Raw genomic sequence first — 57,671 nt, forward strand, 5'->3', positions numbered from 1 at the left:
TCGTCCGTGTCATTAGTGGAGAAGTATTAGACGTAGCGGTAGATATCAGACCAAATTCTGAAACTTTTGGACAGCATTTTTCTATCATACTAAACGCAGAAAATAACAAGCAACTCTTTGTGCCAAGAGGATTTGCTCATGGTTTTGCAGTATTACAAGACGATACCATTTTTGCGTACAAATGCGATAATTTTTATAACAAAGAATCGGAGTCAGGAATTATCTATAATGATCCTGATATTGCTATTGATTGGATGTTGAATAAAAATGAAATCATACTTTCTGATAAAGATCAATTACTTCCAAACTTGAAATCATTATCGCTATGAAAACGGTTTTAGTTACGGGCGCCAATGGTCAATTAGGACAATGCATTCAAAAGGTACAACAGCAACATCCAAACATCACCTTTCACTTTAAATCGTCTAAAGAATTAGACATTACAGATACAATAGCGATCCGTGCTTATTTTTCTGAAAACACAATTGATTACTGTGTAAATTGTGCTGCGTATACCAATGTAGAATTAGCAGAAAGTGAAGAAGATAAAGCATATTTGGTCAATGCCAAAGCAGCTAAAAATTTAGCCAAAACCTGTGCAGAAAACAATATTACGTTGCTCCATGTTTCTACAGATTATGTGTTTGACGGAACCAAAACATCTCCGTATGTAGAAACGGATATTACCAATCCAATAAGTGTATATGGTGCTTCTAAATTAAAAGGTGAAAAAAATATCCAAGCAGTTGCTGAAAAGTATTTTATCATTCGCACCTCTTGGTTATATGCTGAATTTGGAAAGAATTTCTACAAAACCATTCTGCAAAAAGCAAAAGAAAAGGCAAACCTTACCATTACTACAGAGCAAAAAGGAACGCCCACAAACGCAAATGATTTAGCAGAACTGATTTTAGAAATCATCAATACAAAAAATACTAACTACGGAATCTATCACTTTAGCAATGAAGGTGAAGCTACTTGGTATGACTTTACAAAAGAAATCATTCAAAATTTGAATCTTCCTGAAACGGATCAGCCTACATTAAAAAGTGTAGACAGTTACAAAACCAAAGCAGCACGTCCAAAAAATAGCGTTTTAGACAAAAGTAAAGTACGAAGTATTATTAAGACTAAATCTTGGCAAGAAAGTCTCCGTAACCTTATGCAAAATCCTTTATAGTTTGATACACAAATATCTATACACTGCCATAGAAGCTGCTGTAAATGCAGGTGCAATTATTATGGATATTTACGAAAACCAAGTAGTTGCTGTTGAACGAAAATCGGACGACTCACCTGTAACGATTGCTGATAAAAAAGCGAATGATCTCATAGAAAATGCTTTGCAAAACACTGGAATACCAGTATTAAGTGAAGAAGGAGAACACGCGCAATATGAAATTCGTAAAAACTGGAAACAATGCTGGATTGTAGATCCACTTGATGGAACCAAACAATTTATCAAGCGAAATGGCGAATTTACCGTGAATATTGCATTGGTTGAAAACGGCATCTCCTTACTTGGTATCATATATATTCCAGCGGCAAAATCACTGTACTTTGCTATAACTGAAGAAAAAAAAGCATTTAAAATAGTGTTAGAAGCACATACAATTACTGAAAGTATGGTGCAAAACGCTACTGAAATATTTGCAGCTTCCGAAAGTGATACAGTCACCATAACCTCAAGTCATTCTTCTAAAAATCAAGAAGTACTTGAGCTAATTAATACACTTGAAACAGAAGGGAAAGAAGTCAACTTAATCAAAGCAGGAAGCTCTTTAAAATTCTGTTTAATGGCAGAAGGGCAAGCTTCATACTATCCGCGTTGCGCGCCAACGATGGAATGGGACACAGCCGCAGGACATGCAATCTGCAATGCTGTAGGACTCGAAGTATATTCGCTCAAAACCAACAAGCCTCTAAAATACAACAAAGAAAATCTACTAAATCCGTGGTTTCTTGTTAGAAAAATAGGATAAAAATAAAGGGGATAAAACCTGTGTAAAAAAGAGTATTTCCCCATAAAAGCCATTTATTTCCTAGAATTAAAATTTATACCTAGTTTTGCAGCGAATAATAGCAACATGTATAAAGAAGCATATCACTACCAAGACCTTAGTAAATACAGTATTTTAATCACTGGAGGTGCAGGATTTATTGGATCCAATTTAGTAGAATATTTACTAAAACACAACGCCAAAAAAGTACGCGTATTAGATAACTTAGCTACAGGTTTCAAACACAATATTGAGGAATTTGAATCCAATCCAAGTTTCGAATTTATTTTAGGTGATATTAGAGATATGGAAACCTGTACTACTGCTGTAGCAGGAATGGACTTTGTATTGCACCAAGCTGCCTTAGGTTCGGTACCGCGCTCTTTCAACGATCCTATCTCATCAAATGCGGTAAACATTTCAGGTTTTTTAAACATGTTGGTAGCATCACGTGATGCTGGTGTAAAACGAATGGTATATGCAGCTTCTTCCAGTACTTATGGTGATAGTAAAGCATTGCCAAAGCGAGAAGAAATTATTGGAAAACCATTATCTCCATATGCAATTACAAAATATGTAAACGAACTATATGCAGATAACTTCTCTGCAAACTTCGACTTTCATACAGTAGGATTGCGTTACTTCAACGTTTTTGGACCAAAACAAAACGTAAAAGGCGCGTATGCAGCGGTAATTCCGTTATTTTTCAATGCAGGAATACATAACACAAAGGTAACAATCAATGGTGATGGAAATCAAACGAGAGATTTTACATTTGTTGAAAATGTAGTGCAAGCAAACATTAAAGCAGCATTTTCAGAAATTGAAAAACATGAAGTGGTAAATGTTGCGGTTGGCGATCGTATCAGTGTAAATGACTTGTGGAATGACATCAAAGAAATTACACAAAGTACAGTAGAAGCAACGCACGGAGAAAGCAGAATAGGAGACGTACGCGATTCATTGGCCGACATCACAAAAGCTAAAACACTATTACAATACAATCCTAAATACAAAATACGCGATGGTTTAGCTATAACGTATGACTTTTTTAAAAAGCAAGCTGAAGTAAATGACAAATAAGGTAATTTCCATAATAGGTTTAGGATATGTTGGATTGCCGCTTGCGGTTGAATTCAGTAAAAAAGGATTTCAAGTCATAGGATTTGATATCAATGAAGCTAGAATTCAAGAATTGCAACAAGGAAACGATCATACACTTGAAGTTAGCCAAGAAGAACTTCAAGAAACTTCAACTATACAATACACAAATAAAGCGTCAGACATTGCACAAGCAAATCTGTATATCGTCACAGTTCCAACGCCTATTACAGAACATAAATTTCCAGACTTAACACCATTAGAAGCTGCTTCTAACTTGGTGGGTTCAGTATTATCCAAAGATGATATAGTCATTTATGAATCTACAGTATTTCCAGGATGTACGGAGGAAGTATGTGTGCCAATCTTGGAAGCACAAAGTCAATTGGTATTCAATAAAGATTTTTTCTGCGGATATTCTCCAGAAAGAATCAATCCGGGAGACAAAAAACACAGAGTTAACAACATTGTCAAAGTAACTTCAGGAAGCACGCCTGAAATTGCAGAAACTATTGACGAAATCTATAAAAGCATTATTACTGTCGGAACGTTTAAAGCGTCTTCTATAAAAGTAGCAGAAGCCGCCAAAGTGATTGAAAATTCACAGCGCGATATCAACATTGCATTTGTGAACGAATTGGCATTAATATTTGGGAAACTAGGGATTGATACACATGAAGTATTAGAAGCTGCAGGAACAAAGTGGAATTTCTTATCATTTACGCCAGGATTGGTTGGCGGACATTGCATTGGTGTTGATCCGTATTACTTAACACACAAAGCAAAAAGCGTAGGCTACATTCCGCAAGTGATCCTAGCAGGAAGAAAAATAAACGATAACATGGGCAAATACATTGCAGAGCGCGTTGTGAAACTCATGATTAAACAAGAAAAACTAATCAAAGGAGCAAAAGTGACCGTACTGGGAATTACGTTCAAAGAAAATTGCCCTGACATTAGAAATACACGTGTCATTGACATAGTGCATGAACTTTCGGAATACGGAATTGAAGTTGAGGTATTTGATGATAATGTGGATGCATCTCAAGTAAAAAAGGAATACAATATTGACTTAGTGTCGTCCATTTCAAAAGACACTGGAGCGATTATTTTGGCAGTTGCTCATAAAAGTTTCAATAAAATTGACGTAACTCCCTTTTTTAAAGCAGGATGTATTATTTTTGACGCGAAAAATTTCTTCCCAAAATCAATAGTAACTGAGAGATTATAGCCGTTTGAACAATAAAAGTAAACTAAGAACAAAAACAAACTGATGAAAAAAAACCTAATTGTATTTGGTACACGACCAGAAGCTATTAAAATGGCGCCGCTGGTAAAGGAATTTTTAAAACACCAAGACACTTTTGAAACAAAAGTTTGTATCACGGCACAACACAGAGAAATGTTGGATCAGGTACTTTCATTTTTTGAAATCACTCCAGACTACGATTTGGACCTGATGAAGCCTAATCAAAATTTATATGGATTAACTGCAGATATCATTACGAACTTAAAACCTGTATTGGAAGATTTTCAGCCAGACTATGTGTATGTTCATGGAGATACAACCACAACGATGGCAACAAGTATTGCTGCGTTTTATTCGGGAGCGAAAGTATGTCACGTAGAAGCAGGATTGCGTACGTTTAACAAAAGATCGCCTTTCCCAGAAGAAATCAACAGATGTGTTACGGGAAGCATTTGTGATTATCACTTCTCACCAACAGAAACATCAAAAAACAATCTGCTTAACGAAAATGTGGCAGACGAAAATATATTAATTACAGGAAATACCGTGATTGATGCGTTGCATTTTAGCGCAGATAAAGTAAAATCGGAAGGATTCCAAGATCAAGAAATCGAAGACTTAAAAGGATTGGTTGACAGTTCTAAGCGTTTGATATTGGTTACAGGACATCGTAGAGAAAATCACGGACAAGGATTTATCAACATCTGTACGGCGTTAAAGCAAATTGCTTTAAATCATCCAGATACACAAATTATTTATCCTGTACACTTAAATCCAAACGTACAAAAGCCGGTATACGAATTATTAGCAGACATAGATAATGTAAATCTAATAAATCCGTTATCATATCCTGCATTTGTATGGTTAATGGACAAATCGAGCTTAATAATTACTGATAGTGGAGGCGTCCAAGAAGAAGCACCAAGTTTAGGAAAACCTGTATTGGTAATGCGTGACACTACAGAACGCCCAGAAGCTGTAGACGCAGGAACCGTATTATTGGTAGGAACTAATACCGAAAAAATTATCAGTGAAGCTAACAAATTACTAACAGACGAATCTGCTTATCACAAAATGAGTAAACTACACAATCCATACGGAGATGGAACAGCGTGTGATAAGATCGTTAAATACATGTCAAAATTACAATAAGAATCATGGGAAGTAACAAACCAAGTGTTGTTATGGTAGGTCTAGGATATATTGGACTTCCTACAGCAGCGTTAATTGCAAGTAAAGAAATAAAAGTAACAGGAGTTGATATTCATCAACATGTTGTAGATACGATTAATAAAGGAGAAATCCACATTGTAGAACCAGATTTAGACGGTTTGGTACATCACGTAGTAAAAGAAGGATATTTAACAGCAAGTACATCACCAGTAGAGGCAGATGTATACCTAATTGCGGTTCCAACACCATTTAAAGGTGATTATGAGCCAGATATCTCGTATGTAGAATCTGCTACAAGAGCATTATTACCAACCTTAAAAGAAGGCGCATTAGTTATTATAGAATCTACAAGTCCTGTAGGAACTACTGAAAAAATGCAAGCAGTTATTGAGGCAGAACGCCCAGAACTTGCAGGAAAAATTTACATGGCATATTGCCCAGAGCGTGTATTACCAGGAAATGTAATTTACGAATTAGAGCATAATGACAGAGCTATTGGTGGAATCAATACAGAATCTACCGAAAAAGCAGTTGAATTTTACAGACACTTTGTAAAAGGAACTTTGCATAAAACCAACTCTAAAACAGCAGAAATGTGTAAGTTGGTTGAAAACTCATCTAGAGACGTTCAAATTGCCTTTGCAAACGAATTATCTATGATTTGTGATGAAGCTGGAATCAATGTATGGGAACTAATCAATTTAGCTAACAAACATCCCCGTGTAAACATTTTACAACCAGGAACGGGAGTTGGAGGACACTGTATTGCAGTAGATCCTTGGTTTATTGTTTCTGAATTCCCTGAGCAAGCAAAAATCATTCGTTCAGCTAGAGAAATCAACAATTACAAAACGGAGTGGGCTATTGAAAAAGTAAAAAGCACTGCGTTACAATTTAAGATAGACAACGGTAGAGATGCTAAAATTGCTTGTATGGGATTGGCATTTAAACCAAATATTGACGATTTACGCGAATCTCCAGCATTGCAAGTAGTAGATACTTTAGTAAATGACGGTTTCAACGTATTGGCAGTAGAGCCAAATATCAAGTCGCACAACAAATATGAAATTTACGATAGGGAAGATGCTGTAGAACAAGCAGATATTATTGTATATTTGGTTGCACATAGAGAATTTGCGAATTCTGAAAGAGTAAAAATAACTCTTGACTTTTGTGGAATTTATAAATAAAACATAAAAAGTAATTATGAAAAAAGTATTAGTAGTAGCCTTGGGTCTTTTTCTGATTGCATGCGGATCAGAGGAAAAAAAGAAAACTGGAGAAGAGCCTAAGCAACAAGAAACTAAAAAACCAGAAGAAAAAAAGCCAACCGAAAAAGAATTGGCAATTATGGCGCTTCCGGAAATATCAAAGCTTTCTGCAGAGCCATTAATCATTCATGAAGATATACATGAATTCTCTGACGATATCCAGTTTGAAGAAGTTGGTGTTGTAAAAGGAAGTACTGATGGAACACATAGTTTTCTTTTTTATGTTGGAGACAATACAGACTTACAAGCATTATCTCAGTACACTTTAGCAGTAATGTTATATCCTGAAAACCCTAAAGAACTGGCTAAAAAAGACCAGAAAAAAGGATTTATGGTAAAAAGTACCAAGTGTAAAGTGATGAGAGAAGGAAAGTATCCTGTAGTGATGTTTGCGGATTATCCAGCTAATGTTACCAAAGTAAAAGAAGTAAAAGCATATTTATATACAAAAGATGGAATCTTAAATCCTAAAAAGCAAAAGTTGCTGATTAAAAACTTTTCTTTATAATTCAAAATAGTACATACTAAAGGTCTTTTTGGAATAAAATCCAAAGAGACCTTTGTAGCATAAATTCATATCTCAGATTTAAAAAGGATGCAAAAAGTATTAAGTAATCTTATATCTAACAAAAGCTTAGCTATTTTTACTGCGCTCCTTTTTTTCTTTAATTTCTTGTCCAAACTTTTAAAAGAAATCTTTTCTGTTAGGATATCATTGTATCCGAGTACCGTTTTAAAATTATCAGCAGTAGGACTCCTTTTTATTTACTTTATAATGTATTTAAGAAACAAAAAGTTTGCTAGGTATATTTACGCTATTATCATCATATTTGGGATTGATCTTTTGATAAAAATAGTTCAAGAAGTTCCTAGTCATGTTCTTTTTAATAGATCGTATTTCTTTTTTAAAGGAATATTTTTTTTCTTGTTAATTGTAGGGCTTAGAGATTTTGAGAAAAAAGATCTTGAAAAGCCTATCAATGTACTATTTTTTATAGGTAAACTTAATTTAGCACTAATTTTAGTAGGCGCATTGTTTGATATCAATCTTTTTAAATCATATCCACACACAGATCGTTTCGGTTTTAATGGAATTATGGCAGAACCTGGCATAAGTACCTATTTCTACATGCTATTGGCAATATTGTCGTATCTCAGGTATCGATATCTTGATTACAGTTATTGGACTACAATATTTATGCTAGTTGCCATTGTATTTTTAGGAACAAAGTCGGGTTACTTGTTTATCGGAATATTAGTCCTAATTCAAATTTTATATCTCTTAAAAAAACGAGCATATCAAATTTCTTTCATTGCAGTAATCCTTATATCTGGATTTGTATTAAAAGATAAACTCATACAATTAGCAATCAATTCCTTTAACTTTGGAACCTACTTGTATGAAAAACATGGATTATTAACATTTATCACTTCAAAGAGAGATTTACTACTGCAAGATACAATTGCGTATATTAATGAAAACTGGTCTGCTGTGCAATACATCACTGGTGGAATGGACTTTAGAATACATCGTGTAGAATTTGAATTCATAGATATCTTTCTCTTTTTTGGAATTATAGGTGTCTGTTTGTATTTATTGCTATTAAAGAAAACATTCTTAGCCAACAAGCCAAAAGCACTCTATGTAATATTATTTTTAGTATTTTTATTTGTATGTTCGCTTGGTGGAAACTTATTTTTTTCCACTACAAACTCCTTTTGTTTTGTAGTTGTCTTTTTATACGCGAGTAAAAGTTTATCAACAGCTAATAAATTATAGTTTTACATCATGAAAGCTACGATTCAAAACTATTTTAGAGAGAAAAAAACGGTAAATGACTACATTGTATTATTACTTGTAGCCTTTGCATTTATTTTAAATGTGAGCGAAAAAATTTCTACGCTATTACTAGTAGCACTTTTTGCACTCAGTTTATTCAATGTCAAGCAACTCAATCTCAAAAAGTTAAAACCATTGAGTGCACTCTTGGTATTGTTCAGCATCTACATATTTACGCACTTTTTGGTAGATGAAGTTATTTCCATAAAAACGATTGAAAAACGTTTCTCATTAGTCGCAATTCCTATTATATTTTCTATTGTTCATATTGATACAAAAACCTTCTATACTATTTGTAAATTCTTTGTATTTGGTGTTGCTTTGGGTTGTCTTCTAAACTTTATAGAACCTTTTATCAATGATTTTAACTGGAGTACTTTTGAATTTATTGAAATAGAAAACAAAAAGAAAATAGTCTTCAAAGGAAGCAACTATTGGATGAATCACTTCTATTCCATTCACTTTCCAAACTTTTTAGATCGTTCGTATTTTGGAGTGTATCTTTGTTTAGCCATAGCGTTGGTATGGTATGTATTGCGTTGGAAAATGCTTCACAAGTTGTTGCTGATTTTATTTTTTGTTATCAACATCTTTTTATCCAACAGTTTAATAGGAGTTTTAGGTTTAGGAATCATTCTGTTCTTTGCCATTTTAGCAACCAAAAAATCATACCTCTTATTGCTTTTTCCGCTTTTCTTTGTTGTAGCGATGTTGATTTCATCAAGATTTTCAGAATATGTATTCCAAACATGGAAGTATATCAATGAACCTGAGTCCATACCCAAAGATTTCTTGCGATTCCGTTGGGAAATGTGGAAAGGATCCTATCAACTAGTTTGCGAACAACCATTATGGGGTTATGGAAAAGAAGGTTTTGATATTGCTTTTAATGCAAGAATGCACGAAAACGTAGGTTGGAGTTATGATATACTAGACAATGTAGGATTCAATTCGCACAATCAATACTTACAAGTATTTGGAGAAGCAGGAATCTTTGGCTTTTTAGCATATATTGCGGTATTAATAACCTATATTGTTACAGTAATACGCCAACAGTGTAAGTACAAATATTTAAAATATTCATTCATCGCATTAATATTTATTTTTTCCGTGTCAGAAACGGTATTAAATAGATATGTAGGAATCTCATTTTTCACCTTCTTTTATTGTTTTTTCTTAGTAAAATCAAGTGAAGAAGCCTAAAATTACTACATTTGCTAAAAATTTTTTAAAGTCGTGAAAAACAACGCCATTTTCAAAATAATGATCCTCTTAGTCAAGAACATGGATATTTTTCAAGTTCGTGGTTTAAGAAGTATACGATGGTTTTTTTACAGAAAATATTATGCTGCTCCAAAACTCTATGTAGACAGTGGTGTAGATATCTCTTCTGCACACACAAACAGCAATGCTAGTTTTGAAGGTGTAGGGAAAATAAACCTTGGAAAAGGAGTATATATTGATTATTCTGGAGGCGTTAAAATAGGGCACGCAGTTGCCATTTCATCAGGTGCTAAAATATTTACACACAATCACGATGTAAATGGTAAATTTAAAGATTGGCAAAAAAACGGAATTACCTACTCAAGCTTAGAAATAGAAGATTATGTATGGGTCGGTTCAGATGCGCTTATTATGCCGTCTGTAAAGCGTTTAGGAGAAGGTTGTATCATAGGATCGGGAGCCATTGTTACAAAAGATACAGAACCTTATGGAATCTATGTTGGAAATCCAGCAAAAAAGATTGCTATGAGAAATGTGGAGGAACTCAATGAACAGAATTCTTAAAATTTTACCGTCACTTGCGGTCTATGGTTTAGGTTTAGCAAGCTTTTTTTTCTTAGATATTTATATCTCTACGGCTGATTTTAGCGAAGAGTTTGTTAGTCAGTGGGCATTTTATAAATCGAGCCTCTTTATTTTAGGTGGATTTTGTATTCTTGGTTTTGACCAAGTAATGATTCGTGAACCGCGATTGCATTTCTACATCAAGAAAAAGTTTTTTATACAATCACTCCTTATCAGTATCATCGGAACTACCATTGTCTGGATTTTCTATCCCATAGAACAAATATGGCTCTTTTTCATTGCGCTTAATTTGTTTTCAATAGTAGTTTTCTTGTCAGGAATTTATCGAGCCAATCAAAAATACACCATTGCACAACTAGCTACTAATGGTTGGAAAGTAGTACTAATTATCATTTTCTTTTTGATGACCGTAAAGAACATGCTACATTTCTTAGTGGCAAGTCTACTCATCATTTGTTTAATGTTAATTGCGCTTTACATCAAATTGTACGGTAAAACAAAACCAAAAGAAGAAGTTTTAAAATACCAAGATTATAGAAAAACAGGAATTGCTTTCTTTTTGCACAATATGACGCTAACAAGCGCAGTGTATGGTGAGCAATTTATCATCAACCTTTACGGGAACGATGCAATTTCTACAGAATTATTTACCTACTTCGCCATATTTAGTCCTATTATCATTAGTGCCAATGGTTTTATAGGATTTTTTATTGGTCCCAAACTAAGAGCCAAAAAAACAGTTACACGAAAAGATTACAATGCACTACAATCCAAACTGATCATTTTTGCCGTGGCTATGGCTGCAATTTCTTTTGTAGTAGGTATATTATTATTAGATCGATTCAAAAAAGTTTCTTTCAGTGAAATTAACTTATGGCTTGCAGTTGCTGTTTTAGCAACCTGTATGATTAGAACCATATATACAACATCATCACTATACTTAGGAATTTTTGCCAGTAATAAGCATTTATACAAAACTGCAGCATTAAACTGGGGCGCTTTAATAGCGTATATAATTTTAATATTAATAGTACTAATTACAGGTATGGATACAGGTGTCTTAGTCGTAGGAATTGCTTGCTTAACAGCGTTACACTGGACTATTCGTTTGATCATTTCACATACCTATGCCATTAAGTTTTTTAACAATGAAAAACATTAAGATAGTTGCACCACTTTCTTCATTATCAGAACGAACTCGTTTGTATAAACTCACGTTGTTTTTACATGATGGGTTGGGATATAAAGATATAACTCATGTGGGTTGGGAACGCATTCCAGGTGAACGTGAAGAAAAGCGCTTTGACTTTAACATACATAAAAAAATCATCCTCAATGGCGGTGGCTACGGATCGGGAAAAGTAAAATGGCTCTACTTTATGTGGATGATTAAAACCTTTTTCTATTGTTTTAAATTTGGTAAAAAAGATATTGTATGGGCACTGGGCTTTGAAAGTGCTTTTCCTGTAATGCTTGTTTCGAAAATAAAAGGGTTTAAAGTAGTTTTTGACGACGCAGATCGTTTCTCTATGATTTATAAATTTCCGTCAATAATTGATAAAATATTGAAATTCTTAGAGAAGAAAACGTCGCGGAATGTAGCGTATCATGTAGTACCTGGTGACGCTCGATACCAATTTAAATCTAAGAAATTTTATGTACTAAAAAACACACCAAGTGAAAGTCAAATAGAAAAAGCCAAACAAATCAGTGAGAATTTAGAAAAACCTGCTAGCTTTGTCATAAATATTAATGGTTGGCTTGGATCTGGTCGTGGAATGAAACAAGCATTAACACTGGTAAATCGACTGGAAAATGAAGATTTAAAAATTCTATTAATAGGAAAACTAGATTGTGAAGCTGCAGAAAAACTAGCAGAACATAAAAATGTAATTTACAAAGGTAAATTATCAAACGCAGAAACACTAGCAAATTACTTCTTGTCAGACCTAGTATTTACATACTATGATCCAAAATTAGAGATCAACCAATATGCCGAATCAAACAAATGGGGTGATGCTATTAAAACGAACATAGGAATCATTGTCAATGAGGAAGTAAAATCGGCAAAATTTATAAAAGAAAACAACCTAGGAATTATAGTTCCATATAATGATACAGAAGCATTAATAAACGAAATACAAGCTTTGTTGGCAGACGATGCTAAACTGGCAACCCTGAAATCAAATTCAGAGCAATATTCGTATATTATGCCATATTACGAAGATCAATTAAAAGAACTTTTTAAAAAAATAAACAATGAAGCCAGGTAAATTAGAAAAAATATACGTCTTCATTTTGGTGAAGATGGTTTCCAATTTTAGCCCAAGAAGAGCTACGAATATTCAGTATAAGTACTTCAAAAAATGGGGAATGAAATTTAATGACAAACCAAACTATATTTCTTCTAAAATTTGGTTTGACGGAACGGATTATAGTCTTATTTCAATTGGGAAAGAAGTAACCATGTCAAGTTATACTCGTGTATTAACGCACGATTGGTCACCACATACCATTGCAAAAGCTTTTGATATTCCTCAAGAAAAACCATTGGGTATTTTAAAAGGAGTAGAAATTGGTGATTTTTCATTTGTTGGAACAGGAACCATTTTAATGCCTGGTTCTAAAATTGGAAAAGGTTGCATCATTGGAGCAGGAACAGTAGTAAGAGGAACCATTCCAGATTTTAGTATTTACATTGGTAGTCCAGGAAAAATTGTTGGGGACTCACGAAAATATTTGAAATCAAAATTTCCAGAGGTAGACGTGCCTGGATTTAACGAGTAAACAACAACATGGTTCTATTTTTAACGATATTATTAGTATTAGTACTAGGCTTTACAGCTTATTTTATTATCCAGCGAGGAATTGGAGCTATCTATTCCAATCCGCTTGTGTTGGGTATTCTTTTCTTTGCTGTAATTCACCTTCTGTTGCCTTTAATGCAAATAAATGCTGATTATTTTAGATATCAGAACGAGTACAACATTATCACCATATTAATCTCCATCATACTTGTTGTTGTTGGACAATTTGTATACATGGTCTTTTTTTCCAGATTCAAATTGGATTACTATCAAGTCTTCAAAGATGTAAAGGGAAGAAACAGAGAACTAAGCAGAATACTCAACATAAATATACTTGTGTTTTTAGTAGGTGCTTATTTCTCGTATAAAAATTTATCAGTTATTCTTTCTGTAGGAGTCTCAGAATACTTAAGAGATCGTATTAGCTATGGGCAAGGAAAAGGTATACAAATGCTATTTGCGCACTGGTCATATTTATCAGTATTCATCTTTATCTTTTGTTATTTTCTTGCCACTAGAAGAAAACTCAAACGCAAAGCACTTTTCTTTACGATTATCTCTATTGCAATCAGTGCGACATATTACATTTTAAATAGTAACAGAAACTCAATATTTACGATGTTACTTATTATTGGCGGTGCATGGCTAATTAATAATAAAATGTTAAATAATAAGCTAAATAGGAAACAAGCCAAAATAATTGGAGGAATTTTTCTTGCACTCATCTTTGCATTTACGCTATTCTTCAATATTGGAAAAGAACGATATGCCATATATGCATCCAGACATAAAGAATTTAAATACTCATCTGTAAAATCATTAAATGGAGCTTTTGGGAATCACGAAAACATTCTGTGGCTTTTGGAAAATGATTACGAAAAATTATGGGGACAAACTTATGTGGCAGGATTTACAAATTTTGTACCTAGAAGTGTATGGCCATCAAAACCATTAGGTGCTGGGCCAAAACTGAAAAACTTTATAGACCCTGGAAGTTATGTTGTGGGAGGAAAAAAGAATTCATCACTTACCACAGGTTTCTTTACGGAATTACAAATGAATTATGGTGTTCTGGGAATGATATTCTTTCCCATAGCTATTGCAGTTGTTCTGGGCTTTATATTACAAAAATTAAATAGATCGAGATATATTATTGTGAGAATGGCATCCTTTTTTATTGCCATTATGTTCTCATCCTTATTTTATTATGCGGAATTTCTTGGGTTTTTCTCACGATTTATCATATCACTTGTTCCATTCTTTATCATTTACTTTTTTATAAGTGTACGATTCAAATTAAAAAAATCTAATACTAAATTAAATACAATTTCTCCATGAAACAAATCTTACAGTCTTTCAAAACTGGAGTAACTGAGTTAGCAGAATTGCCTTCTCCTCGTGTAAAATCAGGACAAGTACTCATACAAACCACAAGAAGTTTAGTTTCCCTAGGAACTGAACGAATGTTAGTTGAATTTGGAAAGGCTTCATTAATCCAAAAAGCAAGACAACAACCAGACAAAGTAAAGATGGTGTTGGACAAGATAAAGACAGAAGGGTTAATGCCTACGTTAGAAGCTGTTTTTAATAAACTTGAGCAGCCATTACCGCTTGGATATTGTAATGTGGGAAAAGTAATTGCTGTTGGAAAAGGTGTAACTGATTTTAAAGTTGGTGACCGAGTAGCTTCTAATGGACAACATGCAGAATTTGTTTCTGTACCACAAAATCTTGTAGCGCATATCCCAGATAATATTTCTGATGAAGAAGCCGCATTTACGGTGATTGGTTCTATTGGATTACAAGGAATTCGTTTGATCAACCCAACAATGGGGGAAACAATCGTTGTAGTTGGTTTAGGATTAATAGGATTGCTTACAGCAGAAATGTTAGTGGCAAATGGTTGTACAGTTATTGGATACGATTTAGATGATAAAAAAGTAGAAATCGCCAAGCAAAAAGGAATCATTGCATTCAATCCACTAAAAGGAAATAATCCAGTTAAATTTGTACTAGATCATACCAACAATATTGGTGCAGATGGTGTATTGATTACAGCTTCAGCTAAAACAAATGAAATCATTTCCCAAGCTGCTCAAATGAGTAGAAAGCGTGGTAGAATTACATTAGTTGGTGTTATTGGATTAAATATCTCTAGAGCAGAATTCTATGAAAAAGAATTAAGCTTCCAAGTATCTTGCTCATACGGACCAGGACGTTATGATGATGATTACGAATTCAAAGGAATCGATTATCCATTACCATTTGTACGTTGGACAGAAAAACGAAATTTTGAAACTGTTTTACAACTGATCGCTACAGGAAAATTAGAAGTAAAAAGCTTAATTTCTGAAATAGTTCCGTTAAACGATTTTGAAAAAATATACGGTGACATTGGAAACTCTAAATCCATTGCATCTATCATCAAATACAGCGAAGATTCAAAACTAGAAAATACCATTGTAGTCAATAAAAAAGAACTGAAACCAGCCAAAGGAGTTATAGGATTGGTTGGAGCAGGAAACTTTACAAAAATGACCTTATTGCCTGCACTAAAAGGTTCTGACGCCCAAATAAAGCATATTGTATCTTCTGGTGGTGTAAATGGAACGGCTTTAGCTAAAAAACATAATATTACGCAAAGCACTACAGATTATGACTTAGTGTTAGATGACAAAGAAGTAGATTTAGTAATGATCACTACACGTCACAATTTGCATGCAGATATGGTAACAAAGGCTTTGGACAAAGGAAAACATGTCTTTGTTGAAAAACCTTTAGCGTTAAATCATGAAGAATTGGAAGCTATTGAAAAAAGCTACCAAAATAGCAATGGAACGTTAATGATTGGTTTTAATCGTCGTTTCTCTCCACATACTCAAAAAATAAAATCCTTAGTTGGTGATGCACCAATGAACGTTATTGCAACCATGAATGCAGGAGCTATTCCTCCAGAAGTTTGGGTGCACGACATGGCAATTGGTGGAGGAAGAATCATCGGAGAAGCATGTCACTACTTAGATTTAATCGTTTTCTTAACAGGAAGCAAAATCAAAGCGGTTTGTATGAATGCATTAGGTGAAAATCCAGCAGAAAACACAGACAATGCCTCTATCTTAGTCAAACTTGTAAACGGTTCTACGGGAGTTATAAATTACTTTGCAAATGGTTCAAAATCGTATGCAAAAGAGCGTTTAGAAGTGTTCTCACAGGAGAAAACTCTTATCATGAACAATTTCATAAAAACGTCAGGATATGGAACAAAAGGCTTCTCTAAACTTAAAACAAAGTTAGATAAAGGACACAAAGCTCAATTTGGTGCTATTGTAAACAAAATAAAAGATGGAGACATTGCTTTAATTCCGTATGATGAATTAATCAATGTAACGAAAGCAAGTTTCGCAGCAATACAGAGTTTAAAAGAAGGAAAGTGGATTGAAATTGAATAATCCAAGAGTAACAGCATAACATACTACCATTATGGTTCAAAAAATAAAAAGGATAGCTAATCTTATCTCAAACATGGGTTTGCGCTATCTTTTTTTTAGAATCTTTTATACGATTAAATCGAAACTTGGTTGGCAGAAAAAAGTATTTCCCACAAATCCAAAGCAGGAAAAATATATTGCTTTAGAAGACTGGAAAAATAACTTGCCACCTTTTTTCTTTTACGGAAAAAACATTCCAAATTTACCAAAACAAAAGGAAGAAGCTCTTTTAGAAACCTATGAAGAAATTCAAAAAGGAATCTTTACATTCTTCAACAAAACAAAAATAAAGCTAGGAAAAGAATACAATTGGTTGGTCAATCCATCAACAGGATACCGTTACAACATCAAGAAACATTGGTCTGAAATTGAAGATCTTTCCAAAGAAGCTGGCGATATCAAATATGTATGGGAAAAAGCACGCTTCTCTTACATATACGATCTCATTCGTTATGACTATCATTTCGAAGAAGATCAATCAGAATTTATATTCTCTGAAATCGAAGACTTCATTGAAAAAAATCCAATCAATCAAGGTCCAAACTACAAATGCAGCCAAGAGGCAAGTTTGCGTATCATGAACTGGATGTTTGCTTTGTACTATTACAAAGATTCACCAAACTTAACAGAAGCGTTATTTCAAAAAATAATGCACAACATCTACTGGAAGCTACATCACATATATCACAACATTAATTTCTCTCGAATCACAGTACGTAACAATCATGCGATTACGGAAACCCTAATGTTATACCTTTCGGCAAAACTATTTCCGTTTATGCCAAACGTAGACAAGTGGAGCAAAAAAGGAAAAAAATGGTTTGAGCAAGAAATTGCCTATCAAATCTATGAAGATGGTACATTTTTGCAATTCTCTATGAACTATCACAGAGTAGTCATTCAATTATTTACTTGGGGAATTCAATTGGCAAAACTCAACAATGAAAAATTCAGTCAAGTAGTATATAATCGTGCTAAAAAATCACTTGACTTTCTAGATGTATGTACCGATACTGTTACTGTAAAACTTCCAAACTATGGTCCTAATGATGGAGCATTATTCTTCAAACTTACGGATGATGATTATCGATTATACAGATCACAATTAGATGATTTGCGTGCCGTTCTACATGGACACACATACTTTGAGTCCAACAGTGTACTTTGGTATGGAATTCAGCCTAAAAAACAACCGAAAGAAGCATTGCCAGAAATTAGTACGTATGAAAAAAGCGGCTATTACATTTCGCAAGATGGAAATACAAAAACATTTATTCGTTGTGGCGCATACAAAGACAGACCTTTTCAATCAGATAACTTACATATAGATATTTGGGTTGATGGAATTAATTATCTAAGAGATACAGGTTCTTACAAATACAATGCAGCTCTGGACGACGTCAACTATTTCAATGGTGCAGAAGGTCATAATACGGTGAGTATCGACAAAGCAGATCAAATGCTAAAAGGTGGACGATTTATATGGTTTTATTGGGTAAATAAAGCCAAAGCTATTCTCAAAAAAGAAAACGATACCTACAAATTTGAAGGAACAATTGAAGCCTTCAAACAACTTGGAAACAACATACAACACACACGAAAAGTAAACAAACCGAAAGGTGAAAATACTTGGCAAGTTACTGATGTTATTCAAAACAAAGGAGATCGAAAAATATATCAATATTGGCACTTGCATCCAGATCATGTAGACGCTATTGAAATTATCACAACCGACGAAAACAATAACCCAATAGAACCGTTAACAGAAGAAAAATGGTTTTCTGGGTATTACGGTGTAAAAGAAAAGTCAATAAGGCTTACATTTGCAAGCGAAAAGAATGTGTTTAACACTACAATACGTATCAAATAACAGATGAGAATATTACTAATTCATCAGTATTTCTTAGAAAAAGGAGATGGCGGCGGATCGCGTTTCAATGAAATGACGCAAGTATGGGCAAAACAAGGACACGATATTACGGTTCTTGCAGGAATGGTACATTATGCCACTGGGAAAAAAGCAGAGCGTTACAAAGGAAAATTTACGTTCAAAGACGAGCAATTTTATGAAAAAGTAGATGTAGTACGTTGTCATGTATCCGAAAGTTACAATGTGAGCTTTTTAGGTAGATTATGGGCGTATTTCTCATTTGTATTTTCTAGTATTTATGCAGGATTGTTTAAAACAAAAGGAAAATATGATGTCATTGTTGTGACGTCACCACCATTATTTGTGGGAATTACAGCATACATTCTTTCCAAACTAAAACGCACACCATTTGTCTTTGAAATTAGAGACTTATGGCCAGAATCTGCTATTGATACAGGCGTGTTAAAAAGCGGAATCATGATAAAATTTGCCTATTGGTTTGAAAAATTCATCTACAAAAGAGCAAAACTTATCAATGTACTAACACCTGCATTTAGAGACAAACTCATTCAAAACAAAAATGTACCAGCAGAAAAAGTAATCTTTATTCCAAATGCTGCCGATTTTACCCTAGCTGAAAAAGTACAAGAAGATTTTGAAGCTGCTGCTTTTAAAGAAGAATTAGGTTTAAAAGATAAATTTGTAATTACCTATGTAGGTGCGCATGGAGTTGCCAATCATTTAATTCAATTGGTAGAAGCTGCCGAAAAACTCACAGATACAAACATTGTATTTCAACTTATCGGTGCAGGAATGCGCAAAGAATCTTTGATAGAAGAAGCCAAAAAACGAAATCTATCCAATGTAATATTCAGAGATCCTGTATCCAAACAAGAAGTATTCAAATACATACTTGCTTCAAATGCTGGTGCTTCTGTGCTCAAAAAAGTAGATACATTTAAAACCATCTATTCAAACAAAACGTTTGATTATATGTCGTGCAAGCGTCCAATTTTACTAGCAATTGATGGTGTATCGCGTCAATTGGTCAATGAAGCCAAATGTGGTGTATATGTGGAGCCAGAAAACATAGATGACATTGTAAGAGGAACCAAAGAATTAGCGAGCAAAAGTGCAGCCGAAATTCAACAAATGGGAGAAGACGGATATGCACATGCAAAAACACATTTTGACAGAGAACTTCTGGCAAAAACGTATGTAGAAAAAATCAACACAATTCTATAAAATCATGTATAGAGGCTTCATAAAAAGATTTTTCGATTTTCTAGTATCAGCAATAATTTGTCTACTGCTAGTACCGGTATTTATCATTGTATACATTGCTGTAAAACTAGACTCCAAAGGAAGCTTTTTCTTCTTTCAAGAACGATTAGGAAAAAATGGAAAAACCTTTAAAGTGTTCAAAATAAGAACTATGACTGATAAGCCTAGAGAAACGACACAAGAAATTCTTAGAGGAAATGCAGAAGTTACCAAAGTTGGAGCCGTTTTACGCCGATTAAAAATAGACGAATTGCCACAAATCATAAACATTCTATAAGGAGACATGTCATTTGTGGGACCAAGACCATGTATGCCAGCGTTACAAGATGAATTCAATGAGGATGGTAGAGAACGAATAAAAATAAGTCCAGGACTCACAGGACTTGCGCAAACCAATGGAAACATATACCTGACTTGGCCAGAACGTTGGAAATACGATCGATACTATGTAGAAAATGTAAACTTTCTACTTGATGTAAAAATCCTATTCAAAACAGTACTCATTGTTTTTATGGGAGAAGAAAAATTCTTAAAAAAACCAGATGCATAACATACTCGTCATAGGAGCTGTACAAACAACTGCAGTCACGATTGAAAAATTAGTGGAGTATCAATTCAATATTGTTGGTGTGCTAGGACATGAACCTAAAAATGCAGCGCGTGTTTCGGGTTTATCAGATCTACGATCCATTGCAGCAAAACATAACTTAGATTTCAGACCTTTCAAAGGAATCAACCATGAAACGCATGTAAAATGGGCAACTGATAAAAAGCCAGACATTATTTTTGCGGTTGGATTTTCTCAATTACTACACGATGTTTGGTTGCAAATGCCAGCATTAGGTTGTATCGGTTTTCACCCTACCAAACTTCCAAAAGGAAGAGGAAGAGCGCCAATTGCTTGGGTTACCTTAGAAAAAGAAATGGGATCAGCGAGTTTTTTCTTAATGGGAAAAGGAGCTGATGACGGACCTATATTTTCACAATCGCTCTTTGAAGTAGAAGAAAATGATGATGCAGGAAGTGTAGAAGAAAAAATAAGAATTCACATTCACAAAGCTCTAGATAGTTGGTTGCCAGAATTAAAAAAAGGACATTGGAACCCTGAACCACAAGATCATTCTTTGGCAAGTTGGTACGGAAAAAGAGGTCCAGAAGATGGCTGGATTAACTGGAATAATACCGCAAACTATCTCGACAGACTTGTCAAAGCGAGTAGTAAACCACATCCTGGAGCATATACATATTTTAAAGATACCAAAATAATCATTTGGAAATCAGAACTAGAAAATAATATCAACATCAAAGGTGTTGTGGGGCGTGTACTCTTAACGGACGATGAAAAAGGACATTTAATACAATGTGGTGAAGGTTTGCTTTGGATACAACAAATTGAACTAGAACCAGAAACGGAACTCAAAGTAGGAGACAAGTTAGGATACAACATAGAAGACGAAATATACAAGATCAAAAAAAGGTTGAAAAATGAAGAATAAAATCATAGTTGTAGCACCACACGCCGATGACGAAATCATAGGTTGCGGCGGAACTATAGCCAAAGCAGTCAGTCAAGGGGATGAAGTGTATATTATCATTGCTACTAATGCCAATGTAGGTGCGCCAGAACTGTTCAACGAAGAAGCCATTGCAAAAGTTCGAGGAGAAGCCATAAAAGCACACGAATATTTGGGTGTTACAAAAACATTTTTCTTAGACTTTCCTGCGCCAGCATTAAATGCCTTTCCAGAATATAAAGTTTCTGTAGCGCTTTCTAAAATATTCAATGAAGTACAACCAAATATACTGTACTTACCACATCCTGGTGACTTACATCAAGATCACAAAGCAGTTTATCGTGCAAGCTTAGTAGCTGCCAGACCACAAGGAAACTACACTGTAGAAGAAATATACTGTTACGAAACATTGTCGGAAACTGAATGGGCGCCATATCAGGAGAAAGCCTTCATTCCAAATGTATTCAATGATGTCTCAGATTTCTTTGAACAAAAAATAGAAGCGATGCGTTTCTTCGAGTCACAAATCAAAGAATTTCCACATACGCGATCTACCGAAACATTTGAGGCGTTGGCCAAATTTAGAGGCGCAACTGTTGGTGTAAAAAGAGCAGAAAGCTTTATTGCGGAAAGAATCATCAAAAAATAGAAATCACGAAAAGTAATGTAATGGTTGGAAAACGTATTTTTGATATCATCCTTTCTTTTACATTACTGACAATATCGTTATTGCCAATGTTTTTACTTTGGATAATAACAACGATAGCACTTAAGTCAAATGGTTTATTTTTGCAAACAAGAATAGGTCAACACGGCAAGCCTTTTACAATGTACAAATATAAAACCTTATTTGTCAATCAGGAAAAGACTTCAAAATGGGGAGCATTTCTGCGAAAAACAAAAATTGACGAATTCCCACAATTGGTTAACATACTAATAGGAAATATGAGTTTTGTGGGACCACGTCCAGATTTGCCTGGCTACTATGATGTCCTTGAAGGCGAAAACAGAAAAATACTAAAGCTAAAACCCGGAATTACATCGGAAGCAGCTTTAAAATATGTAAATGAAGAACAATTATTAGCTTCAAAGGAAAATCCAAAGCAATACAACGATGAGATAATTTTCCCAGATAAAATTAAAATGAATCTCAACTACTATCACACTAGAAGTTTTTTAGTAGATTTGAAAATACTATTGAAAACAGTACAAAAATTAGTTTGGTAAGCTAAAAACCAACAAATCAATAGGATAAAACAATAAGGAATGAATAACATTTGTCTTTTTGGAGCAAGCGGACATGGTAAAGTGGTAAAAGATGTCGCAACAAGTACAAATATAGTAGTTGAAGCGTTCATTGATGATAATCCAAAAAGCGAATTTCTTCATGAAATTCCAGTCGTGACGTCTGCCGAAATGACAAAATATGCTGATCACAAATTTCTCATCAGTATTGGAAATAATAAGATTCGGAAAACCATCAGTCAAAAAATAGAAAATGCCTTTGCAACGCTCATTCACAAAACGGCAATCATTTCACCCTCTGCAACCATTGATGAAGGTACGGTCGTCATGAATGGCACCAATATCAATGCCGATGCTACCATTGGAAAACATGTCATTATTAACACAGCAGCAGTGGTAGAGCACGATTGTAAAATAGGCGACTTTGTACATATTTCACCAAACGCTACCGTTACTGGAAATGTAAGTATTGGAGAAGGTTCACATATTGGTGCAGGCGCCGTAATCATTCCGAACATAAAAATTGGAAAATGGGCAACTATTGGTGCAGGCTCAGTAATCATAAAGGATGTTCAAGACTATGCAGTTGTAGTTGGAAATCCAGGAATAATAAAAAAGTACAATAACGAATAACTATGAACTCAAGAATTTGGCTTTCATCTCCGCACATGGGCGGAAACGAATTAAAATATATTCACGAAGCATTTGATACCAACTGGATTGCGCCTTTAGGACCAAATGTAACAGGATTTGAAGGTGATTTAAAGCAATTTCTCAACACAGAAAAAGAAGTTGGTGCACTCGCTTCTGGAACTGCTGCCATTCACTTAGGATTAATCTTAGCAGGTGTTACTGCTGGCGATGAAGTTATTTGTCAGAGCATGACTTTTTCCGCTTCCGCGAATCCAATTCTGTATCAAGGAGCAACACCCGTATTTATTGACAGTGAACCAGAAACATGGAACATGTGTCCCATTCATTTAGAAGCTGCAATTAAAGATAGAATCGCCAAAGGAAAAAAGCCTAAAGCAATCATTCCTGTGCATTTATACGGAATGCCAGCAAAAATCGACGAAATAGTTGCTATTGCAAACAAATACGAAATCGTAATCATTGAAGATGCTGCAGAATCATTAGGTTCCACCTACAAAGGAAAAAACTGTGGAACTTTTGGGGAATACGCTGCCTTATCATTCAATGGAAACAAAATCATCACAACTTCTGGTGGTGGTGCTATTGTATGTAATGATGAAGAGGTAAAAAAGATAGCGATCTTTTTAGCGACACAAGCTAGAGATGATGCGCCACATTATCAACATTCTGAAATTGGATACAATTACCGAATGAGTAATATTGTTGCAGGAATTGGTAGAGGTCAAATGGAAGTATTAGAAAAACATATTGGACTTCGTAGACATATGAATGCTTTCTACAAAGAAATTTTCAAAGATGTAGAAGCTATTACAGTTTTTGAAGAACCAAATGAAGACTATTTCTCAAACCATTGGTTAAGTTGTATTACAGTTGATGAAAGCAAAGCCAATTTTACACGTGAAGATTTACGTTTGGCATTATGGGAAGATAATATAGAATCCAGACCACTCTGGAAACCAATGCATTTACAGCCAATCTTCGAAAAGTACCCGTATTACGGAGACAATGTTAGTGAAAATTTGTTCAATACAGGCTTGTGTTTACCATCAGGATCAAACCTAACAACACAAGAAAAAGAACGTATTGCACAACTTATAGCCGCTTTTCTAGCATAGAAACAAATAAATTAAGTAATTTGTATCGATAAATAAAGAATCTGTTTTTTTGAGAAGATGAAGGTATTGAATTCAAGAAACATAAAAGAGGCAATAAAGCAAGTCCTTAAATCAAGTAAAAAACGTATTGATTTTAAGAATATAGGATATTTGCCTAGGTGGCTTATTTTATGTTTTGATATGTTTATATGTTGTGTGGCTGTAATTTTGACAAGTGTCATTATTAACAATATCAACATAAGTGACTTAAGCTTATCTTCAGGACCAATCTTTGGATTTTCTGCAGGTGATGGATTGATCTTAATTACCAACTTACTCTTCTTTATTTTCTTTAGAACCTATGCTGGACTTATTAGGCATTCAACATTCATTGATGCTATTAAATTTTTCTTAGCATCATTAGCAACCTTAATCACATTATTAGTTGTAAACTATTCGCACTTAATATTTAGAGGAAACAATTTATTCTTAATTCCGAAATTGTTTATCTACTTTGCGATGTCGTTTTCATCATTACTGCTTTTCAGAGTTTTAGTAAAGCAAGTATTTGAAGCTTATTTTGATTATGCTGCCAAAGATGATCAAATCACAGTAATGATTTACGGAATTGATTCTAACGCAATTGCCATTTCAAACGCACTCAAAGTTGAACGTCCTGTACGTTACAAGTTGATTGGTTTTGTTGACAAAAAAGGAAAAAATCAAAGTAAAGAAATTCTAGGATTACCCATCATTCATCTCAAAAGAAAACTAGCAGTCATCTTGCGAGCACATGGAGCCAATGCTATCATACTAGCGGATAAATCCATTACACAAGAAGAACGTATCAGAATTGTAGATGAATGTTTAGAACATAACATCAAAGTATTCAGAGCGCCAATTGTTTCCGATATGGAAGACAAAGAAAATGTAAACTTGGCGCAACAAATTCAAAACGTCCAAATTGAAGACTTACTCGAAAGAGAACCAATTGTTTTAAATAACAAATTAATTGCAAAAGAATTATACAATCGTAGAATTTTAGTCACTGGAGGCGCAGGTTCTATTGGTAGTGAAATTGCAAGACAAGTTGCCAACTACAATCCAGAAAAACTAATCATTGTAGATCAGGCAGAAACACCGTTGTATCAAATACAAATGGAAATCAAAGCTAATTTTCCAGAATTGAACTTTGAAGCAGTCATCGCAGATGTTCGTGATAAAGAAAAATTGGAAAATATTTTTGATCTCTATAAACCACAAGTAGTATATCATGCGGCAGCCTACAAACATGTACCATTAATGGAGGACAATCCGTCACAAGCCATTTTTGTCAACGTGATGGGAACCAAAAATGTGGCAGATACCGCCTTAAAATTTAAAACAGACAAATTTGTACTCGTTTCAACAGACAAAGCTGTAAACCCTAGTAATGTAATGGGAGCTTCAAAGCGTATTGCTGAAATTTATGTGCAAACCTTACAAGAAGCCTTTAAAAATGATAACCGTTATGTAACAAACTATGTAACGACACGTTTTGGAAATGTATTAGGATCTAATGGTTCCGTAGTACCATTGTTCAAACGTCAAATTGCAGAAGGCGGACCGTTAACAATTACACATCCAGATATCATCCGATACTTTATGACCATTCCAGAAGCTTGTCAACTAGTACTAGAAGCTGGTGCCATGGGGAATGGAGGAGAAATCTACATATTTGATATGGGAGAAGCCGTAAAAATCATTGATTTGGCGAAGAAAATTATCAAATTGGCAGGTTTTGTACCAAACAAAGACATTGATATCAAAATTATTGGATTGCGTCCAGGTGAAAAACTTTACGAAGAATTATTAAATGACAAATCAACGACATTGCCAACGTACAATGAAAAAATTATGATTGCACGTGCAGAAATGTATGATTATGAAGAAATAAACAGCAATATAGCTGAATTGATTGCTTCTGCTTCACTATTTGATAAAGTAGAAGTCGTAAAACGAATGAAAGCATTGGTTCCTGAATATAAAAGTATGAATTCTTCGTATGAAGAATTAGACAAAAAAGGAAAAGATACTACAGTCAAAAAATTGCTTGGTAAAAAAGTGTCATAAACCAATTATAAATAAGAAAAGCGCTAAAAATAAATAGATGAAAATAACTGTTGTAGGAACAGGATATGTGGGACTAGTCACAGGAACGTGTCTGGCTGAAACAGGAAATGATGTACTTTGTGTTGATATTGACAAAAACAAAGTAGAACGAATGCAAAACGGAGAGGTTCCTATTTATGAGCCTCATTTAGATATACTTTTTGAAAGAAACATAAACGCAGGTCGTTTAAAATTTACCACTTCACTTGAAGAAGGACTCACACATGGACAAATTATATTCTTAGCATTGCCAACACCAGAAGATGAAGATGGTTCTGCTGATTTATCATATGTATTAGGGGTAGCCGAAAATATTGGTAAACTCATGACTGATTATAAAGTCATTGTAGATAAAAGTACCGTACCAGTTGGAACTGCAGAGAAAGTAACTGCTGTAGTTGCTCAAAATGCTACCGTTGACTTTGATGTAGTATCAAATCCAGAATTTTTACGTGAAGGATTTGCTGTAGATGATTTCATGAAACCAGAGCGTATTGTTATTGGTTCAAGCTCAGAGAAAGCTACCAAATTAATGGAGCGTTTATACAAACCATTTGTTCGTTCAGGGAATCCAATACTCATCATGGATGAAAAATCTGCGGAGTTAACAAAATATGCTTCTAATTCGTTTTTAGCGGCTAAAATTACCTTCATGAACGAGATTGCCAACTTCTGTGAAAAAGTAGGTGCAGACGTAGACAAAGTACGTATCGGAATGGGAACGGATTCGCGTATTGGAAAACGTTTCTTATTTCCAGGAATTGGATATGGAGGATCGTGTTTTCCAAAAGATGTAAAAGCTTTGCACAAATCAGGAAAAGACAATGCGTACAATTTCCAAATATTAGATGCGGTAATCAACGTAAATAACAAGCAAAAAACAGCGTTAATTCCAAAAGTAGGCAGTCACCTATGTGAGGATTTATCTCGAAAAACGATTGCTTTGTGGGGATTGGCATTTAAACCAGAAACAGACGATATTCGCGAAGCTCCATCTTTATACATTATTGACGAATTATTAGCTAGAGGAGCAAAACTAAAAGCGTTTGATCCTGAAGCCATGGATAATGTCAAAAGAAAATTAGGTGACAAACTAGAGTATGCAGATAGCATGTATGGTGCTATTGAAAACACGGATGCGTTAATCATCTGTACGGAATGGAGTATATTCAGAACACCAAATTTCCAAAAACTAAGAGATAACCTAAACCAACCGATCATTTTTGACGGTAGAAATTTATACGACGTAGCGGAAATGGAAAGAGAAGGATTTACTTATTTTTCTATTGGACGTAAAGAAGTTTTATAATATCAAAATCAACCAATACTATGCAACGAATTCTAATCACCGGAGCCGCGGGATTTTTAGGTTCACACTTATGTGATCGCTTTATTAATGAGGGCTATCACGTTATTGGAATGGACAATCTCATTACAGGAGACATTCGTAACATAGAACATTTATTTCACCTGAAAGAATTTCAGTTTTACCATCACGATGTAACAAAATTTGTGCATGTACCTGGTAAACTTGATTATATTTTGCATTTTGCTTCACCAGCAAGTCCAATAGACTATCTTAAAATTCCGATTCAAACCTTAAAAGTAGGTTCGTTAGGAACCCACAATTTATTAGGATTGGCAAAAGAGAAAAAAGCACGTATTCTCATTGCGTCAACTTCCGAAGTGTATGGCGATCCTTTAGTGCATCCGCAACACGAAGAATACTATGGGAATGTAAATACGATTGGGCCTCGTGGTGTATATGACGAAGCTAAGCGTTTCCAAGAATCCATTACTATGGCATACCATCGTTTTCACGGATTGGAAACACGTATTGTTCGTATTTTTAATACCTACGGACCAAGAATGCGGCTAAATGATGGACGTGTAATTCCAGCATTTATTGGACAAGCATTGCGCGGAGAAGATTTAACAGTTTTTGGTGATGGAACTCAAACACGTTCGTTCTGTTACATTACCGATCAAGTAGAAGGAATTTTTAGGTTGTTAATGAGTGATTATGTTGAGCCAATTAATATTGGAAATCCGCACGAAATCACCATTGGAGAGTTTGCCGAAGAAATCATAAAACTTACAGGAACAACACAAAAGGTAATTTACAAAGAATTGCCTGTGGACGATCCGCTACAGCGAAAACCAGACATTCGCAAAGCAAAAGAAATTCTAGGTTGGGAACCAAAAGTAGATCGTAGCGAAGGAATGCGACGTACCTACGAATACTTTAAATCACTGCCAGAAAGCGAATTGTTCAAAAAAGAACACAAAGATTTTTCAACCTATACAAGAATGTAGCCGATGCATGTAAAAGGAAGATATTCATGGCTACTGCGACCATTTTTTATATTGTTTGACTTGTGCGTCATAAATATTCTTGTCTTCTTCTTTTTTAGCTTCAACGAGCAAGATTTATACTTTTTTGAATCGAGTTTTTGGAATAATAAACACTTATTATTTATCATTTACACGATCATTTTCTGGCCGTTGTCTGCTTTCTTTTTAAAATTCTATAATGTATATCGATTTACGTCGGTGCCACATATTTTATCTTTACTAATCAAACAATTATTGGCGTATACGCTCATTATGTATGCGTTTATCGGAATTTTTAGAAGTATCAATGTACAAGCATTTGTAACATTTGAATACTTAATGCTGAGTTTCGGAATTATTGGTTTGGGTAAAATAATTGGGTATTATGGATTAAAAAAATATCGCTCGGTATTGGATGGAAACATTCGTAGAGTTATCATCATTGGTTTTAGTGCTGGTGCGCAAGAATTAGAACGTTTATTTAGAAACAACAAAGATTTAGGATACAAACTCTTAGGTGTTTTTAGTGATAAAAAAAGCGATAGTATTAACGGAACTATTGAAGATAGCTTTGAGTATATAGAAAAAGAAAAAGGAATCGACGAAATTTACTGTGCCATTGATGAGGTTTCTGAAAAACATGTAAATGATTATGTAAAGTATGCAAGCTTAAACATGATCAACATTAAGTTTATTCCAAACACAAAAAAGTTGTTCACGAAACGATTAAAAACAGATTATTATAACTATTTGCCTGTATTATCGTTACAAGAAGTTTCACTCAACAACAATATCAACCGATTTATCAAACGTGCATTTGACATTGTATTTTCATTGATCATTATTATTTGTGTGCTTTCGTGGCTCATTCCACTCATGGCAATCTTGATAAAGTTAGAGTCTAAAGGTCCAGTTTTTTATAAGCACATTCGTAACGGGCTTAATTACAAGGAGTTCACCTGTTATAAATTCCGATCGCTGGCACATAACAATGATAACAAATACGAACACGTAACCGAACAAGATTCGCGTGTAACTAAGGTAGGACGTTTTATCAGAAAGACGAGTATAGACGAGTTACCTCAGTTTTTAAATGTGCTCAAAGGCGACATGTCTGTTATAGGTCCAAGACCACACATGATTCCGTACACGAAAGAATATGCTAAAAAAATAGACAAATACAACTTTGTATTCCGCCACAGTGTAAAACCTGGAATTTCTGGATTAGCGCAAGTAAAAGGATATCGAGGAGAAATAAAAAATGATGAAGATATTATCAATCGTATTAAATACGATATTTTTTATATAGAAAACTGGTCGTTGATCTTAGATATAAAAATTATCTTTGAAACCATTGCCAACATCTTCAAAGGAGAAAAAAAGGCATACTAATCATGCGAAAACCTTTAGTTTCTGTTATTACGCCAACTTACAATGCCGAAGCCTTTATTTCGGAAACCATTGATTCTGTTCGAGCCCAAAACTATGCAAATTGGGAAATGATCCTAGTAGATGATGCATCTTCAGATACAACTGTGGAAGTGCTGAATACGTATGCAGCATTAGACAATCGTATCAAAGTACACACATTAAAAACCAACTCCGGAGCTGCTATCGCACGAAATACTGCCATAAAAAACGCTTCTGGAAGTTATATCGCATTTTTGGACGCAGATGATTTGTGGAAGCCAGAAAAGCTCACAAAACAAATCGCTTTCATGCAAGAAAAAGACATTGCTGTTAGTTTTTCTAGCTACGAACTCATGGATGAGCAAGGAAATTCGCTTGGCAAAATGATCAAAGCCTTGCCAAAAGTAGATTTCTCTAAAATGGTTAAAAGTAACTATGTCGGAAACCTTACAGGAATATACGATGCGGAGAAATTAGGCAAAGTATATATGCCAAACATTCGCAAACGTCAAGATTGGGCATTATGGCTTACGTTGATCAAAAAAGTAGGTTTTGCATATAGCTTAGAAGAGCCATTAGCCAGATATCGAATACGAGAAAATTCAATTTCGTCCAATAAACTAAATTTATTAAAATACAATTATACTATTTACAGAAAGGCGCTTAAATTTGGGGCTTTCAAATCGATTCTATATTTAATTCGATTTTTAATAGAACATTTCTTTATAAAACCACAACAAACAACACAACTATGAACATTCTTGTTTTAGGATCAGGAGGAAGAGAACACACATTTACATGGAAACTTGCACAAAGTCCACGCGTTACTAAATTATTTGTAGCACCAGGAAATGCGGGAACGGCTGCTATTGCAGAAAATGTAGCGATGAACGTGAATGATTTTGATGCGATTGGAAAATTTTCAATCGAAAACAACATTGATATGGTTGTAGTAGGACCAGAAGATCCATTAGTGCGTGGAATTCACGATTACTTTTTAAATGACGAGGCATTGAAAGGAATTCACGTAATTGGTCCACAAAAAGAAGCAGCCGAATTAGAAGGAAGTAAAGAATTTGCTAAAAAATTCATGATGCGTCACAACATTCCAACGGCGGCTTATGAAAGTTTTACAAAAGATACCGTAGAAGCTGGTTGCGAATTTTTAACAACACTAAAACCACCGTATGTTTTAAAAGCAGATGGTTTAGCAGCAGGAAAAGGAGTTTTAATCATTAATGATTTACAAGAAGCTCAAGATTCATTACGTGAAATGTTGGTAGATGCTAAATTTGGCGATGCAAGTACCAAAGTAGTAATTGAAGAATTCTTAGATGGAATTGAGTTAAGTTGTTTTGTCATTACGGATGGGAAAAACTATGTTACCTTACCTACGGCAAAAGATTACAAGCGTATTGGCGAAGGTGATACAGGATTAAATACAGGAGGAATGGGTGCAGTATCACCAGTTCCGTTTGCAGATGCAGAATTCATGGAAAAAATTGAAACACGCATCATAAAACCAACTGTAGCAGGTTTTCAAAAAGATAACTTACCATACAAAGGCTTTGTCTTTATTGGTTTAATTAAAGTTGGAAACGATCCGTTTGTGATAGAATACAATGTGCGAATGGGCGATCCGGAAACGGAAGTCGTTATTCCACGTTTGGAAAATGATTTGGTTGATGTATTAGAAGCTGTAGGAACACAATCGTTAGATATCATTGATTTACAAATTAAGGAAGAGGCAGCAACAACGATTATGGTTGTATCTGGTGGATATCCAGAAGCTTATGAAAAAGGAAAAGAAATTACAGGAGTAGAAAGCATTGAAGATTCTATCGTATTTCACGCAGGAACCAAAATAGAAGGAGAAAAAGTAGTTACAAATGGCGGAAGAGTAATTGCTATAACGTCGTATGCAGCTACTTATAAAGAGGCTATAAAAAAATCTTATCAAAACATACACAAGTTACATTTTGATAAGATGTATTATAGAAAAGATATAGGCTTTGACTTATAGATAAGAATGGGCCGTAGAATCTTTGTTTTCTTCGTTATTAGCGTCGAATTTCTTTAACTGCATTACCCAATAATAAATTGCAGCAGCACATATTAACATAAAAATCCAGTTAATACCATTGGCTAATGTCCAATTACTTAATTCCATTTCACGCATTGCGTTAAAAGGGATAAATAATATTTCCTCAAATAGGTAAGCTATTCCTTCAAAAAAACTTTTCATCGATAAATCGTATTATATTTACACTACAAAAATATAAAAACCTAAAATGATAACAAGCGTTTTTGGGAAATCAAAACCAATAAATTTTATTCTATGCATAGGAATTCTTCTTGTGTACTTTGTAATGCACTTATTTTCAGGTGATAAGATGCTTGTTTCTGAATTGTTGTCATTGGAAGTCCCAGTGCTATTATTGCTGTTATTTTCTTTATTTGTGATGAATTTCATTGTAAAAAAGAACGATTTAACTCAGCAAAACGATTTTGCGCTATTAATTGCAACAATTTTTATAGGTTTATTTCCTTCAATTTTTGAAAATATAAAGATTGTATGCATTTACTTATTGCTACTATTTGCATTTAGGCGCATTATTACTTTAGGGTCTTTACGAAGTGTAAAACAAAAAATATTTGACGCATCTTTATTTGTAAGTACAGCTGTATTATTTGATTCGTGGATTGTAGTATACTTTATCCTTATATATGTTGGAATTTTAGCCTATGTGTCCAACGATTATAAAAATTGGTTGGTTCCTATCGTTGGTTCAACAGTTGTTTTTAGTCTATATATAGTATACCTATATCTTACACAACAAGACATTTTTACAAACCCATTATTTCAGTTTGATTTAAAAATCGACTATTCCATCAAAAATTACAGAAGAATTGCACTACATTTAGTAATAACATTGCTTTTTAGCATAAATTTTGTAATATTTTTTTTAAAATACAAAACGTATTCTTCTCAAAAAAAAATATCATTTTTACTTAGTAAAATGCTGTTTTTTATAGGTATTACCTATGTGTTATTTGCTAAAAATATCACTCATAATACTGAACTTTTACTGTTATTTCCATTGGCTATATTTATGGCAAATCTGCTAGAAAATATTGAAAACAAAAGGATCAGCGATATATTACTGCTTTTACTAATGATTGTTAGTTTTCTCTTCAACATTTATCCAAAATAAATAAATAAACCGTAATATTGGTAAAGTAATTACCTACAAAAAAGTAGTTTAAAACTTACAAAAAATGCTTTTTCCCGATTTTAATGACGTTTTATCTAAAAGAAAACCGGTTATCAGCATTTTAGAATTATTCCAAATATTTTTGTGTTCGAGAATTAAGCCGCTCACTCCAAACTTATTTTAAACTAAAATCTATTTGTGTACTCTGGTACATATAATAGTTAACTAAACAGCAAATCAATGAAGACTAAAATTACTCTTTTGGTCCTAACTGCCTTATTAGGACTAACGAACGTTTTCGCTAATTCGATGCCTACCAGCGAAAATGTTGTCGAGAATGAAATGATGACCACAGCAGATGGTAATCTTATCATCATTTCCACAGGAAAAAGAATTTACTCGCTCGACATGAACACGTACCACGCTACGTTGTTGGCAACATCACCTTATGTAAACGAAATTAACTCTATCGCTAGTGACAACACTACGGGATGGCTTTTTTACGTTTCTAACCACATTTCTAGATATAACTGGACAATTTATGGTTACAATGTGTATTCAAATACACACAAAAACTTTGGATCAGTAAGACACTTTTTTACAAGTACTGGCCACGCGCATTCTTCTAGAGGTCTAGCTTCTGGTGGAGCAACTTTTTATAATGGGAAGTTATATTTCGCAATGGAATATCCTGTACGTTGCTACTACTACAGAGATGGAAGAAGAGTTAGTAATAACTCTAATCCTAAAGATGAGTTAGATGATAATCCAAGAGGAGCAGGAACAGGCTCAACAGGATTAGATACTTCAGCTCTTGCTAGGAGAGATAGTAGAGGAATAACTACTAGAACTTATGCGGCTACTGAAACTGATAACGGAGGAAGAGAAGGAAATGGAGAATCTCCAGAAGACTTTGTTGTTATCGAAGCAGAGGAAGCAAACCAAGCTAATGATAATGTAAACGATTACATTGCTGAGGAAGAATTACCAGATGCAGAGACTGAAGCTCAAAATCCGGATGAAGAATTACAGCAAAGAGCAAGCAGAACTTCATACCAAGCACAAACTTACTCTTACAATTACTACCACAGCTCGTACAATAACAAAATGTATTTATTAGAAATCTCTTTCAATGGATTATCTGATATTTCTGGACAAACAACTTCTGTTGCTCATGGAACACCTGTATATGATAACTGGTGGTATTCTAGCTTCCTTTACAAAGGAGAACTTGGAGATATCGTAGTTGGAGATAACGGTCAAATGTACGCTGCTACTTCTTACCAAGTACAAGCATATAACTTCAATAGCAACAGATACGACTGGGCTAACAATGAAGATGTATATGCACAGATGGCAAAAGATAAGAACAGTCACCTTCAATTATTGAAGAACAAGAGAACATACACTACGTATTACTACTACGGTTGTCCTTATAATGTTTATCAAACAAAAAGTTACGTACAAAAGTATACAGCACCATCTAGTTTAAGAACCTATAACAACATTCAATTAGGTTCATTAATTGAGATTTCTGGTTTAGAGCCACAAGATGTTGGTCAAATTACGGATGCATCTGACTACATTAACTTAACTCCACCTGTATCATATAAAATTAAAGGTTTCGTATTTGATGATAATAATGAAAACGGAAACTTTAACGGAGGTCAAGGAGAAACAAAAACTTCTGGTATTACAGTAACATTATACGCTGATAACAATAATGATAATGTATTAGACTCAGGAGATACAGTAATTGATTCTCAAGTTACAGGTTCAAACGGATCTTACACATTTAACAATGTTGAAGTAGCTGAGACATTAGTAGTTGTAAGTGTCCCTAACAATACAAATACAACAACATATACATCAACAACTCCAGAAACTGTAGCAGTAACAGGTTCTACGAATGATGTAACAGTGAAGTTTGGAATTAATGAAGCATTAATCCCAGTAAACTACGATGTTTTCGGAACTGTATATGATGACGATAACGCAGATGCTATCTTTGATAACGGAGAAGCTGGATTGGAAAATGTTACTCTAACATTATATAACGACACAAATGCTGACGGTGTATTAGATGCTAACGATACAGTAATTGCTACAACTACTTCTGGTGCAGATGGTTCATATAGCTTCGTACATGTATGTGTTCAAAACACAATTGTAGCAGTAACAGTACCAACAAATACTGGAGACTTTACTTATACATTAACAACTGCAGGAACACAAGCTATTGATGCAATCAATACAGATGTAACAGGAGTTGACTTTGGAGTTAACAAAGAGCAAGTTATCAACTATGTAATCTCAGGAAATGTATATGATGATAACGACGAAAGTGGAGCACAAGACGCTGGAGAAGACAACTTAGAGTCTATCACAGTAACTTTATATAACGATAGCAATGCAAACGGAGCTGTTGATGCTGGAGAATCAGTAATCGCAACAGCAACAACTGCAGCAGACGGGAAATATAGCTTTGCAGGAGTGACAGTGCAAAATACAGTAGTAGCTGTAACAGTACCAGGAAACACTGCAGAATTCACATACACATTGACAACAGCAGGAGAAGTAAACACTAGCTCAACAAATGTTAATGTTGAAAACGTAAACTTCGGAATTAACGAAGTACAAGTTATCGATTACAATATCTCAGGAACTGTATATGATGACGATAATGCTAACGGAGTAAATGATACAGAAGCAGGACTAGATGCAATCACTGTTAAATTATACTCTGACAACGATGAAAGTGGAACATTAACTGCTGGTGACGGACTTTTAGAAATTGGAACTACTGCAGCAGATGGAACATATAGCTTTACTAACGTAACTACTCAGTTCACACTAGTAGGAGTTGAAGTACCTGCAAACACTGCAGAGTTTACATACACAGCTACAACAGCAGTGAAGTTAGCAGTAAGCTCTACAATCAATGATGTAACTGATCAAGACTTTGGAATCAATAAAGTTCAAATTATTGACTACAACATTACAGGAAATGTATTTGATGATGACAACGCAAACAGTGCTATTGATGCTGGTGAGCGTGCATTAGAAAATGTTACTCTAACATTATACGCTGACAATGATGGAAACGGAAGAGTTGGAGCTGCTGATACAGTAATCTCAACTACAACTTCTGCTAACGACGGAACATATAGCTTCTCAAATGTAACAGTAGAAAGAACAGTAGTTGCAGTAACTGTACCTTCTAATTCAACTGCACTTGTACATGCATTAACAACATCTTCTTCTGTGAACACTAGTTCTACAATAGCTGATGTGAATGATGTTGATTTTGGAATTAACAGAGAAGAAGTTATCAATTACAATATCTCAGGAACTGTATTTGATGATAATAATGAAAACAGCGCTATAGATGCTGGAGAAGGTTCTGTAGAAAATGTTACAATTGAATTATATGCTGATAATGATGGAAACGGTAGATTAGGTGGAGCTGATACAGTTATTACTACAACTACTTCTGCTAACGACGGAACATATAGCTTCTCTAACGTATCAGTGAGAAATACATTAGTAGTAGTAACAGTACCAACAAATACTGCAACAGTTACATATACATTAACAACTTCTAGAACGTTAGCAATTAGCGAAACAATTAATGATGTTAACAACCAAGACTTTGGTATTAACAGTGCTGTTGTTGTAAACTACAACATCTTCGGAACTGTATACGATGATGATAATGAAAATGCAATTCTTGATGCAAGTGAAACAGGAAGATTAGAAAACATTACATTAACATTATACATTGATGATGATGCTGACGGAAGATTAGGTAATGGTGATACAGTTCTTGAAACAACAACAACTGCAGCAGATGGAACATATTCATTCCTTAACGTTACTGAACAAAATACAGTAGTTGCTGTAACAATTCCACAAAACACTGCTGATTATATTTATACATTAACTACTGATGCAAGATTAGATATTAGCTCAGTTGACACGGATGTAACTGATCAAGACTTTGGAATTAATAAAGTAGCTACTTCGTGCACAGTTTCAGGAAACGTATTCAATGATGAAAACGGAGACGGAACTAATGCATCAACTGAAGCAGGATTAAGAGGTGTAACAGTTAACTTATACGAAGATGTAAACGGAAACGGAAGAATTGATAGAGGTGAGCCACTTATCTCAACAACAGCTTCTGACAGAAGTGGAAACTACCAATTCACAGGAATTACTGCAACAAACGTAATTGTTCAATTAGTAGTACCATCGAATACGGCAGATTTCACATACACTTCTACTACACCAGTAAATGTAGTATTAACTGGAGGAGTTTCAACAACTGTTGACTTTGGTATCCAGAGAACAATAGTAATTTTATACAACATTTCAGGAGTTGTTTGGGATGATCAAAACTCTGACCAAGTTAAAGATGCAAATGAGCCAAGATTAGTTGGAATTGGAGTAACTCTTTTCGAAGATGTGAACGCTGATGGTGCTCTAGATGCTGGTGATAGATCATTAAGTACAATCACTACTTCTGCAACTGGAGGATACCAATTCTCTAACGTAAACCTAAGAAATGTGTTAGTAGTACCAACGTTACCAGCTGATGGAACGTTTACTACACCAACTAACAGAGCAATCTCTAGTATCAATACGGATGCTGTTGATATTGACTTTGGTATTAGAATTGCAAATACATTGTACCAAGTAACAGGAGTTGTATTCAACGATCAAAACGAAAATGGTATTGCTGATCCAGGAGAAGAGTCTCTAGATGGTTTACCAGTTGAAATCTATTCTGATACTGATGGAGATGGAAACTTTGATCCTAACTTAGATGCATTAGTAGCATTTACACAAACATCAAACGGAGGATTCGGATTCTTGGATCCTAACTACCTTGTAGATGATATTCCTCCAGGAGAAGTATTCATCGTAGTAGTACTTCCAGAAGATACAATTTTTGAAACTTACAGAAATACATACGATCCAGATTCAGGAACAGCAAGTCCTGACGGAATCTACAGGACAGTAATGGTTTCTGACTTATTTAACATTGACTTCGGAGTTAAGTATGAAAATACAAACTCTACATCAAGAATTAATAATGAAAGTATTCTAGTTCTTAATTCAGATACAATTAGTGAAGCTCCACAAGATGTGTCAGAAAGATTAAGATTATATCCAAACCCAACGGTTAGAGAAATCGCAATCAATGCTGAAGAATTCTCAGGAAATGTAAGTGTTGAAATTTACAATGATAGAGGATACAGAGTAATGTCTACATTAGTAAGTCAATTCGGAGGAGAGTATAAAATAGGAGTTGAAAGATTAGCACCTGGAATGTACTACGCTAAATTCGAATCAGAATCAGGACAGATAACTGCTAGCAAGAAATTTATTAAAAAATAATTAATAGGAAGTTATCTTATAACCTCAAGAAAAGCCGCTGAAAAGCGGCTTTTTTTATTTCCTACATGAAACCCAAATATTAGCGTATATTTGCATCAAAATAATAGAATTATGTTTAGTGATCTAGCAAATAAAATATTTCAAGATAGTATTGAAAAATATCATGTTATTGATGATGTAGACCAGTCATTTGAAAATCCATATCCAAAAGATAAAGTAGAACACTTACTTTATAGAAAAAATTGGATAGATACAGTACAATGGCATTATGAAGACATTATTAGAGATCCAAACATTGATCCTGTAGCAGCGCTAAAATTGAAAAGACTCATTGATGCGTCTAATCAAGATAGAACAGATACCGTAGAATATATTGATAGCTATTTTTTACAAAAATACAGCGATGTTCAGGCTAAAGATTCAGCTACAATCAACTCTGAAAGTCCAGCTTGGGCTATTGATCGTTTGTCTATTTTAGCATTAAAAATATACCACATGCAAGAAGAAGTTGATCGTAAAGATGCTTCTGAAGTACACAAAGCTAAGTGTCAGAATAAATTAAATGTATTGTTAGAACAACGTGTAGACTTATCTTCTGCAATAGATCAATTGATTGCTGATATTGAAAGTGGAGAAAAGTACATGAAAGTTTATAAGCAAATGAAAATGTACAATGACGATGATCTAAATCCAGTATTGTACAACAAAAACAAATAACAGAAGTCTCACATAGGTATACCAAGCTATGGAACAAGCTTCCAAACACATTTTAGTCATACGTCTCTCTGCCATGGGAGACGTTGCTATGACTGTACCAGTTATAAAAGCAATGGTACGTACCTATCCAAATATAAAAATCACGGTAGTCTCTCGTGCTTTTTTTAAACCCATCTTTAAAGACATTGATAATGTATCTTTTTACACAGCAGATGTAAAAGGAAAACACAAAGGTGTTCGCGGATTATATAAGTTATACAAAGAACTCAAAACGCTGAATATTGATCTTGTAGCCGATCTTCACAATGTATTGAGATCAAAAATTCTAGGCGCGTATTTTAAACTTGGAGGTTACAAAATCTGTAAAATAGATAAAGGTAGAGCCGACAAAAAATCTTTGACAAAAACAAAGGATAAAATCTTCCGGCAACTCAAAACGACACATGAGCGTTATGCGGATGTTTTTAGTCAATTAGGATACAAAACAAATCCTTCCAAAGAAGATGTATTATCGCAGCTAAAAATCACCAAAAAGGTTGCTTTATTCATAGGTAAAACAACAAAAAAACTAGTTGGGATAGCACCTTTTGCTGCTTTTGATGGAAAAACATATCCTGCTACGCAAATGGAAGCTGTAATTTCCAAACTAAGTGAAGCAAAAAAGTACAAAGTTGTTTTATTTGGCGGGCCAGCAGATAAAGAACAATTGGTAGCTTGGGAAAATAATTACGACAATGTTGTCAATGGTGCAGGCTTATTTTCTTTTGAAGAAGAATTAAACCTAATTTCTAATCTAGATGTAATGCTTTCTATGGACTCAGGAAATGCGCATTTAGCAGCAATGTTTGGAAAAAAAGTGGTCACAATTTGGGGAGTTACACATCCGTATGCAGGATTTTACCCATTTGGACAACCTCAAGAAAATGCCTTACTAGCAGACAGAGAGCAGTATCCGCTATTGCCAACATCCATCTACGGAAACAAATATCCAGAAGGATATGAAAATGTCATGCAAACCATTACACCAGAAGCAGTTTTTGAGAAAATTGTAGCAGTGATAGAAAAATAATTTATTCAGTAGAAGTATGTTTCAAGATTCAGCATTAATAAAGCAACGACATACGAAATTTATCTCAACAGTCTGTACAACAGAAATTGTGTCTGCGCTCAAAAATAGGAAAGGTTTTGCAACTACAAGTTCCAATCATTATGATGATGTAGATGGAAACCCAGTGGAAATGATCTGTTTTTGGGCTGAAAAAGCGCGTGTAAAATCATGCATAAAAGGAGAATGGAAATCGTATAAAACTCAACAAATTCAATTGACAGATTTTCTTGAAAATTGGTGTTTAGGAATGGAAAATGATGGACTTTTGATAGGAACTGAGTTCGATCAAAATATGTTTGGATATGAAGCAGAACCTACAGAGCTTATATTCGAAATCATCCAAGGGCTAAAAAAATTAGAAAAAGAACTATCTCTCAAAAAGTTCAAAGGAATCTTCGATTTAGAGCAACAAGTAAAGGATATTTTATCTTGAAAAGTGTAGGTGTTGCGATAAAGTAATCTCATATTTTAACTAAGACCTTGTGCCTAAGACTGAACACCTATCATATCAAATATCATCATAATCAATCTTAATCGTAGCTGTTGTTGGATGTGCCTGACATGTTAAAATCATACCATCTTCAATTTCGCTATCGGTTAAAATCTGATTTTTCTCCATTACAGCTTTTCCATCTACAATTCTAGCAATACAACTGCTGCAAATTCCACCTTGACAAGAATATGGAGCATCAATCTTTTGCTTTAAAGCGGCATCTAAAATAGTTTCGCTAGCGTCCATTTCAAAGGTAAAATCTTCATCATCAACCGTAATAGAAATCGTTGACTTTCCAGAAACTTCTTCAGCTGCTGCATTAGTTTCAGAAGAAGAAGTAAACAATTCAAAATAAATAGCTTCTTTTGAAATATCATTATTTTGTAGTGTTTCAGAAACAGTCTGAATCATGGCTTCTGGTCCGCAAATATAATAATGCTTAAAATCTGCATCTTTCATCTGATTCTTTATCACATAATTCACAGCAGTACTGTCAATACGTCCTGCTAATGCATCTTCTGCACGTGCTTGACTATAGGCAAACTTCAAATAAAAGTTTGGATACTGATTTGCTAATGCGATCAATTCGTCATGAAAAATAGTTTCTTCTGGAGATTTATTTCCATACAACAAAGCCACCGTATTTCCGTAGTCCAAAGCTGTTTTCAAAATACTCATCATTGGAGTAATTCCACTTCCAGCAGCAAAAAGCGCAATAGCTCCAGTGTGCGTAGAAGGTGTATACACAAAATTCCCTTCTGGAGAATGTATATCTAATACAGTTCCTTCGGTCAAAGTTCTATTCGCATAGGTTGAAAATTTTCCTCCTGCTACTTCTTTTATAGCTACGCGAAGTTTATTCTCCTTTGGTGCGGCACATAACGAATACGCTCTGCGAACTTCTTCACCATTAATAGTGGTTTTTAAGGTAACATATTGTCCTGCTTTAAAAGAATAAGAAGGTTGCAATGCTTCTGGAACATGAAACTCAACACTCACAGCGCTTGGAGTTTCTCTAACAATATGACGTACTTCTAACTGACGAAAATCTGACATTTTGGGATTTTTTAAATAAAAATGATCGCTTTGCGCGAATTATTGTGCAAAAATAAACAATACCCAAAGGCTTTTAAAGCGATTTACTAATAAATTACAACTAAAAAAAATGAGTGCCACCGAAATACAGACTATATTAAAGTGCAAAAAGAAGTTAAAAATTATAGATAGGTAAATAGAAAGCAAGTATGAAAAATATTCATGAGTTCCAGATAAAACCTAACTTAAAGATTGCTAAGTAAGCATATTTATAAAAGGGAAATCCATAAAAAAGAACTTATCTATGTAACAAATTTAAAAAACCGATACTAACCATGACAACTAATTAACTCACTACAATGATTAAAAAATTCATAAGCTTACAATGGAAAGAATTTATTCGTTCTTCCTCTTTCCAAAAAGGAGTCGCCATTAAAGTATTGCTGTTCATAGCTGCCGCCTATATTGGAGGTATGGCAATATTTGCAGGTATGGGATTATTCTTTGGAATCCAAAAACTGATCCCCGGAATCGACCCAATGCACGTAGTAAATAGTTTTATCATTTTTTGGTTTTTTGCCGATTTAATGCTGCGCTATTTCATGCAACAAATGCCAGTAATGAATATTAAGCCACTCATGATCATTCCTATCAAACAGAAAACAATCATTCACTTTTTGTTAGGAAAAACGGTGCTTTCATTCTTCAACCTATTGCCTTTATTGGTATTCATACCATACTGTGTAACACTATTGACACAAGGATATCCACCGTTAAATGTAATATTTTGGTTGCTTTCTATTGTCGTTATCACATTAGCACTGAACTTCTTAAATATTTTAGTAAACAAAAGCAATACGGTATTTTATATTGTAGCAACGGCACTTGTTACCTCAGCAAGTATGCAATATTTTGGTGTCTACAATGTGTCAATACCTTCGGGAATTGTGTTTGGCGAATTGTATGCAAATCCATACTATATTGCAATACCAATAGTCATACTAGCAATTTTATACTACTTAAACTTTAAGTATCTAAATAGTCGTTTCTACTTAGACAGTGCTATTTCTAAAAAAGTAAAAGAAGTCAACACATCAGATCTTTCTTGGTTAAACCGTTTTGGATCACTCGCTACATTCTTAAAAAACGATGTGCGTATGATTTGGCGAAACAAACGACCACGACAAGTACTATTCATGTCAGGATTATTCTTGTTTTACGGAGTACTATTCTTTACGCAAAAAACCTATGAAGATATGCCAGGATTCTTAGCTTTTGCGTCTATCTTCATTACAGCGGGATTCCTGTTCTCTTTCGGGCAATTGGTACCGTCTTGGGATAGCGAACATTACAAAATGATGATGAGTCAAAACATTCCATACCGTAAATACTTAGAATCTAAATGGTACTTAATGGTGATTGCTGTAGTGATTTCTTTTGTCTTAAGTACACCTTACATATACTTTGGTTGGGATAAATATGCTATGATTGCGGCAGGAGCATCGTTCAATATCGGAATCAACTCGTTTGTAACGCTATTCGGAGGAGCTTTAAATAGAGTTCCTATAAAACTCAACGAAAAAGCAAAAGCATTTAGTAACACGCAAGGATTCAATCCTACGCAATTGTTGATTGCATTGCCAAAATTACTATTACCAGTACTACTTTTTTATGTGCCTTACTATTTTACAGATTACAATTTAAATGCAGGAATCATCACACTAGCACTAAGTGGTGTAGTTGGATTGGTATTTAGAAACTATTTCTTGACGCAAATAGAAAAAGTATATCAAAAAGGGAAATATAAAACCGTGGCAGCATTCGACGAAAAATAATAACACACAAAAAGCATTAAAATGATCAAAGTACGAGATATATCAAAAACATACGGACAAAATACAGTTCTTAAAATAGGTAGTTTAGACATTCCAAAAGGACAAAGTTTTGGTTTGGTAGGGAATAATGGAGCAGGAAAAACAACACTTTTTAGTTTGTTGTTAGACCTAATTCAACCAACAACCGGATACATTAGTAGTAAAGGAATCAAAGTTCATGAAAGTGAAGATTGGAAACCATTTACATCTTCATTTATTGACGAAAGTTTCTTAATTGGGTACCTAACTCCAGAAGAATATTTTTACTTCATTGGAGATTTGCGTGGACAAAACAAAGCAGATGTAGACGCTTTACTAGCCCAGTTTGAAGATTTCTTTCACGGAGAAGTTCTCAACCAGAAAAAATACTTGCGTGACCTTAGTAAAGGAAACCAGAAAAAAGCAGGAATTGTAGCCTCCTTTATTGGAAATCCTGAAATCATCATCTTAGATGAACCTTTTGCAAACTTAGATCCAACTACGCAAATCCGACTCAAAGGAATCATCAAAAAGCTCTCGGAAGACAATCAAGTAACTGTACTAGTATCGAGCCACGATTTAATGCATGTTACCGAAGTTTCTGATCGAATTGTAGTGCTCAACAAAGGTGAAGTTGTCAAAGATATTGAAACCTCTGAAGCTACCTTAAAAGAATTAGAAACCTTCTTTGCGGGATCAGATATAACAACATTTGAAGAAGAATAGCTTAAGCATTCTTTTAACAAGAAAACTAAAACCCATATTTTTGAGGAAATTCAAAATCTGGGTTTTAGTCTTTTTAATATGTTGTGATCTTTTATAAAAGATCAGCATGAATTCTTAATTTTTAGTGGCCTTACTAATAAATTAGTTGTCATGCAAAGTGCTTAAACAATAACTAAATTCTCATAATAGCGAGTATTATTTTGTTATTGCTTTAATCATAAAAACTATAAAATTTACGATTAAATGAACGTAACAAAATTGTATTGGATACTAATTTTATTTAGTAATATAGCATTGGCTCAAGACTACATTTATAAAAAGTTTGGTTGTATTGATGGTTTGCCAAGTTTGCAAGTATACGATTTGTATCAGGATGATAACGGAATCATTTGGTTTGCTACCGATAGAGGTTTAGCGAACTATAATGGATATGAAATCAAAAAATATGGTGTAGAAGATGGTATTTTAAACAATGTAATTTTAGATTTTTATGTTCAAAAAGATGGAACAGTATATGGGGCAACCATAGACAATGAGTTATTTTCTTTTAGGAATGATACAAGTGGATTTAAGCCTTATCCATACAATGCGGTAATTCAAAAAGAACTGAATTCGGATAAGTATCATATTAAAAGCCTTCAGTTTGATGAAGATGGGAATTTGTATTTAGGAAGTGAGGCAATACTAGGAAAACTCATCATCTCAAAAAATGGAAATGTGATAAAAAAACCTTACCTAAAAAAAGATGCTTCAGTCCATTTTACAATTGAGCAATTTGCTCATGATGCTATAGGGTTTCATTATGATACGATTAATAATACACGAAAAAATAACACGCTGACTTATAAAACCTCTGGTGCTATTTTTAATCTTGCAACTCCACTAAAAGATAAAAAACACATCGTATTTACAAATGAAAACAGTGTTTTTGTGGTTGATAAGCAAGGAAATATACTGACCAAAATAGAAAATGAATACAATCCGATTGGTATAAGAGCATTAAAAGGAGATCATTTTTTTGTTGGTTATCATTTTGGAGGTGGAATTATATATGATAGTAAAGGAGAAATAAAAAAGCAATTCTTACAAGGGAAGTCAATAAGTGATTGTTTGATAGATAATGAAGGAGGATATTGGTTTTCTACACTATATTCAGGAGTGTATTATATAAAAGAACCTCAAATAAAACAAATAAATGCTTTAGTCGATACGTCTATTACCTCTATCACAAAATCAAATACTGATGAGCTCTATATTGGATGTGATAATGGAGATGTGTTAAAAATTAACCCTGATAACAAAACATCTTTTGAATATAATGCTTCTCTCGAATATAAGTCGCCTAGACATATTCAAGCATTTGTAGAATATGATACTAAAGACAGTATTTTATATGTAAATGCGGGAGAAACATTTTATAAGAAAGATACTAGAGGAAAAAAAATCTTTTCTTCTAGTTCTGGCCATATATTAAAACTATCGGAACCTATTGCTCAGAAAATCTTAAAAGCGACTAACGTTTCCGTTGTTGAAGTTGATACAAAGAACAACAGTACTTATGAAATAAATACATTTTTTAGGGTTGAGGATGCTTGTTTAACAGAAACTACCATGTATGTAGGAGGTCATACAGGAGCATATATCATAAAAGGCAAAAAAAAATCATCAATGGTATCATTAAATTCGGTGTTTAAAAACAGAATTGATGACATTGATGTAAATCTAAAACGAAATGAAGTTTATTTCGGAACTTTGGGAGCTGGTGTAATCATCTATAATGAAAAAACAAAACAAGTAGAAACAATTGGCAAGGCAGAAGGCTTGTTTAGTAATATCATTAATGAATTGTATGTGGAAAATGAAAGTGAACTTTGGGTATGTACAAATTCTGGCTTGAATAAAATTAAATTTACAGAAGACGGAACTTACGAAATTACAGGAATAAAAAGCTCAAAAGGACTCTTAAATGGTGGTATTAGTGATGTAGAAGTGATAAATGATACAGTCTGGGTTGCTTCAAAAAATGGACTGGTCTACATGCCTAAATCTCTTTTTAGTCAGCCCAAAAAGTTGAATTCATATTTCTTAAGAATCAAACATATCAGCATAAATGATAGTATAGCTTCTTTAGAACAATTAACAAATCTTTCCCATACGGAAAATAGGCTGACATTTGAGGTGGAAGGCGTATCGTTTAAACATGCAAATGAACTTATGTATGTACACACTTTAGATGGATTAGACGGTAAATGGTATTACGGAACTAATAGAACTATAACGTATTCCTCTTTGCCACCAGGAAAATATACTTTTAAATTAATCGCTTTAACTTCCGAAAAAGATAAAAAGCTTGATATCATAGAAGTTCCTGTATTTATTTATGCACCTATATGGCAAAGAATATGGTTTATGTTTTTATCAGTACTCTCTTTCATTATCTTAATTTATCTGTTTTTTAAATACAGAATTCTATCCTACAACAGATATATCATTAGCGAATTATTACGATTGATGGTAAAAAAGATAAGAGGCAAGGAAAAATACTTCACCTTTAAAGAAACTGGAAAAGAAATTCGCATCAAAACAAATACCATTCTATTTGTAAAATCTTCAGGGAATTATATAGAACTTGTTACGGATACAAAAAACTACATCATTCGCACGCAAATAGGATTATTTATAGAAAGTACTCCAGATCCGTTAGAATATATTAGAATTCATCGTTCATATGTTGTTCGTATAGATAAAGTAACTGCAAAAAACAATAAAGAGGTTTTTATCAATAATGAAAAACTTCCTGTGAGTGGATCTTACGTTGAGGAGTTAAATAAATTGATTTTTTAGCAAAAAAACCATCACAAAAAACCATGAATTCACACCAGGGTATTTTTAAACGGTCACTTTTTTATGTCAAATCAAAACTAAACGACTGAATATTAGTAGTTTGGTTTGGCTTCTGTATACATTTGAAATGTCAAAATTAAAATTTCAAATAATCATCATCAGAAAAAATTATTGAATAATACTATGAGTAAAAGAATACTGCATTTCATGCTAATATTGCCTGTATTGGGCATGGCGCAATGGTCGCAATTAGGAAGTGATATAGATGGCGAAAATGCCGGAGATAAATTTGGAGCATCAGTTAGCTTAAATGCTGACGGAACAATTATGGCTGTAGGTGCCTCTAGTAATAGTGATACAGCAAATGGATCAGGAGAAGTTAAAGTTTTTCAATATAACGGAGCTGGTTGGAGTCAATTAGGAAATGATATTAATGGTGAAATCGCAGGTGATCAAGCAGGTTTTTCTATTGATTTGAATGGAGACGGATCTATGTTAGTAGTTGGTTACCCTACTAATGATGATAACGGAAATAATGCTGGATTAGTCCGTGTATTCAAATTTGATAACGGAAACTGGACACTTATGAATACTATATTTGGAGATTCACAAAGCGACTTATTCGGATATGATGTTGCTATTAGTCACAATGGTAATATTTTAGTTGTTGGTGCTCCAAAAGCAGGAGCTTTAGGAATTAGTGAAGGAGAAGGTCGTATAAAAATTTATGAAAATATAAACGATTCTTGGGTATTAAGAAGAGAAATAGACGGTGTTGAAGAACAAGAATATTTTGGAAGTGCCTTAAGTATTAATTATGATGGCTCAATTATAGCAGCTGGTGCATTGCAATGGCCTAGCTTGGTCACAAGTAGAGGAACTGTAAGAACATACCGAAGACTTCACAGTACCAGCACTTTTTGGCAGACATTACCAACGATCGAAGGAGATAACTCTGGGGATGAATTCGGTTGTTCCCTTAGTTTAAACTACGATGGTACAATGTTGGCGATTGGAGCAAAAGGATATGAGAGCAACGGTAGTGGAGTAGGGCAAGTCAAAATTTATAATCGTCCTACAAGTTCAAGTCCGACAGGTTGGGCACAAATAGGAGACGATATTTTTGGAAGTGCTTCTGGTGATAACTTAGGAAGTGCTGTCAGCCTGAATGGAGATGGTACTATTTTGGCTGTTGGAGCCAGTGGTGCTAATTCAATCAGAGGAAAAACACAAATGTTTGAGAATATTAATAATACTTGGACACAAATAGGTTCGGATATTATTGGAGAAAACATTCAAGATTTTTCTACACTTCGAGGTGCTGTCGACCTAAGTAACAATGGTTTTTTACTAGCTGTTGGTGCTCCAAATAATGATGGAAATGGTAATAATTCAGGACACGTAAGAGTTTACGAAAATCCTACACTAAGCAATGATGAAATATTTTTAAACAATCAAATCTCCATATTTCCAAATCCCGCAAGAGATTATATAAATATTGAACTTGGTATTTTTTATCCTGTGATGGAGGTGAAAATACATACACTTTCAGGAATACAAGTTTTTCATTCTGTATACAAAGAGGCTGATTTTATGTCTATAAGCACAAAAATGTTACATAGTGGATTGTATTTATTGCATTTAGAAACGAAAGGCAAAAAGATAGTGAAGAAAATAGCGATCAAATAGGAAAATAAATCTATTTGTTTAAATGTAAAAGCTTCTTTTTTAGCTACTTTAAAAAAGAAGCTTTTACATTTACATGTTTTATGAAAACCTGTTTAAAATACAAGTTTTTAAAAAGGGATAGGTAAAGGAATTTCAATTGGCCCAATAGCACAAATAATACTATAACCAAGAACCCAACCAAGCTCACCATCACATTCTAAAATATAGGCTACAGCACAAATGGTGCAAAGTGGGTTATACGGATTCACTCCACAAGTAATTATACGAACACCTTTTAAGTCACAATCTTCATAATCCTCTGGAACACCACTTGTAATTGTGCAATCTTCGTCAATAATAGCTAAACCATCAACAAAAGTAACACATCCATAGCGAACAGGATCTCCTTTTGCAATCGTATTCACTTGCATTTGAACATACCTTTCAGGGTTGCCTTTAAATTTTGTGGGAATTGGGTTAAAAACTCCAACTGTAGCTGAGCGTTTAAGTTCAATAGATTCATTCTCAAATGCTTCTGCATCGACAGTATCTGTCTGACAGGCCAAAACTACAAATAGTAATAGCGCAAAAATGTAACTAAGTTTTTTCATGATTTTCTGGTTTTTTTTAGTTGATGTTCTAAGTTAAAAAACCACAAAATCAATTAGTTACGGTAATGGCATACATTTTAAAAGTGAAAATCTAGCGTAGCGGTATAGTTTTCCCTTAAAGGAGATGTTAGAATAATATAATTTTGATTTTAAAAACAAACCCTACTATTTTTCCTTTAAAGATTCTCATATATAGATATTCTTAGTCGTTTGTAGTAATATCTATGTGTCAAAAAGCCCAAAAAACACGAGTTTATGACAGATTTTACCAAATTTTTCAAAAAGAAATGTATTTTTACCTTTCCGTATACTAAATGCATCAAATTTTAGTTTTAGAAATACTAAATAGATCCACCTTGAAAAAAACAATATATACATCGGTAATAGTAACAGTATTAGGGATTTTACTCTTTAGCTGTTCTACCAAAAAAGATACATTCATTAACAGAAATTTCCATTCTGTCACTACAAAATACAATGTATTATTCAACGGAAAAGTTGCCTTTGAAGAAGGAAGAGAAGCTTTAATGAATGCTTATATTGACAACTATTGGGAAATTCTTCCTCTAGAACGTATGGAAATATTAGACGATTTAACGCTTCCAGGTCAAGGCGGAAAAAATCCAAACTTCAAAAAAGCAGAAGAAAAAGCTGTAAAAGCAATTCAGAAGCATTCCATGGATATCAGTGGTCGTCAGCGAAATCCGCAAATGGACGAAGCATACTTACTTCTAGGAAAAGCTCGTTATTTTGATCAGCGATTTATTCCTGCTTTAGAAGCATTTAATTATACAATTGGAGAATATCCCGATAGTGATAAAATCAACCAAACAAAAATTTGGCGTGAAAAAACACATCTTCGTTTAGAAAATGAAGAATTTGCGATTGCTAATTTGAAAAGACTTATAAAGTTTGAAAAATTAGAAGATCAAGAATATGCAGATGCTAATGCAGTATTAGGACAGGCATATATCAATCTTAAACATAAAGACAGTGCTGTACAAGTTTTAAAACGTGCAGCTTCTTCTACTAAAATTCGTGAAGAACAAGGTCGTTACAATTACATTATTGGACAATTATTTAACGAATTAGGTCACAAAGACAGCGCTAATATTGCTTTTGATAAAGTAATTGCGTTGAATAGAAAATCGCCTCGTGTGTACATGATCAATGCTAAAATTCAACAAATAAGGAACACAGATTTAGATACAATCAACAAAGAAGAATTTTTGGAAATGTTGACTGATTTAGCTGAAGATCGTGAAAACAGACCATTTTTAGATAAAATTTACCGACAATTAGCTGAATATCATTTAGCGGAAGACTCTTTAGAATTGGCGGAAGAGTATTTCAACAAATCTATCCGTAAAGTAAGAACAGACAGGTTTTTAAAAGCATTAGATTATGAAAATATTGCAGCCTTACGTTTCGATGATGCCAACTTCAAAGATGCAGGGAAATACTACGATAGTACTTTGTTGAATCTAGAAAAAAACACACGCAAATTCAGAAGAATTGAAAAGAAAAGAGCCAATTTAGAGGATGTAATTGCCTATGAAGATGTTGCCAAAGTAAATGACAGTATTTTACAATTGGTAAATTTCTCAGAAGAAGAGCGTACGGCGTATTTTCAAGATTATATTGACAAATTAAAAAAGGCGGAAGAAGAAAAGAAAAAATTAGAAGAGCAAAAACAGAGCTTTGCTGATAACGAATTTGCTTCAAGCAGAAATAATAAAGGTCCAAGAGGCGGCAATGATGAATTCTACTTTTACAATCAAACAACGGTTGCCTATGGTAAAAACGAATTCCGTAAACGTTGGGGCAATCGTGCTTTAGAAGACAATTGGCGTTTGTTTGAAAAAAATGTGGTTGTAAAAACAAGCGCAGAAGCTGGTGTAGCTGAAGGAACAGGTGATAAAGGAAAAGAAGATGCGTATTCAGTAGCTTTTTACACAGCTAAAATTCCAACAGACGAAAAAGTAATTGACAGTATTGGGAAAGAACGCAACTTTGCGTATTACCAATTGGGATTAATCTACAAGGAAAAATTCAAAGAATACGAATTGGCTGCTAGTCGATTGGAGCAATTATTACAGAACAATCCAGAAGAAAAATTAATTCTTCCATCAAAGTACAATCTGCACAAAATTTATGCATTACTAGAGCAACCAAGTAAAGCCGAACAATGGAAAAATGATATTTTAAACAATCACGGCGACAGTCGTTATGCGCAAATATTACGCAATCCGCAAGATGTCATTGCTTCCGACGAAAATAGCCCTGAAAGTTTATATGCTAAAACCTATAAAAGGTTTGCAACACAGGACTTTGAAGCAGCTTTAAATGACACTGAAAAATACATTCGACAATTTACTGGAGAAGAAATCGTGCCTAAATTTGAAATGCTCAAAGCCATCATCATTGGTCGATTAGACGGTTTCAATGCGTACAAAGATGCACTCAATTACGTTGCGCTTAACTACCCCAATGATGATGAAGGAAAACGAGCTCAGCAAATCATCAATACTTCTTTGCCAAAAATAGCCAACAAAGCGGTGATGAAAGATGATGAGTCTACGAGTTTCAAAATTATTTATGCATTTCAGAAAAATGAAACCGAAGCAATGGATGAACTCGAAAAAACCATCAATAAAATGATGGAAGACAAAGGGTATAATTCGCTTTCTATTTCTAGAGATGTATATGACAGAAGTCAAAAATTTGTAGTAATTCATGGTTTCAAAACGAAGTTAGCCGCAGTAACTGTAGAAGATTTATTGGAAACAGGACTGCCATACAAAGTTGAAAAGCCAAACATTATCATGTCTGCTAAAAATTATCAAACAGTACAAATTCACAAAAACATAGACCAAATCAAATAGCCCAAACAATATAAAATAACATATAATCCCTCAAATTAACCAAAGCCATGTTTTCAGAATCAAAAAAAGGCCGCAACGGCGAAACCACACGCGGACAGTCAAATCGAATAGGAAAATCAACAAGCATCAAAGGTGAAGTCGTCTCAAAATCTGATTTTAGAATTGATGGAAAATTAGATGGTAGTGTAGAAACTACAGGGAAAATTGTAATTGGTCAAAGCGGTATAATTACAGGGAAAGTAACTTGTGCCAATGCAGACATTCAAGGAAAATTTAAAGGAGATTTAGTAGTTACAAATCTACTTACCTTAAAAAGCTCTGCTATTATTGAAGGTGACGTAACGGTGAGCAAGCTATCAATTGAGCCAGGCGCAACGTTTAATGCTACCTGTACAATGAAAACAGGAATCAAAGAACTCAAAGCAAGTGACGAAAAAAAAGCCGACAAAACCGCTTAAAAGCTATGTGAGGTTCACAGGAATAGCATTTCAAATGGCCGTTGTCATTGGTCTCGGTGTGTATTTAGGAATGTGGCTTGATGAAAAATATCCTAACAAACACAAACTTTTTACCGTTGTATGTTCGCTAGTATTCGTAAGTTTGTCTATATGGCAAGTCATACGACAGCTCAAAAAATTCAATAAAGATTAAAAGGGTGAAACAAAACGTACTCAAATTCCTTACGCACTTTTCCATTTTTGCGATATTGCTTTTCGCGATTCATCAATTGTTAAACACATTTGCATTTGTAGATACAAAATTTTACTACAATCCGTGGAGCATTCATCTTTTTCTATTCCTCATAACCTTAGTACTATACATAGGAGTAGCGTATATAAAAACCATTTTCAAAGACAAAGCCGCCTTGGTATTTTTGGGAGGAAGTTTTTTAAAAATGCTTGCAGGAATTTTATTTTTATTGCCATATTTTAACAACAAAGACTACTTTAATATTGAAAATGTACTTGCATTTTTCATTCCATATTTCTGCTATCTTGCCTTTGAAGCATACTATGTTTTAAAGCTAATCAACGAAAAATAAAGGGCTTCCAAAGACTGCTCAAAAAAAACTTTTCAGGGAATCAAAAAAAAAATAGTTATTAACGTTGTATTGTTAATTAAAAACTTACCTTTGCACCGAAATTTAGGAACCATATATTTATATATAATACAATAAATATGATAGCTAAAAAATCTATCAAGAATCTAATTCTAGCAGTGCTTTTTGCATTACCTCTATTCGCAACAGCAGGTGGAAACACAAAAGAGGGAGAAGAAAAAGAATTTAATGTAGTAGAAATGATCATGCATCATATTGCTGATTCACACGAATGGCATTTATGGGGAGAAGGTGAAAACTCAGTTTCCATTCCACTACCAGTAATATTATATACAGACAATGGTCTTGTAACTTTTATGTCAAGTGAATTCCATCATGATGATACAGGTCATCACATCGTGACTAAAAATGGAATGAACTTCGTTAGAAATCACGGAAAAATTTACCAATTAAATCCAGGTGAAACTTCTGTGAAAACAGATGCAGAACATCACATCACAAATGGTGTTAAGCCACTAGACTTTTCTATCACTAAGAATGTAGCTTCTATGTTCTTGTCTATCATCATCATTTTATTAGTATTCACAAGAATTGCGAGATCATACAAAAAATCAAAAGTTCCAACAGGATTTACTGGACTAATGGAGCCATTAATTCTTTTTGTAAGAGACGATATCGCAAAGTCACTAATCAACGAGAAAAAGTACATGAAATATGTACCATACTTACTAACGTTGTTCTTCTTTATTTGGATAAACAACTTATTAGGATTAGTGCCAACTGGAGCAAACCTTACTGGAAACATCGCAACAACAATGGTGTTAGCAGTATTAACATTATTAATTGTTAACTTTAGTGGTAACGCACATTACTGGAAGCACATCTTTTGGATGCCAGGAGTACCAACACCAATGAAGTTAATTTTAGCACCAATTGAATTTGTTGGAATCTTTACAAAGCCGTTCGCATTAATGATTCGTTTATTTGCAAACATTACTGCAGGACACATTATCATCTTAAGTTTAGTATCATTAATATTCATTTTCCAATGGGCAGGAACACCATCTATGCTATTGGCAATCTTTATTATGATATTAGAATTTGTAGTAGCCTTTGTACAAGCATACATATTTACGTTCCTAACAGCATTATTCATCGGAATGGCTGTTGAAGAAGCACATCACTAGAAAGAATAAAAGAAACAAAAACATAAAGAATTAATTTTTAAATTTTATTATTATGATTGGTAGTATCGCAGCATTAGGAGCTGGACTTGCAGTATTAGGAGTAGGTCTTGGTATCGGAAAAGTTGGTGGACAAGCAATGGAAGCTATGGCTAGACAACCAGAAGCAGCAGGTAGAATACAAACAGCAATGATTATTGCTGCAGTATTTATCGAAGGTGCGGGAATGTTTGGTATCGTAGTATCATTATTAGGTCTAGGAAACTAATTAAAACACATAACTCTTGTAGTACGGTTGGTACTACGAGAGTTATTACCATTAAAATTTAAAAAAAAGATAAATTAACACAGTACTATGGATTTAATTACACCTGCAATTGGATTGGTATTTTGGGTAGCAGTTGCCTTTATAGCATTAGTCATAATTCTAAGAACTGCAGCATGGAAACCAATTTTAGGAGCTGTAAAAGATAGAGAAGACTCTATCAAAAACGCTTTAGAAGCAGCAGAGAATGCAAGAAAAGAAATGCAAAACTTGCACGCTGATAACGAAAAGTTATTAAAAGAAGCTCGTGCTGAAAGAGAAGCTATGTTGAAAGAAGCACGTGAGATCAAAGAAAAAATGATCGCTGATGCAAAAGGAGAAGCACAAGAGCAAGCAAACAAAATGATTGCTCAGGCGCAAGAAAGCATTAGAAGTGAAAAACAATCTGCTTTAGCTGAATTGAAAAATCAAGTAGCGAACATTTCTGTAGAAATTGCAGAGAAAGTAGTACGTGAAGAATTAGCAGACAAAGACAAGCAATTATCATTAGTTGATAAAATGCTTGGTGACGTTACATTAAACTAATCAAAACACAATGGCAGGATCTAGAGCAGCAATACGTTATGCAAAAGCTATCTTAGCGTTAGCACAAGAGCAAAATGCAGGAGAAGCTGTAGCGAAAGACATGAATGGCATCGTAAAAACTGTAGCAAACAGTAAAGACTTACGATTAATGCTAAACAGTCCTATTGTAAAGTCTGAAACGAAAAAAGCAGCTTTGCAAGAAATCTTTACAGGAATGCATTCAGTATCTGAAGGAGTAATAGATATGTTAGTGTCTAACAAGCGAATTGACTTATTAGATAACATAGCTGTTCAATATTGTAACTTATTTGATCAGTTACAAGGAAAACAAGTTGCCGTAGTAACGACAGCTATTCCTTTAACAGATGACTTAAGAAGCAAAGTACTAGCTAAGGTGAAAGATCTTACGAATAACGAAGTAACAATAGAAAACAAAATCGACGAAAGTATTATCGGTGGATTCATTCTACGTGTAGGTGACTTGCAATACAACGCAAGCATCGCAAACCAATTGAATACATTAAAACGAACTTTCTCTCAAAATTAAATACTAAATAAAATGGCAGAAGTTAAAGCTGCTGAGGTATCAGCAATATTAAAAAAACAACTTTCAGGATTTGAAGCTACAGCTTCTCTTGATGAAGTTGGAACTGTACTACAAGTAGGTGATGGTATCGCTCGTGTTTACGGATTAGCTAACGCTCAATACGGAGAATTAGTAGAATTCGAAACAGGAATGGAAGGTATCGTATTGAACCTTGAAGAAGACAATGTTGGTGTGGTATTATTAGGGCCTTCTAAAGAAATTAAAGAAGGAGCTACTGTAAAGCGTACACAGCGTATTGCTTCTATTAAGGTAGGAGAAGAAATGGTAGGACGTGTAGTTGATACGTTAGGAAATCCAATTGATGGAAAAGGACCAATCGGAGGCGATTTATATGAAATGCCTTTAGAGCGTAAAGCACCTGGAGTAATCTTCCGTCAGCCAGTAGATGAGCCAATGCAAACAGGTATCAAATCAATTGATGCAATGATTCCTGTAGGTAGAGGACAACGTGAGTTGGTAATTGGTGACCGTCAAACTGGTAAAACAACTGTTTGTATCGATACAATTTTGAATCAAAAGGAATTTTACGATGCAGGTGAGCCAGTTTTCTGTGTATATGTTGCTGTTGGACAAAAAGCGTCAACTGTAGCAGGTATTGCTAAAACATTAGAAGAAAAAGGAGCATTAGCGTATACAGTAATTGTAGCAGCTAACGCATCAGATCCTGCACCAATGCAGGTATATGCACCATTCGCTGGAGCAGCAATCGGAGAATATTTCCGTGATACAGGTCGTCCTGCATTAATCGTGTATGATGATTTATCAAAACAAGCGGTTGCATACCGTGAGGTATCGTTATTATTACGTCGTCCACCAGGACGTGAGGCGTATCCAGGAGACGTTTTCTACCTTCACTCAAGATTATTAGAACGTGCTGCAAAAGTGATTGCAGATGATGATATCGCAAAAAATATGAATGATTTACCAGAATCATTAAAGCCAATCGTAAAAGGAGGTGGATCGTTAACAGCGCTACCAATCATTGAAACACAAGCGGGAGACGTTTCTGCATATATTCCAACAAACGTAATTTCGATTACAGATGGACAGATTTTCTTAGAATCTGACTTATTTAACTCTGGTGTTCGTCCAGCGATTAACGTAGGTATCTCGGTATC

51 protein-coding genes and 1 pseudogene (2 of these 52 cut by a window edge) are annotated in these 57,671 nt (G+C 34.2%); 48 read left to right on the forward strand and 4 right to left on the reverse strand.

The window, feature by feature from the left end; translation table 11 throughout:
• From rfbC to purD, 30 genes and pseudogenes are all read left to right on the forward strand, one after another.
• Positions 1 to 329 carry the 3' portion of a dTDP-4-dehydrorhamnose 3,5-epimerase gene (gene rfbC, locus MK119_RS06600; RefSeq protein WP_290672054.1) on the forward strand. Its footprint begins 205 nt before the window's first position, so only the last 329 of its 534 coding nucleotides appear in the window; its start codon lies beyond the left edge, outside the window; the stop codon is at positions 327 to 329.
• On the forward strand, positions 326 to 1,180 hold the full coding sequence (gene rfbD, locus MK119_RS06605; RefSeq protein WP_290672055.1) for a dTDP-4-dehydrorhamnose reductase: 855 nt from the start codon (positions 326 to 328) through the stop codon (positions 1,178 to 1,180). The genes rfbC and rfbD overlap by 4 nt, the downstream gene beginning before the upstream one ends.
• A gap of 1 nt (position 1,181) precedes the next feature.
• Entirely contained in the window at positions 1,182 to 1,982 is an 801-nt protein-coding gene (gene cysQ, locus MK119_RS06610) for a 3'(2'),5'-bisphosphate nucleotidase CysQ (protein ID WP_366512776.1), read from the forward strand.
• 105 nt (positions 1,983 to 2,087) lie between these two features.
• Positions 2,088 to 3,083, forward strand: a complete 996-nt coding sequence (locus MK119_RS06615) for an SDR family oxidoreductase (RefSeq protein ID WP_290672057.1) — start codon at positions 2,088 to 2,090, stop codon at positions 3,081 to 3,083.
• On the forward strand, positions 3,073 to 4,332 hold the full coding sequence (locus MK119_RS06620; RefSeq protein WP_290672059.1) for a nucleotide sugar dehydrogenase: 1,260 nt from the start codon (positions 3,073 to 3,075) through the stop codon (positions 4,330 to 4,332). Before MK119_RS06615 ends, MK119_RS06620 begins: the two co-directional genes overlap by 11 nt.
• Before the next feature lie 42 nt (positions 4,333 to 4,374).
• Entirely contained in the window at positions 4,375 to 5,502 is a 1,128-nt protein-coding gene (gene wecB, locus MK119_RS06625) for a UDP-N-acetylglucosamine 2-epimerase (non-hydrolyzing) (protein WP_290672061.1), read from the forward strand.
• A gap of 5 nt (positions 5,503 to 5,507) precedes the next feature.
• Positions 5,508 to 6,713, forward strand: coding sequence for a UDP-N-acetyl-D-mannosamine dehydrogenase (gene wecC, locus MK119_RS06630; RefSeq protein WP_290672063.1), 1,206 nt, complete (start codon positions 5,508 to 5,510; stop codon positions 6,711 to 6,713).
• 16 nt (positions 6,714 to 6,729) lie between these two features.
• The gene (locus MK119_RS06635; protein ID WP_290672066.1) at positions 6,730 to 7,302 is read left to right on the forward strand and encodes a hypothetical protein; all 573 of its coding nucleotides are present in this window, start codon (positions 6,730 to 6,732) and stop codon (positions 7,300 to 7,302) included.
• Between the two features lie 417 nt (positions 7,303 to 7,719).
• Entirely contained in the window at positions 7,720 to 8,574 is an 855-nt protein-coding gene (locus tag MK119_RS06640) for a hypothetical protein (protein ID WP_290672068.1), read from the forward strand.
• 9 nt (positions 8,575 to 8,583) lie between these two features.
• Positions 8,584 to 9,837 (forward strand): O-antigen ligase family protein, encoded by a 1,254-nt coding sequence (locus MK119_RS06645; protein ID WP_290672070.1) that lies wholly within the window; start codon positions 8,584 to 8,586, stop codon positions 9,835 to 9,837.
• Between the two features lie 81 nt (positions 9,838 to 9,918).
• A complete protein-coding gene (locus tag MK119_RS06650) occupies positions 9,919 to 10,422 on the forward strand; it encodes an acyltransferase (protein WP_290672072.1) in 504 nt (167 codons plus the stop codon).
• On the forward strand, positions 10,406 to 11,605 hold the full coding sequence (locus tag MK119_RS06655) for a hypothetical protein (RefSeq protein WP_290672074.1): 1,200 nt from the start codon (positions 10,406 to 10,408) through the stop codon (positions 11,603 to 11,605). Before MK119_RS06650 ends, MK119_RS06655 begins: the two co-directional genes overlap by 17 nt.
• Entirely contained in the window at positions 11,592 to 12,716 is a 1,125-nt protein-coding gene (locus tag MK119_RS06660; protein ID WP_290672075.1) for a hypothetical protein, read from the forward strand. Before MK119_RS06655 ends, MK119_RS06660 begins: the two co-directional genes overlap by 14 nt.
• Positions 12,703 to 13,230 carry an acyltransferase gene (locus tag MK119_RS06665; RefSeq protein ID WP_290672077.1) on the forward strand — a complete coding sequence of 176 codons (528 nt, stop codon included), beginning with the start codon at positions 12,703 to 12,705 and terminating at the stop codon, positions 13,228 to 13,230. Before MK119_RS06660 ends, MK119_RS06665 begins: the two co-directional genes overlap by 14 nt.
• Positions 13,231 to 13,238: 8 nt before the next feature.
• A complete protein-coding gene (locus tag MK119_RS06670) occupies positions 13,239 to 14,588 on the forward strand; it encodes an O-antigen polymerase (protein WP_290672079.1) in 1,350 nt (449 codons plus the stop codon).
• Positions 14,585 to 16,699, forward strand: coding sequence for a bi-domain-containing oxidoreductase (locus tag MK119_RS06675; RefSeq protein WP_290672081.1), 2,115 nt, complete (start codon positions 14,585 to 14,587; stop codon positions 16,697 to 16,699). The genes MK119_RS06670 and MK119_RS06675 overlap by 4 nt, the downstream gene beginning before the upstream one ends.
• Positions 16,700 to 16,730: 31 nt before the next feature.
• A complete protein-coding gene (locus MK119_RS06680) occupies positions 16,731 to 18,608 on the forward strand; it encodes an alginate lyase family protein (protein WP_290672083.1) in 1,878 nt (625 codons plus the stop codon).
• Positions 18,609 to 18,611: 3 nt separating this feature from the next.
• Positions 18,612 to 19,853, forward strand: coding sequence for a glycosyltransferase family 4 protein (locus MK119_RS06685; RefSeq protein ID WP_290672085.1), 1,242 nt, complete (start codon positions 18,612 to 18,614; stop codon positions 19,851 to 19,853).
• Positions 19,854 to 19,857: 4 nt separating this feature from the next.
• Positions 19,858 to 20,442, forward strand: a pseudogene (locus MK119_RS06690) (sugar transferase).
• Complete coding sequence (locus tag MK119_RS06695) at positions 20,435 to 21,388, forward strand: formyltransferase family protein (protein WP_290672087.1); 954 nt, start codon at positions 20,435 to 20,437, stop codon at positions 21,386 to 21,388. Before MK119_RS06690 ends, MK119_RS06695 begins: the two are co-directional and overlap by 8 nt.
• Positions 21,378 to 22,055 (forward strand): PIG-L deacetylase family protein, encoded by a 678-nt coding sequence (locus MK119_RS06700; RefSeq protein ID WP_290672089.1) that lies wholly within the window; start codon positions 21,378 to 21,380, stop codon positions 22,053 to 22,055. Before MK119_RS06695 ends, MK119_RS06700 begins: the two co-directional genes overlap by 11 nt.
• A gap of 20 nt (positions 22,056 to 22,075) precedes the next feature.
• Positions 22,076 to 22,633 (forward strand): sugar transferase, encoded by a 558-nt coding sequence (locus tag MK119_RS06705; RefSeq protein WP_290672091.1) that lies wholly within the window; start codon positions 22,076 to 22,078, stop codon positions 22,631 to 22,633.
• Between the two features lie 39 nt (positions 22,634 to 22,672).
• Entirely contained in the window at positions 22,673 to 23,284 is a 612-nt protein-coding gene (locus MK119_RS06710) for an acetyltransferase (protein WP_290672093.1), read from the forward strand.
• Between the two features lie 2 nt (positions 23,285 to 23,286).
• Complete coding sequence (locus MK119_RS06715; protein WP_290672094.1) at positions 23,287 to 24,420, forward strand: aminotransferase class I/II-fold pyridoxal phosphate-dependent enzyme; 1,134 nt, start codon at positions 23,287 to 23,289, stop codon at positions 24,418 to 24,420.
• A 57-nt stretch (positions 24,421 to 24,477) separates the two neighbouring features.
• Positions 24,478 to 26,511: a nucleoside-diphosphate sugar epimerase/dehydratase gene (locus MK119_RS06720; protein ID WP_290672096.1), complete on the forward strand. Its 2,034-nt coding sequence runs from the start codon at positions 24,478 to 24,480 to the stop codon at positions 26,509 to 26,511.
• A 37-nt stretch (positions 26,512 to 26,548) separates the two neighbouring features.
• The gene (locus MK119_RS06725; protein WP_290672098.1) at positions 26,549 to 27,859 is read left to right on the forward strand and encodes a UDP-glucose/GDP-mannose dehydrogenase family protein; all 1,311 of its coding nucleotides are present in this window, start codon (positions 26,549 to 26,551) and stop codon (positions 27,857 to 27,859) included.
• Positions 27,860 to 27,879: 20 nt separating this feature from the next.
• Positions 27,880 to 28,866: a UDP-glucuronic acid decarboxylase family protein gene (locus MK119_RS06730; RefSeq protein ID WP_290672099.1), complete on the forward strand. Its 987-nt coding sequence runs from the start codon at positions 27,880 to 27,882 to the stop codon at positions 28,864 to 28,866.
• A gap of 3 nt (positions 28,867 to 28,869) precedes the next feature.
• Positions 28,870 to 30,276 carry an exopolysaccharide biosynthesis polyprenyl glycosylphosphotransferase gene (locus MK119_RS06735; protein WP_290672101.1) on the forward strand — a complete coding sequence of 469 codons (1,407 nt, stop codon included), beginning with the start codon at positions 28,870 to 28,872 and terminating at the stop codon, positions 30,274 to 30,276.
• Positions 30,277 to 30,278: 2 nt separating this feature from the next.
• The gene (locus MK119_RS06740; protein WP_290672103.1) at positions 30,279 to 31,049 is read left to right on the forward strand and encodes a glycosyltransferase family 2 protein; all 771 of its coding nucleotides are present in this window, start codon (positions 30,279 to 30,281) and stop codon (positions 31,047 to 31,049) included.
• Positions 31,046 to 32,317: a phosphoribosylamine--glycine ligase gene (gene purD / locus MK119_RS06745; RefSeq protein ID WP_290672105.1), complete on the forward strand. Its 1,272-nt coding sequence runs from the start codon at positions 31,046 to 31,048 to the stop codon at positions 32,315 to 32,317. Before MK119_RS06740 ends, purD begins: the two co-directional genes overlap by 4 nt.
• Here purD and MK119_RS06750 read toward each other — a convergent pair.
• Together MK119_RS06750 and MK119_RS06755 are read right to left on the reverse strand one after the other, a co-directional pair.
• Positions 32,312 to 32,539 (reverse strand): uracil phosphoribosyltransferase, encoded by a 228-nt coding sequence (locus MK119_RS06750; RefSeq protein WP_290672107.1) that lies wholly within the window; start codon positions 32,537 to 32,539, stop codon positions 32,312 to 32,314. The two genes, purD and MK119_RS06750, sit on opposite strands and share 6 nt — an antisense overlap.
• A gap of 18 nt (positions 32,540 to 32,557) precedes the next feature.
• The gene (locus MK119_RS06755; RefSeq protein ID WP_290672109.1) at positions 32,558 to 32,767 is read right to left on the reverse strand and encodes a hypothetical protein; all 210 of its coding nucleotides are present in this window, start codon (positions 32,765 to 32,767) and stop codon (positions 32,558 to 32,560) included.
• Between MK119_RS06755 and MK119_RS24230 the strand changes: the two genes are divergently transcribed.
• From MK119_RS24230 to MK119_RS06775, 5 genes are all read left to right on the forward strand, one after another.
• Positions 32,688 to 33,509 (forward strand): DUF6427 family protein, encoded by an 822-nt coding sequence (locus tag MK119_RS24230; protein ID WP_366512779.1) that lies wholly within the window; start codon positions 32,688 to 32,690, stop codon positions 33,507 to 33,509. The genes MK119_RS06755 and MK119_RS24230 overlap by 80 nt on opposite strands.
• Positions 33,510 to 33,749: 240 nt before the next feature.
• Complete coding sequence (locus tag MK119_RS06760; protein WP_290672111.1) at positions 33,750 to 38,912, forward strand: SdrD B-like domain-containing protein; 5,163 nt, start codon at positions 33,750 to 33,752, stop codon at positions 38,910 to 38,912.
• Positions 38,913 to 39,023: 111 nt separating this feature from the next.
• Positions 39,024 to 39,629 (forward strand): DUF4254 domain-containing protein, encoded by a 606-nt coding sequence (locus MK119_RS06765; RefSeq protein WP_290672113.1) that lies wholly within the window; start codon positions 39,024 to 39,026, stop codon positions 39,627 to 39,629.
• A gap of 28 nt (positions 39,630 to 39,657) precedes the next feature.
• Positions 39,658 to 40,698, forward strand: a complete 1,041-nt coding sequence (locus tag MK119_RS06770) for a glycosyltransferase family 9 protein (protein WP_290672115.1) — start codon at positions 39,658 to 39,660, stop codon at positions 40,696 to 40,698.
• Positions 40,699 to 40,714: 16 nt separating this feature from the next.
• Complete coding sequence (locus MK119_RS06775) at positions 40,715 to 41,170, forward strand: DUF2750 domain-containing protein (RefSeq protein WP_290672117.1); 456 nt, start codon at positions 40,715 to 40,717, stop codon at positions 41,168 to 41,170.
• Between the two features lie 75 nt (positions 41,171 to 41,245).
• On the opposite strand, the gene MK119_RS06780 is transcribed toward MK119_RS06775, so the two are convergent.
• Positions 41,246 to 42,286, reverse strand: a complete 1,041-nt coding sequence (locus tag MK119_RS06780) for a ferredoxin--NADP reductase (protein WP_290672119.1) — start codon at positions 42,284 to 42,286, stop codon at positions 41,246 to 41,248.
• Between the two features lie 338 nt (positions 42,287 to 42,624).
• Between MK119_RS06780 and MK119_RS06785 the strand changes: the two genes are divergently transcribed.
• From MK119_RS06785 to MK119_RS06800, 4 genes are all read left to right on the forward strand, one after another.
• A complete protein-coding gene (locus MK119_RS06785) occupies positions 42,625 to 44,100 on the forward strand; it encodes a DUF5687 family protein (protein WP_290672121.1) in 1,476 nt (491 codons plus the stop codon).
• Between the two features lie 21 nt (positions 44,101 to 44,121).
• Entirely contained in the window at positions 44,122 to 44,844 is a 723-nt protein-coding gene (locus MK119_RS06790) for an ABC transporter ATP-binding protein (protein ID WP_290672123.1), read from the forward strand.
• Between the two features lie 243 nt (positions 44,845 to 45,087).
• Positions 45,088 to 47,688, forward strand: coding sequence for a LytTR family transcriptional regulator DNA-binding domain-containing protein (locus MK119_RS06795; protein WP_290672125.1), 2,601 nt, complete (start codon positions 45,088 to 45,090; stop codon positions 47,686 to 47,688).
• Between the two features lie 183 nt (positions 47,689 to 47,871).
• A complete protein-coding gene (locus MK119_RS06800; RefSeq protein WP_290672127.1) occupies positions 47,872 to 49,377 on the forward strand; it encodes a T9SS type A sorting domain-containing protein in 1,506 nt (501 codons plus the stop codon).
• Positions 49,378 to 49,484: 107 nt separating this feature from the next.
• Here the strand turns inward: MK119_RS06800 and MK119_RS06805 are convergent, their stop codons facing one another.
• Positions 49,485 to 49,967, reverse strand: a complete 483-nt coding sequence (locus tag MK119_RS06805) for a hypothetical protein (RefSeq protein ID WP_290672129.1) — start codon at positions 49,965 to 49,967, stop codon at positions 49,485 to 49,487.
• 356 nt (positions 49,968 to 50,323) lie between these two features.
• On the opposite strand from MK119_RS06805, the gene MK119_RS06810 reads away from it, so the two are divergent.
• The 9 genes from MK119_RS06810 to atpA all read left to right on the forward strand — a co-directional run.
• On the forward strand, positions 50,324 to 52,852 hold the full coding sequence (locus tag MK119_RS06810; RefSeq protein ID WP_290672131.1) for a tetratricopeptide repeat protein: 2,529 nt from the start codon (positions 50,324 to 50,326) through the stop codon (positions 52,850 to 52,852).
• Positions 52,853 to 52,899: 47 nt separating this feature from the next.
• Positions 52,900 to 53,310: a polymer-forming cytoskeletal protein gene (locus MK119_RS06815; protein WP_290672133.1), complete on the forward strand. Its 411-nt coding sequence runs from the start codon at positions 52,900 to 52,902 to the stop codon at positions 53,308 to 53,310.
• Positions 53,311 to 53,317: 7 nt separating this feature from the next.
• Positions 53,318 to 53,503: an AtpZ/AtpI family protein gene (locus MK119_RS06820; protein ID WP_290672135.1), complete on the forward strand. Its 186-nt coding sequence runs from the start codon at positions 53,318 to 53,320 to the stop codon at positions 53,501 to 53,503.
• 4 nt (positions 53,504 to 53,507) lie between these two features.
• A complete protein-coding gene (locus MK119_RS06825) occupies positions 53,508 to 53,894 on the forward strand; it encodes a hypothetical protein (RefSeq protein WP_290672137.1) in 387 nt (128 codons plus the stop codon).
• Positions 53,895 to 54,031: 137 nt separating this feature from the next.
• Entirely contained in the window at positions 54,032 to 55,099 is a 1,068-nt protein-coding gene (gene atpB / locus MK119_RS06830; protein ID WP_290672139.1) for a F0F1 ATP synthase subunit A, read from the forward strand.
• Positions 55,100 to 55,151: 52 nt separating this feature from the next.
• Positions 55,152 to 55,364 (forward strand): ATP synthase F0 subunit C, encoded by a 213-nt coding sequence (gene atpE, locus MK119_RS06835; protein ID WP_290672141.1) that lies wholly within the window; start codon positions 55,152 to 55,154, stop codon positions 55,362 to 55,364.
• 87 nt (positions 55,365 to 55,451) lie between these two features.
• Entirely contained in the window at positions 55,452 to 55,946 is a 495-nt protein-coding gene (locus MK119_RS06840) for a F0F1 ATP synthase subunit B (RefSeq protein ID WP_290672143.1), read from the forward strand.
• Between the two features lie 10 nt (positions 55,947 to 55,956).
• Positions 55,957 to 56,493 (forward strand): ATP synthase F1 subunit delta, encoded by a 537-nt coding sequence (atpH, locus tag MK119_RS06845; protein ID WP_290672145.1) that lies wholly within the window; start codon positions 55,957 to 55,959, stop codon positions 56,491 to 56,493.
• 12 nt (positions 56,494 to 56,505) lie between these two features.
• Positions 56,506 to 57,671, forward strand: partial view of a F0F1 ATP synthase subunit alpha gene (gene atpA, locus MK119_RS06850; protein ID WP_290672147.1) — the 5' portion only. 412 nt of this gene lie beyond the right edge of the window; only the first 1,166 of its 1,578 coding nucleotides appear in the window; its start codon is at positions 56,506 to 56,508; its stop codon lies beyond the right edge, outside the window.

It is taken from the genome of Kordia sp., from assembly GCF_022447245.1.
GTDB lineage: Bacteria > Bacteroidota > Bacteroidia > Flavobacteriales > Flavobacteriaceae > Kordia.

What these genes read in the sequence shown, in the direction of transcription:
- rfbD (WP_290672055.1), top strand. Translation starts at nt 326, where the DNA reads ATGAAAACGGTTTTAGTTACGGGCGCCAATGGTCAATTAGGACAATGC.
- MK119_RS06615 (WP_290672057.1), top strand. Translation starts at nt 2,088, where the DNA reads ATGTATAAAGAAGCATATCACTACCAAGACCTTAGTAAATACAGTATT.
- MK119_RS06620 (WP_290672059.1), top strand. Translation starts at nt 3,073, where the DNA reads ATGACAAATAAGGTAATTTCCATAATAGGTTTAGGATATGTTGGATTG.
- wecB (WP_290672061.1), top strand. Translation starts at nt 4,375, where the DNA reads ATGAAAAAAAACCTAATTGTATTTGGTACACGACCAGAAGCTATTAAA.
- wecC (WP_290672063.1), top strand. Translation starts at nt 5,508, where the DNA reads ATGGGAAGTAACAAACCAAGTGTTGTTATGGTAGGTCTAGGATATATT.
- MK119_RS06635 (WP_290672066.1), top strand. Translation starts at nt 6,730, where the DNA reads ATGAAAAAAGTATTAGTAGTAGCCTTGGGTCTTTTTCTGATTGCATGC.
- MK119_RS06645 (WP_290672070.1), top strand. Translation starts at nt 8,584, where the DNA reads ATGAAAGCTACGATTCAAAACTATTTTAGAGAGAAAAAAACGGTAAAT.
- MK119_RS06650 (WP_290672072.1), top strand. Translation starts at nt 9,919, where the DNA reads ATGGATATTTTTCAAGTTCGTGGTTTAAGAAGTATACGATGGTTTTTT.
- MK119_RS06655 (WP_290672074.1), top strand. Translation starts at nt 10,406, where the DNA reads ATGAACAGAATTCTTAAAATTTTACCGTCACTTGCGGTCTATGGTTTA.
- MK119_RS06660 (WP_290672075.1), top strand. Translation starts at nt 11,592, where the DNA reads ATGAAAAACATTAAGATAGTTGCACCACTTTCTTCATTATCAGAACGA.
- MK119_RS06665 (WP_290672077.1), top strand. Translation starts at nt 12,703, where the DNA reads ATGAAGCCAGGTAAATTAGAAAAAATATACGTCTTCATTTTGGTGAAG.
- MK119_RS06670 (WP_290672079.1), top strand. Translation starts at nt 13,239, where the DNA reads ATGGTTCTATTTTTAACGATATTATTAGTATTAGTACTAGGCTTTACA.
- MK119_RS06675 (WP_290672081.1), top strand. Translation starts at nt 14,585, where the DNA reads ATGAAACAAATCTTACAGTCTTTCAAAACTGGAGTAACTGAGTTAGCA.
- MK119_RS06680 (WP_290672083.1), top strand. Translation starts at nt 16,731, where the DNA reads ATGGTTCAAAAAATAAAAAGGATAGCTAATCTTATCTCAAACATGGGT.
- MK119_RS06685 (WP_290672085.1), top strand. Translation starts at nt 18,612, where the DNA reads ATGAGAATATTACTAATTCATCAGTATTTCTTAGAAAAAGGAGATGGC.
- MK119_RS06695 (WP_290672087.1), top strand. Translation starts at nt 20,435, where the DNA reads ATGCATAACATACTCGTCATAGGAGCTGTACAAACAACTGCAGTCACG.
- MK119_RS06700 (WP_290672089.1), top strand. Translation starts at nt 21,378, where the DNA reads ATGAAGAATAAAATCATAGTTGTAGCACCACACGCCGATGACGAAATC.
- MK119_RS06705 (WP_290672091.1), top strand. Translation starts at nt 22,076, where the DNA reads ATGGTTGGAAAACGTATTTTTGATATCATCCTTTCTTTTACATTACTG.
- MK119_RS06710 (WP_290672093.1), top strand. Translation starts at nt 22,673, where the DNA reads ATGAATAACATTTGTCTTTTTGGAGCAAGCGGACATGGTAAAGTGGTA.
- MK119_RS06715 (WP_290672094.1), top strand. Translation starts at nt 23,287, where the DNA reads ATGAACTCAAGAATTTGGCTTTCATCTCCGCACATGGGCGGAAACGAA.
- MK119_RS06720 (WP_290672096.1), top strand. Translation starts at nt 24,478, where the DNA reads ATGAAGGTATTGAATTCAAGAAACATAAAAGAGGCAATAAAGCAAGTC.
- MK119_RS06725 (WP_290672098.1), top strand. Translation starts at nt 26,549, where the DNA reads ATGAAAATAACTGTTGTAGGAACAGGATATGTGGGACTAGTCACAGGA.
- MK119_RS06730 (WP_290672099.1), top strand. Translation starts at nt 27,880, where the DNA reads ATGCAACGAATTCTAATCACCGGAGCCGCGGGATTTTTAGGTTCACAC.
- MK119_RS06735 (WP_290672101.1), top strand. Translation starts at nt 28,870, where the DNA reads ATGCATGTAAAAGGAAGATATTCATGGCTACTGCGACCATTTTTTATA.
- MK119_RS06740 (WP_290672103.1), top strand. Translation starts at nt 30,279, where the DNA reads ATGCGAAAACCTTTAGTTTCTGTTATTACGCCAACTTACAATGCCGAA.
- purD (WP_290672105.1), top strand. Translation starts at nt 31,046, where the DNA reads ATGAACATTCTTGTTTTAGGATCAGGAGGAAGAGAACACACATTTACA.
- MK119_RS06750 (WP_290672107.1), bottom strand. Translation starts at nt 32,539, where the DNA reads ATGAAAAGTTTTTTTGAAGGAATAGCTTACCTATTTGAGGAAATATTA.
- MK119_RS24230 (WP_366512779.1), top strand. Translation starts at nt 32,688, where the DNA reads ATGCTTGTTTCTGAATTGTTGTCATTGGAAGTCCCAGTGCTATTATTG.
- MK119_RS06755 (WP_290672109.1), bottom strand. Translation starts at nt 32,767, where the DNA reads ATGAAATTCATCACAAATAAAGAAAATAACAGCAATAATAGCACTGGG.
- MK119_RS06760 (WP_290672111.1), top strand. Translation starts at nt 33,750, where the DNA reads ATGAAGACTAAAATTACTCTTTTGGTCCTAACTGCCTTATTAGGACTA.
- MK119_RS06765 (WP_290672113.1), top strand. Translation starts at nt 39,024, where the DNA reads ATGTTTAGTGATCTAGCAAATAAAATATTTCAAGATAGTATTGAAAAA.
- MK119_RS06770 (WP_290672115.1), top strand. Translation starts at nt 39,658, where the DNA reads ATGGAACAAGCTTCCAAACACATTTTAGTCATACGTCTCTCTGCCATG.
- MK119_RS06775 (WP_290672117.1), top strand. Translation starts at nt 40,715, where the DNA reads ATGTTTCAAGATTCAGCATTAATAAAGCAACGACATACGAAATTTATC.
- MK119_RS06780 (WP_290672119.1), bottom strand. Translation starts at nt 42,286, where the DNA reads ATGTCAGATTTTCGTCAGTTAGAAGTACGTCATATTGTTAGAGAAACT.
- MK119_RS06785 (WP_290672121.1), top strand. Translation starts at nt 42,625, where the DNA reads ATGATTAAAAAATTCATAAGCTTACAATGGAAAGAATTTATTCGTTCT.
- MK119_RS06790 (WP_290672123.1), top strand. Translation starts at nt 44,122, where the DNA reads ATGATCAAAGTACGAGATATATCAAAAACATACGGACAAAATACAGTT.
- MK119_RS06795 (WP_290672125.1), top strand. Translation starts at nt 45,088, where the DNA reads ATGAACGTAACAAAATTGTATTGGATACTAATTTTATTTAGTAATATA.
- MK119_RS06800 (WP_290672127.1), top strand. Translation starts at nt 47,872, where the DNA reads ATGAGTAAAAGAATACTGCATTTCATGCTAATATTGCCTGTATTGGGC.
- MK119_RS06805 (WP_290672129.1), bottom strand. Translation starts at nt 49,967, where the DNA reads ATGAAAAAACTTAGTTACATTTTTGCGCTATTACTATTTGTAGTTTTG.
- MK119_RS06815 (WP_290672133.1), top strand. Translation starts at nt 52,900, where the DNA reads ATGTTTTCAGAATCAAAAAAAGGCCGCAACGGCGAAACCACACGCGGA.
- atpB (WP_290672139.1), top strand. Translation starts at nt 54,032, where the DNA reads ATGATAGCTAAAAAATCTATCAAGAATCTAATTCTAGCAGTGCTTTTT.
- atpE (WP_290672141.1), top strand. Translation starts at nt 55,152, where the DNA reads ATGATTGGTAGTATCGCAGCATTAGGAGCTGGACTTGCAGTATTAGGA.
- MK119_RS06840 (WP_290672143.1), top strand. Translation starts at nt 55,452, where the DNA reads ATGGATTTAATTACACCTGCAATTGGATTGGTATTTTGGGTAGCAGTT.
- atpH (WP_290672145.1), top strand. Translation starts at nt 55,957, where the DNA reads ATGGCAGGATCTAGAGCAGCAATACGTTATGCAAAAGCTATCTTAGCG.